Source organism: Agaribacter flavus (assembly GCF_042646125.1).
GTDB classification, from domain to species: Bacteria; Pseudomonadota; Gammaproteobacteria; order Enterobacterales; family Alteromonadaceae; genus Glaciecola; species Glaciecola flavus.
In genome coordinates this window covers 230,687-288,357 of the sequence record NZ_JBHRSW010000029.1, presented here as the reverse complement: position 1 = coordinate 288,357, position 57,671 = coordinate 230,687, and the positions used below count along the sequence as shown (strand labels likewise).

The window sequence follows — 57,671 nt, the reverse complement described above, 5'->3', positions numbered from 1 at the left end:
GGGAGTGACGCCATTGGCGGTGTGGTTGCGTTTAGCAGTAAATCACCAAAAGAAATACTTGGGGATGAGGAAAACAGTAAGATCCGTGTCAAGAATGGCTTTGATAGCCAATCCAACACCTTTTCTACTAACGTAATGTACGCAGGGCAGCACAAAAACTGGCAGTGGTTGCTGAATGCCGGTATGCGTGACGGCAACGAAACAGAAAGCCATTTCAAAACCAGCAAAGACGCTAATGGACAAGAACAAGTCGGTAGTGACAGAAACAGTAGCGACCCTCAAAAAAATAAGTCAAAGTCGGTATTGGCTAAACTTATCTACGAAAAAAAACCAGCGCATACTTACACGTTTACAGCAGACTACCAAGATCTCGACAGTAACACGCAATTGTTGAGTGAAGTTGGCTGTATTTCTCGTGGTATATTAACGTTAAACAGCACAGGTGATGATGAGCAAACCCGAAGCAGAGTAATGCTTGACTATTTATTTCAGCCCAAAGACTCACACCTCAAACGCCTGAAGGTGGATGTATTCTCTCAACAATCCGACACAATCCAAAACACCCATATACTGCGTAGTAATCCTCAAGGCGCTAGCCCCTCAATTACGGATAGGCAGAGAAATAGCGAATTTAAACAAGATGTTGTGGGTCTGCACGCGCAGTTTGATCACGCGTTTGACTTTTTGGGTGATCACTACTTAATTTACGGTATGAGCTGGCAACAAACGGACTCGTCCTCCATTCGAAACGGCAGTACTATCAATGTTGAAACGCAAGCGTCCGAACGAGAATTTTCGGTGTTCCCTGCCAGAGATTTCCCCCTATCTACACTCACCGAATCTGCTATTTTTATTCAAGATGAATATCAACTCTTAGATGGAAAAATACGCCTAAGCCCCGGACTACGTTTTGATAGTTACCGTTTAAAGCCGAGCAATGATGAGCTATTCACTCATGCAAACCCAGGCGTCGACATTGTCTCTTTTGACGAAGACGAACTCTCTGCTAAGTTTGGTGCGATTTATAAGCTAAACGACGCCTTATCGTTGTGGGCACAATACGCTGAAGGGTTTCGCATACCGCCCATGGACGATATCAATGTCGGCTTTACTAACTTTGCGGGCGGCTATACCTCCTTGGCTAACCCCAATTTACTGCCAGAGTCAGTGTCTAGTTCGGAGCTTGGCTTCCGCTCAACGTTTAAAGCCTTTGAGCTATCGCTAAGTGCTTACACCAACGACTACGAAAACTTTATTGAATCCCTTGCCGTTCGTGGATTTAATCCCGTGACAAATTTATTGGAATTTCAGGCACGTAACATCGACGATGTGCAAATTAAAGGTATTGATTTACAGGCGAGTTGGTATATTGGCGAATCGATTGCACCACTTCAAGACTGGGTGTTGCATTTTAGTACCTCAACACAATCCAGTGAAAATACAGAAACAGGCACTGAGTTGTCTACTGTGCTACCTAGTCAATCCGTTTTGGGTATTCGATACAGAGATTTAGACAGCGATTGGCATACAGAACTTGTTGTCACGCATACTGAACAAGCAGCAGAGCAGGAAAGTGACAGTCCTGATACAAGCTTGTTTCGCGCACCGTCCTATACAACAGTGGATGTCTTAGCCCACTATAAACTAAACGATACTATTCGAATAAACGCGGGGATTTACAACCTTACAGATAATAAATATTGGCTTGCTTCAGAAGTACTCGGCCGCGAAACGAGTGAAAATTTAAATCGATTTACGGCGCCGGGGCGAAACTTTTCTACTAATTTGATCGTGAGTTTTTAGCCCAATTATTGGCTAAGCGGTCGCAATAAAGCTTTCACTAGGATCAACCAAAAAGCCAGCTTGCATGGCTTCGCGTCCCAGCAACATAAGATGATTCATTGATGCTCGATTAGTTAAAGTCAACTCGATTTCCCAAGTTTTGCTGTCAAGCTTAGCGGTGGTTTTGATAACGTATCGCCGCTCTCGCTCACCGTTAGAGCTCTTTATCCAACGGGAATCATGCAATTGAGCCGAGCACTTTAATGTTTGTTCTACATCATGAAAGTCGGGGTGAAATTCAAAATCAATTTTGCCTCCGCGCTCATGCAAGTATATATGATCGACATGCAATGCCGATGTTTGTGCGCCGGTATCAATTCGCGTTGTTATGCCAAATAGACCTAGATCGGGTAAATCCACGCTCTCTAGTACGCCAATGATAGTTTTGTTTGATTGTGTCATCGTTTAACCACTTTTATCTTTTCATACCAAAAAGGATCATGTTTATTGATGCAGGGGATCTTGTTCATTGTCGATGTTTAACACCAGATCGTCTTGCATCAATTCAATATGATCAGCAACCTCGCTCGGTTCTTCAAACATGGCGATGTGATACATTGCATCTCCCTCTTGCACTAAGGGAATGTTTTGTTTGCCAATGATCACGCCACCAAATGGGGCTTTGAGTTTTTCGACAAACGCACCTGTTGGGCTGCATATTTCGGCTAAAATTTGCCCTTTTTTGACATGATCACCTAGCTTTTTTAAATCTCTGACGATGCCACTTGAGCTGGCTCTTAGCCATGAACTCTTGTTTGCCACAAATGGCTCAGACTTATGCACAGTCGGCGTTTTTCGGAGTTTTACCATGCCCAAGTGTGATAGCACATTGAGAATTCCTTTTATCCCTGCTCGAATTGAAAACTCGTCAAAACGCAGGGCTTGACCAGCTTCATAAAGCAAGACCTTTACACCATGATCAGACGCACTCTCTCGAAGTGAACCATCACGAATATCTGCATTAAGCATAACCGGCACACCAAAGGCAGTTGCAAGCGCTTTGGTCTCGTCATCATTCAAATTTGCACGTATTTGCGGTAAGTTACTACGGTGTATCGCACCTGTGTGCAAATCTATGCCGTAGTCGCATTTTTTGACTATCTCATGTAAAAATAGGTGTGCTAAACGCCCGGCTAAAGAGCCTTTCGGTGAGCCGGGAAAACTGCGGTTAAGGTCTCTGCGATCCGGCATGTACCGACTTTGGTTTAGCATGCCATATACATTAACAATCGGCACTGCGACGATGGTACCTGCGGTTAACCGGTATGATTTCATCGCCAATAATCGGCGAATGATTTCGATCCCGTTTAACTCATCACCATGTATTGCTGCGCTCAAAAAAACGGTGGGACCGGGCTTTTTCGCTCTAATGACTTCTACAGGCACAGACATTTCAGTATCGGTGTACAATCGTGCCACTGGCAGTTCAAGTTTCACTCGCATGCCAAGTTTAACTTCGCAATCCCCAATTGTTAACATATCTGAATCTGACACAAGTGTTCCCGTCTACTTTCTACTTTTATCAAGCCCATCAAACTATCAAAAAACAAGGGTAACTAACCTTTACCTCTAGTTTTAGTTTTAAAGGGCTTTGCATTCTTTTCAATAAACTCAATGATCATACCTGCAACATCTTTGTGCGTAGATGACTCAATGCCTTCCAAGCCAGGAGAAGAATTGACCTCCATTACCACCGGACCATGATTAGAACGCAACAAATCGACACCACAAACATTTAGCCCCATCACTTTTGCCGCATTACTGGCAGCCGCGCGTTCCGCCGCCGATATTTTGGTTAAGGTCGCCGTGCCACCTCGATGTAAGTTGGAACGAAATTCACCATCTGCCCCCTGTCGTTTCATCGCCGCGACAACTTTTCCACCAATGACAAAACAGCGAATATCTGAGCCACCAGCTTCCTTAATGAACTCTTGCACTAAAATATTAGCGTGGATGCCCATGAACGCCTCAATGATGCTCTCGGCAGTTTTATTGGTTTCCGCCAATACAACACCGATACCCTGTGTACCCTCAAGCAATTTAATAACGACAGGTGCGCCGCCCACGTTTTTGATTAAGTCTTTGATATTATCCGGACTATGGGCAAATCCGGTACGAGGTAAGCCAACGCCTTTTCTGGAAAGCAACTGCATAGAGCGTAGTTTGTCCCTAGAGCGACTAATAGCAACCGATTCATTCACGCTAAACGAACCCATCATTTCAAACTGCCTGACTACAGCCGTACCATAAAAGGTAATGCTGGCACCTATACGGGGAATCACAGCATCATAGGTAGGCAGCTCGGTTCCCTTAAATCTGACCGTTGGGCGCGAGCTAGTGATATCCATGTAGCAATGCAAGGTATCAATGACATCTACTTCATGTCCACGCTGACGCCCAGCTTCAACGAGCCGTTTGGTGGAATATAGATTTTGATTCCTTGAGAGAATGGCTATTTTCAAAGGACGTCCCCTATTTGTTTATCGCCGACATATAATCATGTTTTTGTCGCCGAGTAAAAGTAATTGTGTACCTTAAGCTTTTTTAACAAATTGCGCAGTAATCATCATCTCGCCGGCTTTGTCTACTTTGCAATCGAGTTGGTGATCTTTAGCATCCACTATACGCCTGACCAAGGCTTTGGTACCAATTTTTAAGACCATAGAACTGCCCTTAACTTTTAGATCCTTAACAAAGGTAACCCGATCACCTGCCGACAAAATTGCTCCATTGGCATCTTTGACAATAACAGACTCTTCTTCTGCAAGTTCACTGGGGTTCCATTCGTGGGCGCATTCGGGGCAAATTAATAGGCCTTGATCTTGATACACATATTCTGACTGACAATTTGGGCAAGGAGGTAATGACATAAATTAACACTTTTTTAGAGGATTGAATGTGCAAAATAGCACGGCAAAAAACCTGCGCAAGTATAGGCAAGCAAAGCCGGTATAGCAATTGAAATACAAATGTAAACAAGGCAAGATGGCTCGCAATGTAAACAAACCAAACGCTATCAATGAAACTCACCGAAACACTTGCACCAACACAAAAACGCATTGCACTGGTTGCTCACGACAATATGAAAGAAACCTTGGCTAGCTGGTGTCAAAAGCACAAATCTGTGCTTGAAAACCAGTGTTTATTTGCAACCGGCACCACAGGACAACGAGTGAAAGTGGCGACGGGATTAGAAGTTATACCTTTATTAAGTGGGCCAATGGGTGGCGACCAGCAAATCGGTGCCAAAATCGCTGAGCAATCTTTAGATATTCTGATTTTCTTTTGGGATCCCTTAGAATCGATGCCTCATGATCCGGATGTAAAAGCCCTGCTTCGGATTGCCGCAGTATGGAATATTGCCGTAGCCTGTAACCCAACAAGCGCAGATTACCTAATCAGCTCGCCGCTGATAAATACCGAATACGCATACCGCGTACCTGATTACTCAGCATACGCTGCAGGCCGAAGCGAGTAAGCTATTGCTATTGGTAACCTACGATAAGGTATTCGCTAGCGCGGTTTGTCATGTTTGCGGGCGCTCTCAACATTAAGTAACGTGATTTGGCTTTGATTGGTGCATCTTGACTATCAACGTCCTTTACCCATTGCCTTTCATTTTTGTTTGCAAGATTTTGTGCTGAATTAAAGTTAATCGATGATTCAGTGATGCCGTCATTCAGCGTGTCAATATCGTCGTCCCACCACACTTCGCTGTATGGCGTATGCTCTCCTCCGCTCCATGGTCGATATTGTGTAAAGGTTTGTACAATAGATACCGATTCCCAATTTTCGCCGAAATCAATATATCCCACGCGCTCACTGTAATACGGTGCTTGTTGACCACCATCAACATCACTTAACTGCCCGTCTTGCAAAGTAGGTTGTGCGTCAAATGCATGCTGCATCGGGAAGTAACTGCCACCTGCAGCCCTGCCTGAATCATGTGGCTGGATGACGTCTAATTCTGGCTTACTAGGATCCTCTGGCGGCGATTCCCCATCATCAGTCACATCCCAACCAACAAAGGCATACTCCAGTGCGCGGTTTGTCATGTGCTCAGGCGCTTGTACCAGTAAATAACGCGCTTGCGGACTGATAGGTGCCGCAACAAAGTGCCCATCTCGTACCCATTGCAAATCTTCCATGGCCTGCAAATTTCTCGCACTATTAAAATTCAAATCCAGTTCAATAAGGCCACTGTCATTCACTGCATCGATATCATCGTCCCACCACAATGACTGATACGGTGTTTGATTGCCACCACTCCACGCTCTATACAAAGTCCAAGTTTGGGTAATCCGAATGTTGTACCATTGCTCACCAAAGTCCACGTATCCCAGTCGATTGGCATAATAAGGCGCACGTGATCCCCCCAACACATATTCGGGCGTATCGTTGTTCATGAATGAGGGCTGCGAATCAAACGCCATTTCCAAGGGGAAATATGTGCCCCCACTAATTTTTCCTGCACTCTGTACTTGAATAATTCGCTCAATCCCCGGATCCGATGGCGCTTCATCTGGTACCACTTCAATAGATAGCACGTCCTCTTTAACATTACCGTCATAATCAGTCGCAGTAATAACAAACTCATAAGTACCTAGCAACAAAGTCGTATCAATTGAATAGGCAGCGGAATATGCGCCTTCGCTAACCTTTTCAAGTACTAATATGTCGTCTGCGATACCACTCAGGGCACTGACACTCACGTGCACTGATTCAATACCGATTACGCTACCTTGGTTGTCACTGACTTCTGCGCTGAATTGAATAGATGGATGTTCGGGCGTGATGCTCTCAGGGTTGACTTGTGTATTACTGATTGATATCCCCGAACCAGCATTAGAGAAAGAAAGTAACCAATCCCACAGTTGTATGTCTTTAAACACCCTTGTCCAAGCATTGTGTCCACCCGACTCCCGCAGATCATATACAACATTAGTGGCACCGGCTTGAATCAGCTTATTGTAGTAACCCTGAGAACTCTTGTAAGAAATCGTACCATCGTCTTTGTTGTGACTAAGCACAACAGGGATGTTACTTTGAGCAAGACCTGCAATGTTATCTCCACCAGCATACCCAGCAGCAGATACCAAGCCCGCAATCGTATCGGCATGACGCTCAGCATAAAGTCTGGCTCCCTTTCCTCCTTGAGATAGACCAGCCACAAACTCTCTCGTCGTATCGATACGATTGTTTGCTCGCACATGTGCCATTATTTCTTCCAAATAGGGCGCTTGCGAGAGAGAATCCATTGACCATCGCGCTAGTGGCGAAACAATGATAAAGGGGAAATTCCAATCCTTTTCGACTAGTCCCGGTAAAAATCCTCCCTTAGATTTTAATATGCTAGGGCTAGTTCCGTTTTCACCTGCACCATGCAAAAACAACACGACAGGAAAGTCTTGATCTATTTTAGTTTCATAGTCTTCTGGGTAATAAATTAGATAGCCAGGCGATACCACGCGATGAGGTTCACCCGAAACATGTGTTGATAGCAGCACTTCAAACTGTCGCTCTTTCGGTGTCGTGGCATAAATATTCGAAATCGTGAACATGAGAGCTAGGCAAGTAATTATTCGAGTAAGCATAATGATTCCTTTTGTTGTGATTGAAACAACTTACTGGAGTTTACAGCTAAGCTGTGACATGTTTGCGTGTATAAAACAATTTATGCGTATATAAATTTGAAAGTGAGCAAATGAACGAAACTCAAAACAATCAGAAGTGTTTTTATTTAGGCATTGATGGAGGCGGTACCAAAACTAAAGCACGCTTGGAAGATGCCGATGGCACATTGTTGGGTGAAGGCTTGGCCGGCCCCTCTAATCTGGTTCGCGGCACGGCACAAGCAGTCGATGCATTTTTAACGGCAAGCAATATGGCCTTTAAAGAAGCAGGCCTTGACAGCTCGCAGCAGCTTAACACAAGTGTGTGTATTGGTGTTGCAGGTGCAACAGTCGAGCCTTACCTATCCGAGTTGAAGCAGTGGTCGTCACCTTTTCAAGCCTTGAAAATAACAACAGATCTACACATTGCGCTAGCTGGTGCACATAAAGGAAAAGATGGAGCCACAATTATCATGGGAACCGGTTTTTGCGCGGGTATTCAATACACTGGGCAATATCAAGAAATCGGCGGGCATGGCTTACTATTAGGTGATGGTGGTAGCGGCGCCATGCTAGGCTTAAAGTCGATTAGACTTTGTTTAGAAGCCTTGGACGGCGTGATTGCGCACACTACGTTTACACGTCATTTGCTGACAAAGCTAAATGTAGAGGACGCCCACGCACTTGTTACCGCAACGATTAACCAGCCTCCTGCGTTTTTTGCCACGCTTGCGCCCGATGTCTTTGCATTTGCCAGTCAACAAGATCCCCTAGCATTGTCAGTGGTAAATGACATAGCAAGATTCACAGAACGATATATTGTTCGCTTGCAAGCAATCAAACCCGTGCCTTTGAGCTTAATTGGCGGCATTTCACGCCATATTTTTCCTTATTTGGCGAGCGAATTTCAAGTAATATGTAAGCCACCTCAATTGACGCCCGATCAGGGTGCGGTAATACTGGCGCGAGAAATGTAAGCTATGAAAAAATATTTTGAAAATTTAGCAAAAAGCTTGTTTCGTTCAAAGTTTGTCGATCTTGATGAAACAGAACAACATGTGATCGAGTGTATCGCTAATCAAGCACCCATCGCGACCAATTTAAACGAGTCTTTTAAAGAGCAACTCAGCTTTGGTCAACGCATGGCTGACAAAGTCGCTGAATTCGGCGGCTCTTGGACTTTCATCATTATATTTGTTTGCATAATGGCTTCGTGGATGGCCGTCAATGTATACTTTTTAGCTGCTGAGGCATTTGACCCCTATCCCTTTATTCTTCTAAATCTGATGCTCTCAACCCTTGCAGCGCTTCAAGCCCCGATTATCATGATGTCCCAAAATCGTCAGGCAGAAAAAGACAGAATGGCCGCTGCCTTAAATTACGAAGTAAGTTTAAAAACTGACCTTGAAATTTTGCGACTGCATCAAAAGCTTGATGCCTTAATTGCACAACAAGGTAGCCGAGAGCCAGTAGCCCATGACTAAGCATGCATGGTTACAAGCCATACTCGATTGGACATCGGCATATGCATTAAATTTAGGTCTCAGTCTTTTTGCTGTTATCGTTTATGTGGTTATTGTCAGACTCGCGCTACCAAAAATCGAAAAAAGCGTAGGTAAAAGCAAATTAAAAGAAGGCGCGGTGCTGAAAGCCTACCATATTGTGCGAGCGGTAAGCGCAACAATCACATTGGCAGCTATTTTAGTCGTGTGGGGTATAGACTTCAGTGGTTTACTTGTTTTATCCACTTCAATCATTACCCTAACCGGTGTTGCACTATTTGCAAGCTGGTCGCTTCTTAGTAATATCACTGCCTACTTTTTGCTGCTATTTCATGATTCGTTTAGACGAGGTAACTTTGTTAGAGTCATTGATGCAGACAATTATATTGAAGGATATATATCAGAGGTAAACTTATTCAATACCAAAATCCTCACCGAAGACAGAGAAGTGATCGTTTATCCAAACAATTTAATTCTCACACGGCCAACCATTGTCAATCCGCGGGTAAAATGGCAAACAATGGGCAAAATCATGGACAAATCAAATAGTGTTGAAAAAGCAGCTCAACTCCCAAACAATCAGGACTAGAATCATTGGCTTTTTTAGAGACTGTACTAAGAGAGTATAGCCAATAATTTATTGATCAGAGGACAAAGATGGATAAAGTAAAAGGCAGTTGCCTGTGTGGAGCGGTAAAATTTACTTGCGACAACGACTTTCAACAATTTCACTTTTGCCATTGCACACAATGTCAAAAAACAACTGGATCAGCTCACGTATCGAATCTATTTACTCGCGTTGAGAATATTGAGTGGGAATCAGGACAAGAACAAGTAAAGCGTTATGATGTTCCCGGACGTTCACTGACTAGTGCGTTTTTTACCACTTGTGGCTCACCCGTGCCTTATGTCTCTGGTTCAGGCAAAGCATTAGTCGTCCCTGCTGGAAGTCTAGACTCTGCACCGAGTATGGCACCTCAAGACAATATTTTTTGGGCAGAACGCGCTAAGTGGTATGAGGATGGCTTACTGAGCACCAAGTTTTCAGGCATTCCTGAATGACCAAAACCATTAGCACTAAACAAGCCCTGCGCTACAGTCGACATATTCTGTTATCGGGGTTTGACCTAACCAAACAAGAAACACTTATGTCTGCTAATATAGCGATTATTGGTGTTGGCGGTTTGGGTTGTGCGGCAGCGCAATATTTGGTGGCGTCGGGTATTGGCAAGCTGACTATCGTTGATGACGATGTTGTCGAATTTACCAATTTGCAGCGACAAGTCCTACACACAGAAGCGACCCTCGGTCAAAAAAAGGTCATATCGGCAAAAGCCACACTAACTAATATTAATAGTGAAGTTAAGATTACCAGCATCGACAAGCGCCTCAATGATGGAGAAATTACAGCCCTCGCAGCAAGTCACGATCTTGTCATTGATTGCTCGGACAATCTTTCTACACGAAACCAAATCAACGCAAGTTGTTACCATAGCCAAACACCCTTGGTATCCGGCGCCGCGATCCGCATGGAAGGGCAGGTTTTTTGTGTTATCCCCGCCGAACAATCGGCGTGTTATGGCTGTATTAGCCAATATTTTGGTGAACAAAACCTGAGTTGTGTAGAGTCAGGTGTCATGTCGCCACTCGTCGGTATTATTGGCGCAACACAGGCTATTGAAGCAATTAAAATAATTACTCACTACGGCAAACCAGCAGTCAATAAGCTTTGTCTCTACGACGCTATGTCAGCAACTTGGCAAACATTTGATGTACAGCGTTCTAGTAGTTGTGAGGTTTGTGGCTTAGGTGCATAAGTTGTATTAGCGCTTAAAAGCACATAGGATGCTGGAAGGTTTTTTTAGTTATGCGCCCTTGACGGATTAATACTTACTAGGGAAACAATAAGCTTTGCATAAATTATTTAGGTTATTACTTTGAGTTTGAGGAATATTTACCACCTATGAGTCGTCGTCCACTAATCAAACACATCCGTGATCACGATGCACTTTTTACCGAGTTAGCCCTGCTAAGGAACAAGTTTGCCGAGCATATTGGACTCACTCATTACGAATACCACAAAGTCCCTAAATTCATTACGCCTGACGGAAGGCGCCTGAGTATCGAACCAGAGCGTAGTATTATTGTTCCCAATTATAGAGATTTTAAAGGAATAAAAAGCTTACTAGAAAACAGTATCGAAGGCTTTTATATCATAAAAGATAGTGAAATTGGTTTTCGTTACCCAACAGCCGCTATTGCCGGTTTGGATGCGCCGTATATTAAACGCTTTCGATCTGAGTTTTTTCACCGAGTAGACGAAAATCGGAATATCTGTCGACCTCTAAACCTGTCGGTGGGGATCAAAAGTCGCGGTAAAGCAGACAAACGTGAAGAATACGAAGTGTGGGTGCCGGATGAATACCTTGAACAAGACCCAACGCCACTATTTATCGACAAATACGGTGAAGATCTTCCTGATGAAATAAGAGATTTTGCCAGCACACAAAATTATGTACATGGTTGGATGGGAGTAAAACGCGCTGCGTTTGAAGCGATTTACCAAAACCCTCAACACCTTGGCGAGCTTGCCATCGTACTCGGTTTATCCGTCGACGCTTATAACATAGGGGCGAAGCCAGATTTGTCGTACTCGCCTTTAGTGGACAGCTCAATTGCTGTTGGTAATGCCGAATTCGAATGGGAAGTGATGGGCTTTTATTCACCCAAAGGACAGCACGCCGACCATGACCAAATTTGGGAAGCAATTAGCTACGCAATTGAAGCTGTCGATACCCCCCTAAGAAACAACTACAACAACTTGTTAGCAATACAAGAGAGCAAAACAGAGCGCATTTTGTCTACCATAAAATCGCTCGGTATCGTTGAGCAAGATATTGTCGAACTCGCCCTCCAGCCATGGGAGTTTTTGCAAACCGAAAGTGCTAATCGACGCAAGCCTCAAGATCCCAGTCGCACCGTAAACCTGCTCGGACGCCTAAATCGTTTGTTCTATCAAGCAGATCATCATCTACCTTCGCTAAAAGAGATACATGATTTGATTGTGTAAATAACGAGTTATTTCAAGCTTGAGTAGCGCAGAGATGGGGATTTAGGGTGTGGCTGGACGGACTTGCTTATCCCGAGCTAAGGTTAACTATAAAGAGTAAAACTATTCTAGTTCTTTCCCTCCCTTCGCTGTAGTTGCTTTTCAACAGTCATGCCGTATCATGACAAGCCCTAAATAACCTACACACTGCACGGAACACAGCTTGCCAATTCACGCGCCCACCGATTTATTATCACTTGACAGCATCTTACCTGACGAACCTTTGCTTATGATGGGAGCAGGACCAGTGCCGATTCCGGCTAGGGTCGCCGCTGCCAACGGCATTGTCATCAATCATTTGGGCGACACCATGGCGCAAATTATCGAGCAGGTTAAGCAAATGTCGCGCTATGTGTTTCAAACAGAAACTGGGCATATTTTGGGTGTGGCAGGACCGGGGTCTGCGGCAATGGAAATGGCTATCACCAACTTGGTCGTGCCAAACAGTAAAGTACTAAGTATCTGCAACGGCTTTTTTAGTCGTCGTCTTGCCGAAATGGCCGAGCGCGTTGAGGGAGATGTCGAACGCTTAATTGTACCAGAGGGAGAAAGTGCCTCTCCCGCTTTGGTTGAAGAGCATATCATTAAGCACCAGCCACAAGTGTTGACCATTGTGCAAGGCGAAACATCCAGTACGGTTTGTAATTATGCCCTTGCCGAAATTGCAGCTATCGCTAAAAAACACCATTGTTTGGTCATTGTTGATGCGGTTTGTACTTTGAGCACCATGCCTTTTGAAATGGACAACTGGGGCATCGACGCGGTGATTACCGGCGGGCAAAAAGGCTTGTCATGTATTCCTGGCGTTTCACTCATTGGTTTTTCTAAACAAGCTTGGGATCATATTCAAAGCCGTCAAGACCAATTAAAACACTGGTGTTTAGATGCTAAATTGGCTGATCAATTTTGGTATAAAAAATCCTATCATTATACCGCGCCGGTATCAGGTATCTTAGCTATTCATGAAGCACTGCGTCTCGTTTGCAACGAAACATTAGAAACTCGATGTGATAGACATTTTCGAAGTTCTCAGGCATTGCAAGCGGGTATTGAAGCAATGGGTTTACAATTACATGTAAAACCTGAATCAAGGCTCAATTCGGTTGTCGGGATTAAAGTACCTCAAGGCCTTGAAGCCGGTGATCTGTTGCGCACCTTATCCAGTCGCTACAGAGTAGAAATTTCAGGCGCTTTTGGTGCCAATATTGTCAGGATAGGGCAAATGGGCGAGCAATGTAGAGCGCACAACTTGTTTCGCACGCTTCATGCCTTTGGCGCAAGCTGCAATTTACTCGGCCAGAAATTGGATCTACCCGCAGGTATGGCGGCACTCGAAGGCATATTAGACAAACACGCCGTTGTCGATTAGTTACGACGCAATTTTTATGGAGAAGTTTTTACCCAATGAAGGTGAACGCATTACTTATATTCTTGCTCTCGGCTATTTGTTTTAGCACACAAGCAAACGACGAATTACAAGCTTTAAAAGCCGAATTGGCCTTGTTAAAAAAGAAAATTGAAGCGCTAGAAGCGCTCCAAGAAGAAGCCGAACAAGCAAAAAAAAGCGAGCCTGAGCTTGTTAATACCCAACAACACACTAGTAAGCGTGACGAAAACGGTATTAAAATTGGTGGCGCTTTCCGGTATCAGTACACGTACAGCGATTTTGACCAAGATAATCAGGATCGCGCTGGCGACCTCGACTTCAACCTGTTCAGGCTCGATTTTAAAGGCAAAATTGACGACTTTTCCTTGTCAGCACAATATCGTTGGTACGACTATATGAATGTGGTACACCACGCATGGATTGCTTATGATTTTAATGAACGTAACCAATTAAAATTTGGGATTCAAGAAGTCCCTTTTGGCAATTTTCCCAAAAGTGCCAACAGTTTTTTTTACTCAACCGCATACTTTGTTGGTATTCAAGCAGACTTTGATACTGGCTTAAATTGGACATGGCAAGACAAAGGCTATCGACTTGACCTAGGCTTTTTCCCCAATGACGAACTCGGAGGAGTAGACGGTTGGGTTGACGATCGCAAAGACCGATATTCATTTGATGTCTTGGGTTTACGTCTGAGTGGAGAAGGTATTTTTTCTGAACCAGAAGCACAATTGGGCGAGAGCAATACATTTAACCTAAGACTATCGAAACAATTTGATTTAGCGGAACGTATGAATATAGAGCCTGGCGTTTCATTCCAAAAAGGCCACTTATCCCAAAATGGTCGTTGGCGCGATATATCAGGTTTAGGGCATAAACAAAATCAAGTGGGCAATCATGCCTCCTATGCTGCTCATGTCAATTTTGACTACCACAACTTGAATGCACAATTTCAGTATGCGAGGTACAAATACGAGGTCGATGGAATAAACGCTGAACAGTTTGCAGTCGGGTCGTTCAATTTTTATGGCACCATTCCAGCCTCTGCTAACGCATGGTTACTCAACCTTTCTTGGGAAAAACCGGTCAACTGGGGCGCGATAACAAAAATTCGACTGTTTAACGATTATTCTCAGTTAACAAACAAGTCTGGAAATTTTGACAAAACTTGGATGAACTCTACAGGCGTAATCGTATCTGCAGGGCCTTTGTACACTTACATAGAATATTATAAGGCCAAAAACCAGCCCTTTATTGGGGGCAATTTAGTCGGAAACGACGAGATCGCAAAAGGCCGGCTGAATATGAACATTGGCTACTATTTTTAAACCAATTTATCTAAATTGAATTTATGCCCTAACTTGTTGGTTTTGGTTTGCAAATAGGCTTTGTTGTATTCAGTAACACCGTGATCGATGGCTTTCCTTTTGACTACCTTAATACCCAAGTCTGTTAGTGCACGTAACTTTTTAGGATTATTGGTCATCAACTCTACCTCAGTAACATTTAGTGTATCGAGCATAGACTTACAAATATGGTAATCGCGCAAATCTGCGTCAAAGCCGAGGTGTTCATTGGCCTCTACGGTATCCAATCCCATGTCTTGTAGGCGATAAGCTTTGATCTTATTAAGCAAGCCGATACCCCGCCCTTCTTGACGTAAATACAAGATAAGCCCAAAGCCATGCTCAACAATGTTCTGCATGGCTTTTTCTAACTGAAAACCACAATCACATTTGATACTGAACAGACTATCGCCTGTTAGGCACTCGGAATGAATACGAATAGGCACGGTATCACTCGCTTGCCAACTGCCATGGCTCAAGGCAATGTGTTCTTGTTTTTCAGTGTTGTCCCAAAAACCATGAATGTTAAATAGACCAAAACGTGTGGGCAGTTTTGCCGAGCTGATGTATTCATACCTAGGTTTCATTTGCTTGACTGTTTGTTTTGTCGCCTTCACCATGGCGCTCCATGTAAGAGATGTTTGGAAAATTACGGTAGAAATACCAGAAAGTTGCAGCACACACGAAAAAAACGAAAAATTAATGACAGCGCTTCGGCAGCGCCTCATCAATGAACAGGGTTTGCAAAAAATAAAGCCTCAAAGGCAAGGATGCCTTTGTGGAGCGCCCATGGATGGGTTTATCGCGACTTTATTGTTTGCAAACCCTGTTCATTGATGAGGCGCTGCCGAAGCGCTGTCCTTAACCTGTCTAAGAAAGGTCAAACACTAAAAGTGATATTTAAGCCCGGCATTTAATGCTGCGCCAGACGTATTAAATGCGGCAAGATCTTGATACTCCGTATCAAACGCATTTTCGATACGAGCAAACAGCAGTAAATTGTCATCTACTTGGTATCTTGCACTGATATCTACAAGGTCGTAATTGGGTAATTCACCACCAATATCAGTAAAATCACGCACAAAACGCATGTTGGCTGTAAATTGCAAACGATTGAGCGAGTAAGATAAACCGATGTTCGCCAAATGCTTAGGCCGCCTCAAGCGCTGTTCACCCGAGGTGTCTTCGGTATCGTTGTAAGTATAGTTTGCGGTCAGCACCAATTCATCTGCCAAGCTCTGATTGATGATGACTTCCAGCCCTTCTGAAAAAGAAGTACCAATGTCTTGCAAATAGCCCGAAAAGCCCGACAAATCAAAAAAGATGCTGTCTTCAATTTTTTGATCAAAATACACTATTTCATAGCTTGAGCCCTGATCATTGGTGTACCCAACACCAAACTCGTAACCTTTGCTTTGCTCTTCTTTTAGCTGAGTTTCTGACGCTGGCGCAAAAGCAAAGGGGCCGCGATTGTATTCCACTTCAAAAACACTTGGTGCTCTGAATCCGGTGCCATAACTCGTGCGTAGTTTAAGCTCGCCCTCTGCTAGCGACCAAAGCTTTGCTGCGCTTAAGCGGTAACTTAAATGTTCACCAAAATCTTCGTTATCATCATAACGCGCACCGGCAGTTAAAAAGGTATCGCTCAATACCTCGCTTTGATACTCAACGTAATAGCCCTTTTGAATACGCCCTTGGTTGGCAGTAGAAATAACTTCTTTTTCCCAGTCAAATCCCCATACTAATTGACTATTGTCGCCTATTTCAGCATTACCAATATACTCAAGCCTTTCAGCAAAGCCCTTTGTCAAAAAGCTCGCTATCCCTTGGTTAAAGTTTTCGCGTTCTACAAGGGTTTTCACTAGCGCAACTTGGTGGTTGGTATCGCCATGCTCATACTCTGCATGAAAACGGACATTGTCTTGATGAAAATCAGAGGAGCAAAGATGAGTAAAGCTATCACCAAAACCACAGGCATCAAACTCGCCTTCTCCATCATTCGTTCGAGCCACAAGCCCAAGGTGTAAGTTATCACTCACTTTATAGGCAAGGCGGGTATGAATGGTCGTATTGTCGTAGCCGTCATTATCAGCCAACTCAGTATCACTTACACGAGCATTAAAACCTTCGGTACTGTAGTCGGCAGCCGATATGTAATACTCCAGCGAACCTGAGGTGCCACCTATTTCTGCACTAAGATTGCGACTTTTGTAACGCCCTGCTTCGGCCGTCACACTACCAAACATGCCCTCTTGCTGACGACCCGTTGACACATTTATCACACCACCAGCATCAGCACCGTATACCAAGCCTTGGCTGCCTCGTAAAATTTCTACCCGTGTAATATTACTGCTCACTAGATGAGCTAGTTGAGGCTGCACTTGCACACCTGTCGGGTCTGAAATGTCGACACCATCTATCCTCACGAGGGTGCGATAACCTTCTTCCCCTCTCACACGTAGCGAAGAAACCGAGCCAATTCCACCACTGCTAGAGGTATTGATAGCTACTTGCGTGCGCAAGGCCTCGACGAAACTAACATAGCCGCGTTGCGCTAGATCTTCTTCGGTAACCACCGATATAGAGGTTGCGACCTCTCGTAGGGGCATGGCAATACGACTAGAAACAACCACGATGTTTTCTACAGATTCTTCGAAGTTTGAAGATTCTGCCAACACAAATGGTGACGACAAAGCCACTGAAATGGCTAAAGATATTTTATGACATTGCATATGTCTTCCTTAATCTAATTAGGCGATCAAGGGAGGGAAATGGAAAGCGCGCACATAAAATACGCACAACGAGTGAGCCAAAGACTGATCCGCTTAGCATTCCGATGAAGCCCTCCGCTTCATTCAAAAAAAGCAACGCTTGGTTGCGCATGTACTGAAAAATAGGCCGGTATCGGGCTCAGCTTAAATACAGCTTTACCGTTGCGGGGGCAGCGGTGGAATTGCTTTGAACATACCAAACTTGCTCAGCATCACCACACTTCCCGTTTACCCTGTCCCGATCACTTTGGTTTGGCAATCGACAGGCACCTAAAACAGCGCGCGAACGATACTAAGTCACGGCAATAAAGTCAACGTTGTGTGTGAGGACCGAGGTTCTTTTTAGTGCCAAAAATAGTCTCAAAAAAGCGCAGAGACCTAACCCCCCTACAAACCATACACTCGGCGGGCAGTGTCTATCTGTTCGCACAGTAGGGTCAGTTCATCTAGCATGCGGCGGGTCATGCGGTGCACCTTGTCAGCATTGGGTTGTAATATTTGTTGGTGTTTTACTGCGGGAATTTTAGGCCATTGTTGCCATTGAATACTGTCTGGATTTTCTACCCCCGCTGACAAAGCCTGAATGATGATTTGCGGTTGATATTCCAAGACTTTCTCAAGTGCAACCTGAGGATAATCCTCTTTTGCATCGACAAAAGGGTTTCGAGCACCACAAAGCGTAAGCTGTTGTTGCGGCCATGCATTAGCAGCAACGGTGCGAAGGGGGCGAGGCCACAATTCATAAAAAACCGATATCGGCGCAGCTTCTTGATATCGCTCGCGCAAAGCAGATAATCGAGCGCTGTATTCCTTAGCCAATTTACTTGCTCGTGTTTGTCTTCCGGTCAGTTCACCCAACATATTAATTTCGCTCTCAACGTCTTCTAGGCGCGTTGGATGAGAATACACAATGTTGATCCCGTACTTTTTAAGGCGGGCAATATCGTCAGAAGGGTTGCCTGTTTTCCATGCGATGACAAAATCAGGCCGAAGCTGCAAAATTTTTTCGATTTGCAAACGTGCATAGTTACCGACTCTCGGGATAGCCTTTGCGGCTAGGGGATAGTCTGCGTGCTCTGATGTGCCAATGATTTGCGCACCAGCACCGATGTCGAACATGGTTTCCACTATATGCGGTGCAAGCACGATGAAACGAAGATCTTGTTTTTCTTCGTTACTTAAACCGTTATCCCTGCTAACACTTGTGTTAGCCAAGCTACTGGCTGCAAGATACGGCGCAGCGCCTAACAACACTACGCCTAGCCACAATTTGAGATATCGAAGCATTACCAGTCAATACCTTTTTGTGCTTTAATACCATTGTCAAAGGCGTGTTTGAGCGGTTTGACCTCACTTACTGTATCAGCCATGTCGGTAATTGCACGGTGACAAGCCCGCCCAGTCACAATAACACTCTGATCTTTTGGTCGTGAAGCCAAAGTTTGCAGTACCTCTTCTAAATCTAGGTATTTGAAACTCAGCATATAGGTAATTTCATCAAGTAAAACCAAATCGATGTTGGGATCAGCCAGCCATATCTTAGCCTGCTCCCACGCTTCTTTTGCAGCTTTGATATCGGTATCTTTGTCTTGTGTTTCCCACGTAAATCCCGTTCCCATCACATGAAAAGGCACACCACACTTTTGCAATAAATCACGCTCACCGCAAGGCCATGTCCCTTTTACAAACTGCACAACAGCAGCACGCATACTATGGCCTACCGCTCTTGCTACGGTGCCAAAACCCGAAGTCGATTTACCCTTTCCATTACCTGTAATGACAATAAGAATACCGCGTTCTTCTTGTGCCTGTGCAATACGCTCATCGACTTTCGCTTTTTGTTCCTGCATGCGCGCACGGTGTTTTTCTTTGCTGCGTTGTGCTTTATCTTCTTCGCTCATTCTACTTCTCATTTTGGTTAACTCAGCATGTGCAAGTGCAATTTAAGAGGGAGGAGGGAGAGGGGAGAGCGAAAAAACAAAGCCTCAAAGGCATGGATGCCTTTGTGGAGGCCCCATGGATGGGTGTATAGCGTCTTTGTTTTTTCGCTCTCCCCTCTCCCTCCTCCCTCCTAAATTGTACTTGAACTTGATTAGTTTTGGTTTAGCTTGGGTAAATATTGCGCGAGCTTTTGCCAATCAAGGTGTTGCTCGCAAGCCTGAGCCAATCGCTCTATTTCTCCCTCTTGGTGAGCATAGTAATCCTGAATGATACGGGTTTGCGCCCCAGCCCACGACAATATTGCCTGCAATGCGAGGGGATCATCAAATATACCATGCAAATACGTACCGGCCACTTGCCCATCGGCAGACACACAGCCCTCTCTGTACAGGCCTTCAGACTCGTTATCACTGACCAAGTAGCAAAATGGCTCGGCCTCTGTGCTTAGCTCAGATACCCCTACATGAATCTGGTAGCCTTTAAGGGGCACTTGTGTGTCAATGTGTGCTTCTTGGTAAGAACCACAAGTACCGCGCAACTGCAAATAGCCCACATTGTGTGTGAGCTGCTTTTCTTTTGCCAAGCTTGTCACAATCGGCAAGTACGCTAAACCTTTGCTTTCTCCTGCCTCATCTTCAATACCATCGGGATCGTTGACGCTCTCACCAAGCATTTGATAACCGCCACAAATGCCTAATAATTTTCCGCCGTAACGCAAATGTCGCTGAATATCGTTATGCCAACCTTGTGCCCTTAACAAGTCAAGATCGGCACGCACATTTTTACTGCCCGGTAAAATAATAAGATCAGCCGCGGGGAGTTTACTGCCTTGAGGCACCAAACATAAATCCACGTCTGGATGGATACGCAGCATATCAAAATCAGTGTGATTACTGATGCGACTAAAAACCGGCACCACAATTTTTATTTTGCTCTTTGCAAGTGTTTGCTCAATCTGAATGGCATCTTCTGCAGCCAGCTGTAAATTGTGCAAATAGGGCAAGACACCCAAAACAGGCTTGTTGGTTCTCTCTTCAAGCCAAGTTAATCCAGAATGCAGTAAAGCAATATCACCGCGAAATTTGTTGATGACGAAGCCGACTATCCGATTTTGCTCAGACTCACTGAGTAGCGCCAGAGTACCCACAAGCTGCGCAAACACCCCACCCTTGTCAATATCCGCGATAAGGATGACGGGACAATCCACCGCTTCAGCAAAGCCCATATTGGCAATATCCCGATCTCGTAGATTAATCTCTGCAGGACTACCCGCCCCCTCTACCACAACGAGATCATAAGTCGATGTTAAACGCTTGTGCGAAGCTAATACCGCTTCCATTGCGATTGTTTTGTACTGGTGGTAAGGCGCGGCTTGCATATCCCCCACCGATTTACCGTGTACAATGACTTGTGCCCCAGTATCCGACGAGGGCTTGAGTAAGATTGGATTCATGTCAACGTGCGGTTCAACACCTGCCGCTTGTGCTTGCACGGCTTGAGCGCGACCAATTTCGCCACCGTCTTTTGTCACCGCACTGTTGAGCGCCATATTCTGGGGTTTAAATGGCGCCACTTTATAACCTTTGTTTCTTAAGCAACGACACAAGGCAGCAACAAGCATGCTTTTGCCCGCATCAGACATGGTGCCTTGTACCATCAATGTATTACTGCTTAAGAAATTGGGCATGGCTCCATTCACCTTCGTTGACGCATAGCCAACAAAAAGAAGACACTGCCAATTGCTGAGGTAATAATGCCGATGGGGAGTTCTTGCCCATCGACCGCCACGCGCGCAACAATATCGACTGCCACCATAAAGATACCGCCCAATAAAACACAGGCCAGCATCAAGGAACGGCTAGTGACACCCATCCACCGCCGTGCAATATGCGGGATCATCAAACCGACAAAACCTATTCCACCGCAATAAGCAACCACACAAGCACTCAAACCAGCACAAATTACTAAGCAAACAATGCGCAATATTTTTACATTGACCCCAAGCGTGCTGGCATTTTGGTCACCCATGAGCAAAGCGTCGATTTGTGGTCCTAAAAGGGTCAACAAGCCAACACTGACCATGACTACAGTTAACATCAACCATGCGTACCAAGACTCGGCGCGAGCAAGACTACCCATGAGCCAAAAGATCACTTGATTGGCGGCAAGCGGGTCACCAATGTATAGAATAAAATGGCTCAGTGCGCTCAACATAAACGACACGGCTACTCCTGCCAGCAGCATATGTTCTACTCTGCGACCAAAGCTAGTGCGAGCCAACACCAGTACAAGGCTTATCGCAAGCAAAGCACCTAAAAATGCTGCAAGCGGCAAGGCAATACTGTAGGCCGTGTCCTGCGCTTCGCCACTACCCGAAAACATATTCCCTATCAAAACCGTGCTTATCGATGCACCTAAGCCAGCACCCGATACCACGCCGAATAGGTAGGGATCCGCCAGGCCGTTTCTCGTCACGTTTTGGAGCGTGGCACCAGCCACTGACAACGCCGCCCCCACCAAAAAACCAACCATCACTCGTGGAAAACGTATTTCCCAAAAAATAACGCTACTCAATTCGTCCGAACAACCCACAAGCAAGCACTCTGTGATGTCTGACAAGCTCAAATCGGCGGCACCAAAAAACAAAGAGAAAAACGGCACGATAAGCGACAACAACAATAAAAAAAACCAAGGCAAGCCTTTGCTATATTTCATGCTTACTTTGTCCTTGGGCTGCCTGGAAACTGGGTTCAAAATGCACCTGTATCAGCCCAGTCTTACTTTGATTGACCTGACAAGGCACTCTAAAAACATCGCTTAATAAGCTGGGGTTTAATACCGATTTGGTTTCACCAAACGCTATGCATTTACCTCGATTCAAAAGGAGTAAGTACTCACAGTAGTTAGCCGCTAAATTCAAATCGTGTAAACTAACTACCGCCGTTTTTTGCTGTGAATGGCAAAGGGAACGCAACAATTGCAAAATTTGATGTTGATAGTAGACGTCCAAATGATTGACAGGTTCATCCAATACCATTAGTTGCGCCTCTTGCACGAGCGCACGGGCAATTAAACAGCGCTGCTGCTCACCACCGGACAACTCGTTAAAGGGTGACGCACGTTTGTCCCGTAGCCCAACACTGCTAATGGCGGCATTGACTTTTTCTTCATCTGCTCGACTACCTAATGAAAACAAAGGTTTATGTGGCAATAAGCCCATTTGTACAACCTGCGCTAAAGTCAAAGCAAATACATTGTCATTCATTTGGTTTACCACAGCGATTTGCTGTGCGCGTGATTTGCTGTCGAGCATGCGAACATCATGATCATTCCATTTGAGCATACCGGTAAAATCGACTTGCCCTGATAAGCATTTAAGTAAACTCGTCTTACCGGCACCATTTGGCCCCAACACACCCAATATACGACCAGACTGCAGTTGCAAACTGATATCGCGCAGTATGGTTTTGTCGTTAATATCTAACGATATATTGGATGCTATGAGCGTTGGCTCAACTGCCATGGATAAAGACCTATCTTTTGATTTTGGTATTTGCAACTGCGCTTGGCTGATCCCTTACACACTGCCTGCCAATACCGTTTTAATTGTTATGAGGGCAAACCTCATAAAACAGCCGCTAAAGCTTACCAGCCTTTACTCGGCTTGAATACTGGCGTATTGCATTTACGCGCTGGTCGTGGGCAAATTAATACCAACACCCGCCATATGAAAAACCACAAGAAAAAAATCAAAGTTGATCCCAAATCTCATAAGCTCAGCCCAAAGCCAAGCATGTAAAGGCTTCTCGGCACATACGATGTAAATTTGTTGTTAAACACCATTGACAGTGATTTTTGCTTTCGTACTATGCCTGTCTACGTTTTTGATTTTACTAAAAGCCGTGTTTATCTATTGCTGCCAACTCATCACACGACTAGTGCCAGATAGAAAAGACACAGCCAATATGAAGTAAGGTAGTTGCCGATGAACTTGTTGAGAAAATGCCGCTATGCTTGTGTCGCATTCGTCTTATTTGGATTAGCTGCATGCAAGGCTGACAACACGCAAGTCAGTACTAACAAAACGCCAAGTGACAACAATGCAGCTCAACACCTGTTGATCTTTACCAAAGTTGAAGGCGATACCCTCGTGAGCGAGGCTTCTATCACTGCAAGTGCAAAAGCCTTGTCGTCGGTATTAGACAAAAATGGGATAACGAGCACGATTTCAAACGACGCCTCGCTGTTTAACGACAATACCCTACAAACTTATTCTGCTTTGGTTTTCTTAAACACCAGTGGCGACATACTCAATCCGGCACAACAGATTGCAATGGAGCGTTACATCCAAGCGGGCGGTGGATTTGTGGGAATCCATGGCGCAAGCCAAACGGAACAAGATGGCGATTGGTTTTGGTATCGACGCCTACTGGGCGCCAGTTATAAGCAACATGCGACAATTCCATCCAATGTTCAACAAGCGGCTGTAAAAGTCGTCAATCAGTCTCACCCTGCCACTGCGCACATCAGCAACAAAATCAGTCTTGCCGACCAATGGTTAGAGTTTAGCCACCTTTCACCACTGCGCAATGACCTGCTGCTGATAGACCCAAATACATACAATCGCAGTGATTTTTTGAATGAAGGCACAAGTAATTCACCAGATGCCTATTTGCCGATATCTTGGTATCAGGACTTTGATGGTGGGCAGTCTTTTTACTCTGGTTTGGGGCATCGCGAACATCACTACAATAATCCAGACTACGTTAAGCACATCTTGGGCGGCATTAAGTATGCGATAGGCGATAACATACGCGATTATCGCCGGTCGCGACCAGAGCCAAACCGCTTTGTGAAAGAGGTCTTGTTAGACAATCTGAATGAGCCTTTGAGTTTGGATATCACCCAAGATGGCAGTGCTGCCATTTTTATCGAGCGCAAAGGTAAGGTTTGGTGGGTTGATCTGGCGACTCAGACAAGCAAGGAAATCGGCGATATTGACGTGTTTTCGGCAGAGGGCTTTGGTGAATTTGGTTTAGTCGCCGTCGCGCTCGACCCTAGTTTTACTAGCAATAAACATGTTTACTTGATGTATAACACTGCGTCACCAATAGAGGGCGCAGGCCCTTTGCAACGCGTATCTCGCTACACCCTAGTCGAAGGCAAGATTGATTTATCTACTCAAGTTACGCTATTGGATTTTGCGAATACAGACACCTGTTGCCACACTGGTGGAAATATGGAATTTGATGCCAAAGGCAATTTGTTTATTGCCACGGGGGACAACACAAACCCGTTTAAGTCTGCAGGAGTAGGACCTGCCGATTTCAGAGAGGGACGCGAAGCCCACGATGCCTATCGCGCCTCAGCAAACACACAAGATTTACGAGGAAAAATTTTACGCATTACCCCCAACGCAGAGGGCGGCTACACCATTCCAGCTGGTAACTTGTTTAGTGATGCGTCTGAAGGGCGTCCAGAGATTTACGTAATGGGTACCCGAAACCCCTACACCATTGCCTTTGACGAAAAAGAGCAAACGCTATATTACGGTGACGTCGGTCCCGATAGTAAAGCTGCCAATTTACAGCGTGGCCCCAAAGGTTATGACGAAATCAACAAAGTTCAGCAGGCGGGCAACTTTGGTTGGCCCCTGTTTATTGCCAACAATAAAGCATACCGTCAGTATGACTACGCCACCGGCGTATCAGGTGAATGGAACAACCCGCTTAAACCGATAAATACCTCACCACGAAATACCGGGCTTGAGGTTTTGCCGCAAGCACAGCCGGCTTACATCTGGTACCCCTACAGCCAATCTGAGATTTTTCCTGAATTAGGCGCGGGTTCCCGCAACGCCCTAGTTGCCGGTGTATATCGCCATGTTGCGCATACGGATGCACTGCCAGAGTATTATGAAGGCGGATTGTTTATCGGCGATTTTATGCGACGCTGGGTCAAAGTCGTGTTTAGCGATGACACAGGCGATATTTATAAAATCGAAGACTTCGCTTCTGACGCCGAGTTCGCAGCACCTATTGACCTAAAATTTAGTCACCAAGGTCAGCTTTACGTGCTGGAGTACGGTTCAAAATGGCATACACGTAACGCCGATGCCCGACTATCTAGAATCGTATACACAGGCAATGGCAATCGCGCGCCACTTGCTAAAATAGATACCCAAACGCGTCATGGATTAGCACCCCTATCGGTTGAATTAAACGCAAAGCAAAGTACCGACCCAGACAATGATCCACTCACCTACACTTGGAAGGCCGTGGCTCTTAAAGCACAACAAAACCCAGAAGACGCCGATTTTTCGGGCGCAGTCATCGACCAAGCCACAGGAAATACGGCAATATTTACCTTTGCGAACAAGGGTAAATACGCGATTGAGCTTCGCGTGACAGATGGTGATGGTCTAAGCAACGCTACGACGCAGGTAGTGGAAGTAGGCAACGCTCCCCCTCAAATCAATATAGCAGTTGAAGGTAATCAGAGCTTTATTTGGCCAAACGAAAACCGCAACTACAGGGTGAGCATAAGTGATAATGAAGATGGCGAGATAAGCCAAACTAGCGAAGCCTTTGAACGTGTTGATATTCGCTTTGCTAAAGTGGGCACCAAAACCAAAGCGCAAGCAGTTGGACACCTAGCCGCTAGCGATCCCTTAGGTCCCGGCCGTGCGCTCGCCAAAAAACATTTATGTATTGGCTGTCACCAAGAGCAAGCCCAGTCGGTTGGCCCCGCCTTTCAAGCCATTGCTGACAAGTACAAAGCGCTCGATGATCCTATCGCTTATTTGGTAACAAGTATTGCGGCTGGCAGCACAGGAAAATGGGGACAACACCAAATGCCTGCGCATGATTTTTTGGCAGAAGATATCCGCTCATCCTTGGCGCAGTTTATTATGCAGTTGAAATCCAAAGAACCAAGCCTTCCACTAAACGGTGTATTAACTGCGGGTGAAACACAGGCAAGTTATCAATTACTCGCAAGTTACAGTGACACAGGCGCAGAAGGGCTATCAAGTATTACTGAAAAAGCCACCTACACCCTCGCTTCACCCAAAATCCCAGCAGCCGTGCTCAAAAACAACAAGAGCGGCGCATCAGGCAGCAAATACCTTGGTGGCAAAGACAAGACCATCGTAAGCTCAGGCCAGCGCGCAGTCCTCCCCTTGGGCAAACTCGACTTACGCGATGTTGCTGGCCTAAGAGTTGAACAAAAATATCGCCATTGGCTACCCAACGGCGCCGTGTTTACGCTACATCAAGGTAGCCCAGAGGGAATCACAATCGCAAAGGCGAGTACGCAATACGCAGCAAGCAAAGTAGATGCCCTTGTGTACACAGAATTAAGTTTTACAGAAGCAGTCAACGAGAAAGACGACTTGTACTTAGTAATCAGCTTAGCTGAGGTCGCAAACGACAAGCGCACAGCAAATATTAGCGCGGTGGAGTTTGTTCAAGCCAAGCCGTAATTCAGTGAGCCTTGTTTTCAACTTTTCAACGCGCTTTGTGTTCAACGAGCAGGGCGCAAGTTGATTGTACGCTGTGACTTGGCGGCGGCGGTATAAATAAACCCTGCCCAATATTTAGGTTCGTTGTAGCGACGACTGCTGATAAACTTGATCTTAGCGCTTTGTAGTGCCTTAGAAATATTGCCATTGTGGCTTTTTAGGGCTTGATAAAAGTGCTTCATAAAATACGCAGTGGGTTTGTCTGGCACCTTCCACAAGGTGCTGATTACCCCACCTGCACCGCGACTTAACAAACCATTGGCTAAACCGCTAAACCCTTCAGACGCAATTAAGCGACCTTTGTTAGTTTCGCAGCCACTGACAACAACCAGTTGCGACGAAAATTCATGGCTGAGCAATTCTGACAGGGTTAAAAACCCGGGTTGTTGCGTGTTGTCATCTACATTAGCAGAGGTCGCCAAACCGACAATATCGGGGTGAGCCTCCGAAAAGTACCCATGCGTGGCAATGTGCAGAACGGTTGCCGAACGAAACTGCTCAGAAAGCAAGGTTTCGTTGGTGGCCTCTTCACCCGTTGCAATACTGATTTGCGCATCGGGATACAGTGATTGAATGTCGCGAATTTCTTGTCGCGTCCAAGGTAAACTTTCAAGCTCGCCGCCCCAACTGCGTAAACTCTCCGCTGCCGTCATCATACGCGTTGCCTCATTTTCACCTGCTTCAAGCTCCTCAAATGGGCTAAACACCGGATCGGCAAACAAGGCAAAACTGATCGCCTGTGCGCTATCGTGCGTGTCGGCCGGCTCTCGCGCCTTCAAGTATTCCGAAATCGAATAGGTATAACTCAAGTCGTAGGCACTGACCATGGGAGAATAAGGGCGCTGAATATGCGTATTTAAGTCAATCGCTGAAAACGGAATTTTATGTAAAGAGCCATCTGCCACAAGTAAAATAGAGCTTATGTGCGGGTTTTCGCGCAGCGCAGACGGGATCAGCCAAGATAATCCTTTAAACACATCCGTCATTGAGCTGTCATGCGCTTCAGACGACGCCAAGGCCGCAATCGAGGCAAGACGCTCGGGTGTTTTTTCAAGGTAATCAAGCTTACTACTGTCTTGGCTAATACTCATCACAAGATAAAAATTATCGGTTTCTTTGTAGCGCAATACCATTTCGTCTGGCGATAATTCTTTTTGAATATCACTGAGCGAGAGTGCGCTATTGACCAAACTTTGCTTAGGCTTATTTAAATAAGCAGAAAACAACTGCTCCTTGGCAATGTCCAATTGTGCCTGAGTGCGTGCCGCTTCACTTGCATCGTCGAGCATAACTAAGGCTTTTTGTTTATCGATGTAATCTCGCCACAATCGATTGCTATTATTGAGCACTGCCTCGTTTGTTTCGTCCTGCCTTCTGTACCTAAAATTGGTTGCCTGAAAGCGCTCAGTTAAGCCCAAAATATTAGCGATCATCGCCTCGCTTTGTTGCGTGCTGTTTGGAGTGTTTTCACCAAAGCCCTTGTCTTTGCTGGTAAGTAAATAGTCGATATAAGCGTTAACAAGCTTATTGGTTTTAATCGCCCAAAAAGGTCCATTGGTATGCTCGTCTAGACTGGCTTGAATGGATTCAGCAATATGCAAAGCACGATTAAACACACGATTAATATCGGCATGGTCACTCGCTTTACCTTGGACTTTAGCGCGCAATTTAGCGTAACGCATAAACTGATTCGGGTATTTTGCTAGGTTGTCGATATTGCTTTCGATTGAGTGAATGCGTTCACGTAAACGAGCACTTTCCTTGTCTACCAAATACGCCTGAAAAATATTTATCTCGGCGCGAAAACGTTCTTCTTCTCCCTTAATTATGTGCAAAGAATCAAGCGCTAGATTGGCATAGTCTAGTGCTTTATCTTGTTGGTTAAGGTGCCAGTGAATGTTGCTTAGATCAGAATGTATTACCCCAACACTATTTGAGCGTTTTTCTCTATAAAAACGCTTAACGCTATGCAAAATCTTCAACGCTTCTGAGTAATTGCCATTATCAGATAAAGAAATCGAATAAAACCTTTTTGCCACGTAGTAATCATAAGCTAAGCCTAACTGTTCACTCTTCTCAACTGAACTATAAAAATATCTCAGTGCAGAGCCTTGATCCCCCGTGTAGTAATATGTCATAGCCAAGTTAAAAATAAGAGAAAAAGAAATGCCTGTAGCTTTCTCAGCCTCGACTTCAATTAACCCATTTCTCAACACATCTTGAGCTTCTGAAATGCGCCAAGCTTCTCTATATGCTTTACCTAAATTATTCCTGACATTCAATGCCCCCGTATGATCGCCAGCTGAGTTTGAATAGGAAAGAGCCAACTCATAGACCTCGATAGCTCGTAAGTACTCGGAACTCAAAATATAGTAAGGAGCCAGAAAGTTAAGAACTTCCGCCATCAAACGATTATTCCCAAACGCCTCAATTACGCTCAATGATTCTTCCAATCTAATTTTTGTATCTACAGGTATGTTTCCAGCCTTGTTTATTCTAGCTTCGATTGCTTTGTTAAAAGCTATAATAGCATTCACTCTAGCCAAATTTAGTTGGTGTTCAGGAAGAGATGACAACAAAGCACCGTATTCAGCAAATAAAATACCAGCGTTTAAAAAATCTTGTTGACGAAAAGCAAGTTCTGCTTTTAAACGCAAAAACATTGCGTAGTTATCATTTAATCTTGTTAAAGGTTTGGAGTTCAGTATAGATTTTGCTCGTTTATATTTCTCTTCTTCCAATAAACAAGCTACTAAATAGAATAAGACTTCAGTCTGAGGGTACTCGGAATAGACCTGTTCGAGGAGAAAAACTGCATCATGCCGATTAGATACTATACCTGTCTTCCAAAGCTGTGCGGCCTTAGATAAGCTCCGGTAGATATAGACATCTGCTTGGGAATCAACGTCAATACTTTCCACACTAATATTGCCATTTGACTTTGATTGGTATGTTTGTTTTACCCAAACACCAATATCCGATTCTTTTGTCCCATTTGGGATAACTAGATATTCAGGAAAAACTAATAACAAAGGACCGTTTTGCTCATGAACAAAACGACCCTCTATGGTTAATGCAACACTAACATCTTCAGTGTAGGACTTAAGCATTAATACTTGCTCAAAATCATTGTCCTTATTTAGTATTTTTTTTGGCAATACTATTTTTGAATATCCATTTATAGATGCGAACACTTCCCCAATAAAAAAACAACAAATTGCAAACCAAATAATACGGTTTAATACAGTCAAATATCACCCATACATTAGTAGTTCATTAACAACTTAAAATCGATCAAATCCAACGCCACCGAGTAGTAGCTGTCGTCATTGACTCATCATCCTTACTCCAAGACACGACGCCCCAGAAACCCGTAATTTTTGATTCTGGATCTTTCGCATCGGCGTATTCCCTCTCAATCACAAATTGATCGAGTTGCCAGCCTCTAAAAATGATTGGCTCTTGTGGAATAGCTATCAGGAAATTATCGCGCTCTTCTTTGCGTCTGACAAGGTTAAATACCAAGGACTCCAATGACAAGCGCACTTCCTTAGACCAATCGCCGCTCAATTTTAGCGTAAGATGCGGAGGATACACCTCGGGGTTAATTTTTGATTCCACAAAATAGCTCATGCCACCTGTAGGAATAGGGTGATACGCCACCAGATCTTCACCCGTGATACCCATATCCACGTCTTCATTGGTGGGTCCATAATTTTCAAATACTTTGAGCAGTTCAATTGTGGTTCTTTTTTCCATGATCCTTTTCCTATGTCTATTGTTTAAAAGTTCGCTTGCTTAACAAAAAGTGTTGATGCTCCTTGATCTAGTAACCTCAAAACTCAATTATTGACTACCGTTTCCAAAGCCAACTGGTCTTTGCAAAAATATCTGAGATTCCATCTTTTTTCCAAGATACAACTCCTCTAAACTCGCCCTCTTTAGCAACAGACTTTTTCGCATCGAGGTATTCTTTTTCAATCATTACCTGATTGAGTTGCCAACCTCTAAACTTAACAGGCGAGTCGGGGGAAGCCACTAAACAGTCTGCTCCTGTATCGTCTTTGCTTAAAAAGAACTTTAATTCTTCGAGCGACAGGCGCACTTCTTTCGACCAATCACCACTTAGGCTGAGTTTAAGGTGGGGAGGGTTGGCTTGAGCATCGACTTTAGCTTCTACCTCAAAGGTAAAGCCGTCTGCAGGTACGGGGTGATACGCGAGTAAATCACTGCCAGTTATTCCCATGTCAATGTCTTCATTGGTGAATCCGTGATTTTCGAATGACTTTAACGCCTTAAGTGTTTGTGCAGTTTGCAGCATGATTGAATCCTCATGTAGTTATCAATTTGTCAATATCACTAAAAGTTAAGTCCATACTCGCTAAAGGCTGATTGCCAATACGCTCGATGAGACTTTGATTGTTGGTAAACTTATAGTCTGATGCTCGACTCGAATTGTTGATGGCATTGAGTGCCACTTCCAACAAAATGATACTACCAAGCGAACCTAGTTTATTGCCCGTGCCACGACTTTTCCCGCTGCTTGGGTCGAAGTCTTCGTGGCGACTGCCTTCTAATAAAATGGCTAACCACAAGGGCATATTTTTGGTGGTTATGCCTAGCTTAGAGAATTTTTCGGGCACTGAAAAGGGGTTAATGCTCAAAAGCGCTTGTAAACGAGGGTTGCCTATGTCTGCTTTTAGGCCAACCACGAGCTGCTCAGCCGAAGGCAAGAGTAGATGATTGCCGAGATTGAGGTTGTGCTGCACCATGTTAATAAAGCCATGCCGCCGCGGCACACTGGTCATGCCGCTGGAAATTGTCGTGTCAAACTTTCCGGCACCCTGAAATTCAAACAACTTTGACCATTCAACTTGATATGCCTTAGGCATGGGTAGCCAATTGCCAAACTCATCGTACTCTGGTTGGTTTAGTAGGGTAGACAACTCCGCATCGTTTGTGTCTTCATTAAGTGCATAGCGATCCCGCACAAGGCTGTGACCAAAGCGCAATACCGCGTGCTGAAACAAAGGCGGGGCTTCTGTTAATGTGCTGTCGTTGAGTAAAAAAGTATTAAAATTATTGTTTTTATACTCTTCAAAGACCTCTCTGTGGGTAATATTGCCCAAAAACTCATTAATAGTAATATGCGTCACAATACAGCCAACTGCATTTCTGGCTTGCTCAATAAGTGTTTCTCGCGCGCTGTCTTGCTCTTGCTGAATGAGTGTTTGTACGCATAGATTATGCAAGCGCATCCATGTTAGGTGTAGTTGCGAAATGATGTGGTTTTCGTCATTTCTAGGCTCGGCGATAAGTGCTTCGCCTGTGACATCATCGCGAGGCAGGTCATAATCGACTCGCTCACCGTGGCGAAGATAGCCAATCTTAAAGCAGCCTTGTTCATCAAATAGATCGTCACTTACGCGCTCGTCGGCACCATACAAACTCCTGAGCGTAAAGTAGGGCGCAACACGATGGTGGTGTTCCCCGCTACTTGGCAGCATTTCGTGAGCTAAAAACTGCCCTAAATAGGTTGTCCCCGAGGGTGTGTTTCCATTTCGATGCGTACTGACCACCATAGTCTCTGCTAATGCAGCAATGGTGTCTGCCGACAAGCGGTTTTCTTCACTATTCTTTAGCTCGTAAAAGCATCGAGATCGAACTGGCATTAATTGACTTCCCTTATTACAAATTAACCCAAACAGTGGCGAGGTGTGGTTTACACCTTTGCTCATAATCTAGTCGACTTAATCAGTAATGTCGATGCTTTTTTGTAAAATAAAGTATTGAAATTTATCGTACTTTGTCGTCTTTGGACGTCCAGCAGCATGCGCACTTTTAGTTACGAAAGGCTTTGTCTCGTTCAATGGCTTTGTTTTGTGAGTATCAAGCCATTAAAGAGAATATCGCTTTACGAAATGGCCTCGATGACGCGGTTTATTCTTGGCATCCACATCATTAGCGTTGCCGATATTACGCCAAGTAAAGTGATGAGTGTCCCCATGCTCAATGCTGCAGCAGCGATTAGCATGGCATGCATTTGTTTGCTGCGTTTCGCCCAAAAATATAGTTCGACTATCGCCATAGGCAAGAGGTAGCAAGCAAAAGAAATAAATATGTCGACAGGTCCATCTAGGTTAGGAGAATTGCCATTGCTACCCTGATTTACCATAAACCACGCAGTTAAATATAAGCGAAACGTCCATACAGCGTTGACCAGAATAAAACTATGCACCGCCCAACGCATGTGTTCTGCATAGCGTTTGTGACGTGCAGTATGCCAAGCAAAGCCTATCGCAATCAAAATTAGTACTCCGTTTACGCTTATCCCAATTGCACCAATGTCAGAAAAGCGCAGACCCGCTCCCCAAGTTAAATACAAGCCAGTGATTGCGCCTGATACGCCAAGAACAAAAAACAAACGTCCGTTCCAACGATGCAATAATGGGTAGCGTCGTCGAATGTTCGGAAGCAATTGAAAAATAACCGACACGGCCATGATTATTGCAGGCAGGATATGCAGAAAAAATACAAAACCGCTAAACCCTGAGGTGTTTTCTGCACCTTGTCCCGGTGAGAACACGCTAATATCTAGTCCCCGATATTGGGCAATCACGTATATCGTTAATATATAGACGGCAAAAGCCCACTGCCCCATCAACGCAACCGCACCCCATGATATAGCGGCGATTTTCAGATATGTATTTGCTGATGGGCTGACACTTGAAGTATGCGAAAAAAAATGGCTAGACAAAGCTACGACTCCCTACATTTGTTGTGATGATTTGGCTTTATCATGTCGCGTGTGCCTCTAGAAATCGTGCTGATTTTGAAAATCGGCATACTAAAAATATCGATGCTTACATTTTGTTTCAAATATCGGCTTGTGCATGTGGGGTAGCAAAAATTAGGATACCAAATATGGTAGAAAGCCGATGTATCTGCGCCTATATGTTTGACAATGACACTGTACAGAAAGGAGTGCTAATCGTAGCAATTGCGCTTATGATTGCGCAGCTATTGGTTTCTAAAAAACGTAGCGTTCATATTCTCTTTGCTATTTTTTGCGGCTCCGTTGCTTTTTCTGCGGTAAAAAAAATCACCGACCAGTCAATAGGTGACTATCAGTATCTGGTAGGCATTGCGGCTTGCGCCACTTGCAATGTGTATTGGTTGTTTTCTCGCGCCTTGTTTAGGCAAGGACAAGCCTTCGGGGTTCATCACCTTGCCTTTGCCATCTCGTTGGCGATGTTAATAATGTTCAAACAAGGGTATCTTTTTGCGAATAGCCAATTGATGTTTAGCCAGTCATCAAGCTCCTTTGTAAATGGTATTTTAAGCGAACTCATTGTCATGCTATCGTCGTGTGTTTTGATCGCGTCTATTTGGGAGGGCTTAAGGGCTTTCAATACCTTAAACAAGCTGCAAAAAGCGCAACGCATCGTTTATGTATCGGCATTTTTCATGGCAGTGGCGATATGTAAAACGGTACAAGTAATATACGCCTCCGATACACATGTAATAGAAAACACGCTAGCTTTAGTTACTCTGTTTATGTTGTGTACTACACAGGCTCTACTGCTGTGGTGTCAAGCACCACAACCCCCGTCCTCTGTTAATACCGCGCATCCCTCAAATAGACAGCTTGGTGACATAGCGCTGGCGAACAAAATTCGAGCATTACTTATTGAACAGCAAGGCTTTTTAACCAGCAATTTAAAAGTGGCGGATCTAGCAGGAGCACTTCAAGTTTCAGAGTACAAAATCAGTCGCGCCCTGCGTTATGATCTTCAGGCAAAGAATTTTAATAGTTACGTCAATGCCTTACGAATTGAACACGCAAAATCCATTTTGTCTGATCCGGATAAAGAAAAATGGTCGGTTCTGGTGGTAGGTTTGGAAAGTGGCTTTGCTTCGCTGGGACCATTCACGCGTGCGTTTAAATCGACAACTGGACTTACACCCAATCAGTATCGTCAAACTCATTGCACTTGAGTGTTTAAACTAAACTCTGCGTCTAAGGTGTTAGTTTCGCGATTATATAACTTAATCTGCAAATTTTTTCTTTGGGCAAAGGCGTAAGGCAGGACGAGCGCGACGTCACCAAATTCAGACACTTGCAAATTTTCGACTCGCACTAGCTCTTCATCGGAATCGGCTTGTGTGATCACCACATACGCCTGATTTTGAATATCAAAATCTGCTGACACGGGCATTTTTAACACCACAAAATCACTCATTGTAGTCACATTCGCGGTGTTCTTTGATTTTTCTTGCGTTACACCAAAATTTCGGTAGTCACCTTCGAACACGATTTCTTGCAAGCTACCCGCGGCGTAATCAAACGTGTCCTCTGGGCTTGGTTGAACGGTAAGAAAAAACAAAGCACACGCGGCTGCACTTCCGAATGCAGTCAGCGCGTGGCTGGCGAACATCTTCTTTAGACGATGCTCTTTTAGGTTTACAACTTGTTGTGTGGCTTGAATATGTTTAGTGAAGACGGCATCTACTTCCAGTGATTCGATCAGTTCTGGGTGTTCCAGCAAATACGCTTCAAATTCTGCCTCGTCATCTGCACTGAGCTGTTTACGCAAATACCGCATGGCGATATTGTTTTGTTCGATTTGTTCACGGCTCATTTTAGACATTAATAATCTCGTTTAAACACCACGGGAGAGGTGCGGTATATAAAACCTTTGTTTGCAGATTGATGACTTACATAGTGTCGTGTGTCTGCAAAAACTCCCACTTGATTGACAAATTTTGATGCCACCCCATCAACTGCATCAGTAAAATCGATATATTGCGCCAAACCAATACAAAAACTAATTATGGCTAATAACTTGGCGAGCTTTAGTGCGCGGGGCTCTACTTTTAGCTTTTTAGCTATTATTTCTTTAAGTCGCGTTCGTGCACGAAACAACACGCGGTCAAAATGCATGCTCGACAATGATAATTCTTCGCATACCAAGTCTTTGCTTTGACCATGTAAATAATAGCGAAACAGTATATCTTTGTCTCGTGGCGTCGGCATTTCGTCAATTACGCTGTTGACTAGGCAAACCAGCTCGTCGTGCTGGAGTTTGTGTTCGACGTTTGGGCTCAAGTCGGGGAAAGGCAGCTCATTGTCTTCTTGGGTGTCTGTTTTGCGTCGTGCTTCTTTGCGGTAGTGAGCCAGTAATAAATTCATGCCTGTCTGCCGGATAAAGCTAGCAAGCGCATCGGCATTTTCGATTTCACCCTTTCTGGCTTTTTCGATGACGGTAAGTAGGGTGTCTTGAACAAGATCAGCCGATAAGTCAGGCGCATTAGCTTTGCGATTGATAATGAAATAAAGGCTTTTCCAGTATTTTAGTACGAGTGTTTCTTCTGCGGCGCGGTTACCCGCTTGAATTTGCGCGACTAAATCTCGGCTACTGGTACCTGTTGGGTCTTGTCCCCTTTCTGTCATCTACTATCCGCGCAACCAATTAAAGCTTGTTCGAAATTTGTTCAATAATTACACAACAAACAAAATCGAACGTTCTCTATATAACTCAACTTTGGTCTAAGGTACACGATTGCACGGATAGAGGCAAATTAGATATTAAAATTAATGACTTAGCGAAAATAGGTGTAAACTTATTGTGCCATTATCCATTCGCGTGCTTTTTCTATGCCGCCGTCGATACCCGCGTCTAGCTGTGCGCGACGAAAAAATGCTTGCTCAATATCCACCGGCACACCCTCGCCTTCGTATGACACGCCCTCTGCTGACAAGTAAAATTCGTTTGACAAGGTGTAAGTCATACCGTGAGGCAAGGATTTGGGTAAAGTATCAGATAGCCCACCCGCCGTTGCTTCACCAATAAGCACCACCTTACTATGTTCGCGCATCCCCAAAGCAAAAGTTTCTGCTGCACTTGCTGTACTACTGCTCGTTAGTACCACCGTTGGTTTATCCAGTATGGTCTCGCCTTTTGGCTCGACATACACAGTTTGCAGAGGCGTGCGACCTTCGCCCAAGCGGGCTTGTTTACTGTAAAAGTGACTGCGCGCAGAAAAAAAGCGTTGAGCAATCATTTGCCCGACAAAATCATCGCCACCTTGATTGTAGCGCAGATCGATTATTATGCCTTTCGCGTCTTTTAGATCTTCTACTAGTTCATCAAGGATTTTATCGAAAATCTTGCGATTTTCCGCAATTGTGTTTCCATCTTCGGCGATTTCAGCGATATCCATCGTTGAAAGATTAAGATAGGCAATATTGTTTTCAAGCATTGCCCAAACCATGGTATCAGAGTCGTTAACCTTTACATCGGTGTCGGCGGCAAAATAGCTTTGAATGATATCAAACGAGAGATCTTCAGCATCTTGCAAATATGCTTCAAATGCCAAGATTTCCTCAAAAGACAAAGGAGGGTGCAGTTGGTTGATTTCTAAATATTCAGCTAAGGCAATATCGGCGTTACTTGTCTTTCTTTCGGTACTGAATTCCAAGTCTTGCACTTCGTTTTCCAAAAATACGTGAAAGTCTTTCAGTGGTGCCACCATTGACGAGAATATGTCGAACAATTCTTCCTCAGAGGTGTTGTCGCTGATATGACTGTTGGCAAGCTGATAAATTTCATCCCAATCCACCCCTTCGAGATGGAAAAAAGCATAGTGTTCGTTGAAAGTCTGCCAAAAAATCTCAAACTCTTGCTGTGGATTGTATTCGTATGCGCTATGCCCTTTGTTGGGGATCAAATTGTGTGCACAGTTGTCAGGTAAATAGCTTTCCTTAGTCATAACGATACCTGGCACTTTTAAACCGGTAAAACTGGTTTCCATTGATTTCCCGTCATCGGATACTAAAACGCTCTCTAGTAAAGCCTTACTATCCAAACCATAGTCACCCAGTTGGCAATAATCTGAGGTAAATTGATACAGCCGATGTGTATCGCCCTCAAACTCCAATATCATCCCATAAGCTTTGGATTGCCATATGCCATCAGTCAGTGGCAGATCTGGATTTGCTGGCTCAGCAGGAGGGGGTTCAGTTTTGGGGCTGCTCACTTCAGACTTGTTGTTACATCCAAGGAGCACAGTAGCTGTAAGTGCGCTCAGTGTTGTCCATAGCATTGCTTTGCGTTTGTTTTTCATACTCAATCCAATCAATAAATATTGTGGATTAAGTATGCCGTTGTGCAAGCGCGCATTCCGTTTACAAAATAATGAGTAATTGTGAAAAGATGTCAGTAAATGTAAGGCTTTATAGCTTCAAGGCTATGTTATTATTCTGAACTTAATCAGAACTTAATATCTCGCGAACTCTCGCCCTTAAACGAGGTAAGATGTCGCTTTCAAACCATGGGTTTTTCTTTAGCCAAATATTATTTCGCGGGCTGGGATGAGGTAAGGCGAGTTGTGTAGGCCATTGCGTTTTCCAATGTTTTACGCGTTCGGTTAGTGTAGTCGCACGTTCATTTGGGCAATGCCACTGTTGAGCGTAGTTGCCGATTAGTAGCGTCAACTCAATATTGGGTAAAAGGTTAAGCACTGGCTGCCGCCACAAATTTGCACAGGCAGGATTGGGAGGCGCATCACCCGACGCAGCTTTTCCGGGATAGCAAAATGCCATAGGCAAAATAGCAAAGCTCTGCGGATCATAAAACTTGTGTTCGTCTACTTGCAGCCACTCTCGCAGTCGCTTTCCACTTGGATCATCAAATGGAATACCACTTTGGTGCGTAATTCGACCTGGCGCTTGCCCTGCGATAAGGATTTTTGCGTCTTTGTGTAACTGAAATATTGGCTTTGCACCTAAAGGCAAATCAGGCTCACAATGCCTACATTTTGATATAGCAGTTTTTGCTTCGCATAGTGTTTTGTATTGCTGCACTAGCGGGATACCTTGATGCTGATTATCTTTCTTACTCACTTTGGCTCGTGTAGGCTGCAGTCCCCCACAAAGGCACGGTCGATAAACTGTGTTTGTAACTGCCTGATGTTTCTTTGGTGGAGTAGGAAACATAAATTAAAGTTTGATGCTTTTTATCGTAAATGCGACGGACTTTCATGTTTTTGAAAAATATACTCTTGGATTTTTTAAATACCACCTCACCCGATGCAGACTGATCAATCTCGGCTAGCATAGCAGAACTAATCTCACCCACCTGCCTACATGCAATAGAACTATCTGAGGGGTCGGACAAATCCAGATTGGCTTCAATACTCGATATGTGGCAAGTTACGCCAGTTACTATCGGGTCTTGCAATGCATCAATCTTAATATCTTTTGTCGTAAATACACCCAAAGATACGTCCCCCACTTCTTTGTCACTACAAGCCACTAGAGTAAAGACAAGCGCTAGAAAAAATAGGCTCTTACAAAATGAATGGTTCATCACAAACCCCGCCAGTTGATAACCTTGCTTGCAGTATACTCAAGACTGTTGCCTTTTGTCTGTTTTCTTTAAGCTCAGTTTTACGGCGGGCTCATACAGGGTATACAGAACAGTGTGACTGGGCGCCAATAGAATCAAAAACGCTGCAAGTATATCCGTATACACTTTAGTTTTTCTTCCATGAAAAACAAATTTTGATTCTATTGACGCCCAGCCACTACTGTCCTATTTACCCTGTATATGCCTGCCCTATCCTGAACACAAACCTGTTTATATGTAAAAGTTATCAATCGCATGTAAATTTAAGGTAACATTAAATATTAACCAGAACTCAAACACTGCTCAGCGCCGCCCTAAACACAGCGCTACGCATTTTCTAAGGTTGTATTTATGCTTTTTATTCGCCTTTTTACTGTGTCTTGTATTGTTAGTGCTCTCCTTGCATGTACTAAACAACAAAATGAACAACAAGCAGAAAGCAGCACTATCGCTTCGTCAACGCAGGTTTATTTTGAAAAACTCAAATCTGAGCGTGTCGAATCTGATCCAATCGTTAAATGGCAAAACATCGGGCCTGGAATGTCAGGTTACAACGAGGAACTCTGGACTCACCCGACCAATCCAGATGTCATGTTTATCGCGCCCGACATGCACGTTGCCTATGGCACATGGGATGGTGGTGAGTCATGGCAGAGCATCCAAGATCACGATGAGCTTGGACAAGAGATGAAGCGAGTGATCGATATTGAGTTTTCCCAACAAGATCCCAATTATGCCGTCGCGTTGGATTGGAATGGTTGGATTTATGAATCCTTGGATCAAGGAAAAAGTTGGCACAAGTTATCGGAATTATCCCCCTCTTATGAACAGTATGGCGTAGATCCCTACGATCCTCTGGCTTTCAAAAAAGGATGGTACGACGAACAAATTGGGATGCGTTTAAGTGACATCGCTATCGATCCTAACAATGATAGCATCTGGTATGTCGGTGCAGGGGACTACTGGAATGTCAAAGAAAACCATCGCTCGATGAAAAAGCCCCATGGCAATACCCTAAGTTATGCAGACTATGGCTATATACTCAAATCAGAAAACAAAGGCCGTAGTTGGAAAAAAATAGATAAGGATTTCCCTGAAAATCTAGACGTCGGGGAGATCATCGTCAATCCCAAGAATTCCAAACATATCGTTATGTTAACAAACTACGGTTTGATGCACAGTAAAGACGCAGGCGAAAACTGGCTAACTCAAGCCGAAGGTCTGCCTCATAATTCGCCACGGGATATCACATACTATTTTGATGAAAGCTCCGGTGAGCATATCTTTTACTTAATAGAGCAAACCCATTACATCCCCGATGGTTCGTCTATTAAGTCGTCTGGTGGAATATATAGCAGTGCAGACTTTGGCGAAAGCTGGCAGAACATTACGGGGAACTTAGCCTTTGACTTAAGCCAAGTGAATTACCCAGCCGAGCACTGGCGATATTTCCGCGCAATAGGTCACTGGTTAGGTATTGGCTCAAACAAAGCCAAAGAACAATACCCAACACTTCCCAAAAGCATTCTGCCGGTGTTTAACCGTATCGCGGTCAACCCATTGGACAAAAATGAAATTTATGTGTCGTACAATAAAAAGCATGATAGAACATTTTTGCCAGGCGAAGCATGGCAAAGCTTAGATGGCGGCCAAACTTGGAAGGTGGTTGCCAGACATGGTAAATACTGGCTTAGTGATCAAGACAAAGCCTATTGGGACGCAAGAGAAAACCCCTCTCATGCCAACGTAGAATTTTCGCACGTGCAAGCCTATATGGATGCCCACGCAGAAAAAGAGGGCAATCGCCTACTTGAGTTCAACTCTAAAGGAGAGGTCTTTTTAAGTATCGCCCAACAAACCCATAAATCGAGTGATAAAGGCAAGACTTGGCAACAAATTGACGATATCGAAACCTCTCCAGGTAGCGGAATTTGGATAGGAAGAGGAAACAGTGACTTACCCGGTCGCTTTATGTTGCTCGACACCGGTATCCCCAAACGCCGGCTACTAACCAGCGGAGAGCACGGTGTGTGGGAAACTGTTCCCATGACAATCCTAGACAACCCTCAGGCAGTCGCGTTAAAGCAGATTGAAGGCCAAGCGCAAGTGGATGGCATGTATTCAATATCGACAATGGCCGTGCATCCAGACGATCCCGATACGCTTTATATTATGGCTTGGCGTCAGGCACATAAAGGCAAGCTGCGGCGCTCTACCGACGGCGGAAAATCGTGGCAAAACATTTCAACCGTAATGGAAACATCCAGCGAACGAAATAGTGCAGACGGTAAGGTTATTCAGGGCCCACCTGGCATGTTACCAGCCAGTAACTCTTTGCTGATAGACCCGACAAATCCGAACACCCTGTTTTTTGTTAACGAGCGAGATGCATTTTCAGAAATCTACCGAGCGCCCAGACGCGAACCTACAAAAGGCGGATATGGTTTTATGAAGTCTGTAGATGGTGGCTTAAATTGGAAAGTGAGTAATACTGGATTCCATGAAAATGCGAGTCTAAGGAGGCTTGCTATCGATCCTGAAAATCCAAATGTAATATACGCCGCTGCCGCTGACAAAAATGGCGGCTTATACAAAACAGAAGACCAAGGTGACACTTGGCAGCGAATAGCGATTCCTGACCCTATCAAAAGTGTAAACAATATATATATCGACAAACAAAGTCATGAGCTGTTTATCAGTGCTGGCGGTTTTTACGATGGTGCCTATGAAGAAGGAGGGGCATGGCGCAGTAAAGACGGCGGAGAAACCTGGCAGAAGTTTTTCTCTGCACCGCTAGTGTTGCAAGTCGAAACCTCACCGGTAAACCCCAAAATCATCTTGCTAACCGCAGGAAACCAAATGCGGATGGACAGGCAATTTATGAATCCAGGTTTGTATTTGTCGTTAGACGATGGCAGCACTTGGAAAAAAATCAATACTCACCTTGCCAATAGCGACAAAATCATCGACGCTAAACCCGATCCAGAAAACCCTGATTTACTATGGGCAGCAGGCTGGGGAAGCGGTTGGTATGTCGGGTATATTAATGGAGCAAATGGCAAGCCTTGGTATCAATACTAGGGCTTGTAAGACTTTCCGCTAGCGCCATTAAACTTTCAAAAAGCGACATTCCCTTTAAGTGTAGACACTCTCAAAACAAAGTCGTTTTCCACCCATCCATGGGACTCCAAAAAGGCATCCATGCCTTTTAGGCTTTGCTCTGAGAGTGTCTACACTTAAAGGGAACATCGCCTTCTAAAAAAATCCGCACCATCAAAAGATATGTGATAACATAACATAAATTAACAATAATTTTCATACCAACCTACACTAAAAAGCAATGAATACAGACACTTTCAAACCTTCAGTACTTTCTACCGCAATTGTTTTATCTTTAGGCGCTTCTTTTACCTCAACACAATTACAGGCACAAACGAATGAGGAACAAGACGTAGAAATCTTAAACGTCATTGGAGACCGACGAGCTTATACAGGTGATTTTGCGCCGTTGGAGACACCCGCTACCAATCAAATTATTGATCAAGAAATGTTAAGCAATGTTGGCGCACTGAATTTAAATGACGCGCTCGACCTGTCTGCATCTGTGGCTCGCCAAAACAACTTTGGTGGGCTATGGAATGCCTTCTCTGTGCGGGGCTTTGCTGGTGACATTAACTTGCCAAGCGGATTTCTTGTTAACGGATTTAATGCTGGTAGAGGTTTTGGTGGACCGCGCGATTTGGTCGGTGTAGAATCAGTAGAAGTGCTTAAAGGGCCACGTTCAGCTCTATTTGGCCGAGGAGAGCCTGGCGGAACGGTCAACCTTATTACCAAGCGTCCTACTTTTATTACTGGTGGGTATGTAAAGGCAACTGTCGGCAGTTGGAGTCAACTTCGCTTTGAAGGTGATTATCAAGGAACAATCGGTGACAACGAAGAACTTGGCTATCGTTTAGTTGGATTTTATGATGATGCAGAAAGCTTTAAAAACGAAGTCGAAACCCAAAAACAAGGTTTTTATCCCTCTCTTAAGTGGAGTGTGTCTGACGAAACCACTGTTACTTATGAACTAGAATACACCAGTCAAGAGTTACCCTTTGACAGAGGCGTGGTTTATTCAGAAGACTTTGGCTTTTCTCCACGAGATTTGTTTGTCGGCGAAGCTGTGCCAATTGATACCGAGGTAGTAGGTCATCAGTTAGAAGTACAGCACGATTTTAATGATAGTTGGAGCTTTTTGGGTGGATTAGGCTATAGAGAAACAAGTTTGGAAGGGGATGCATTTGAACCGCAGTTTGGCTCACGACAAACGTATTTTAGAGACGGGGAGACAATTTCGCGTTTCTTCCGCTCACGTGACTTTGATTCTGACTATCTTGTACTGCGCGGCGAATTATCTGGTGACTTTACCCTCGGCGACATTCGTCACCGTTTGATAGTCGGTGTTGATTACGACAAGTTTGACAACACCCTCATTATTGACCGCTATCGCACAAGATTTAACGGCGAATTATCGACGCTAAGCGATGCCGATATCAGCACGCACCTTTTACTCAATATCAATAACCCCGAGTATGCTGCTAACCTGAATCCAGCAGCAGGCGCGAACACAAACCGAAACGAAGAGTTAACCGGCTACGGTATCTATATACAAGATCAACTTGATCTCAGCGAAAACCTGCAACTGAGACTTGGCTTGCGCTACGACGACTTTGAACAAGATTTAACAAACTTTTTGGCTTCACCTGCTACAACTATCACCTCAGACGATACTCGCGTGTCGCCACAGATAGGCCTTGTATATGCAGTTAACGAAGGCACTAGCGTTTACGCTTCTTATGGCGAAGGGTATCGCCAGCAAACGGGGCAAGACTTTCAAGGCAATCAGTTTGATCCAAACGTGACCGACTCGACTGAACTGGGCGTTAAAGTTGACCTTGCTTCAGTGTTTGATGCCGTTCAGGGCTTGTTTAACCTTACACTCTTCCAAGTAAAACAAAGCAACTTCTTGGTCAATGATGACAGGCCAGAAGCTATGGCCGCTGGCTTTTTCTCAATTGCAGCGGGTGAAGCAGAGAGTACAGGACTAGAGTTGGACACCAATATTGAGTTTGAGAATGGCATGAGTCTTTGGTTCTCCTACGCCTACACGGATGCAGAGTTCTTAAACAGTTTTGCTGATGCAGATGGCTTTGGCTTTACTATTGATGCTGGTGACCCATTGATTAACTCGCCAGAGCATCAAGTAAGCTTACAAACCACTAAGGAATTCGATGTAGCTAGCGCGTCAGTGCAAGTGGGTGGTGGCTTATTATATGTAGGTGAACGAAATGGCTGGGTAGGTGCTGACTTTGATTTACCAAGCTACACCACAGTAAGGTTATTCAGTGAAGTCGATTTTACCAACAATACATCCTTGAGATTAGACATTGACAACCTGTTTGATAAGACCTTTTACACCAACTCCTTTGCGAATGTATGGGTTGAACCTGGTGCACCGAGAAGAGCACGCTTGACGTTCTCTTACAGTTTTTAAGCTCTAGGCGGGACTTTACTTGAAAGTCCCGCCTTTTGTCGCTAAAGCGCTGGGAGTATATCCAAAACAAGCCATTAAAATTGATAGCTGACGCCAAAGTGGCTACTCTTCATTTTAATGTCGCCCGCCTTTTGGTATTGCAACCCAAAGTTTATCCCTATGTTGTTATCCCAACGGTACTCCCACCCAGCTTCTGCAACAAAACCAAGGCCATCCTCTGAGGCTGTTTTACGCGAAAGAACGCTCAGTTCATAATCGTAATAAGATCCCCCCAGTTTTCCATATAGGCTGTTGCGTTGAGATAGTGCAATATTCCCCTTCACTGCTAAAACAATCGCGCCAAATTCAAATTCGTCAGCATCTAGCCCTAGCGTTTCATTGTCGTTGTTTTTACACTGTAAAGCGCCATCGGTCTGTTGATGGCACTTCCAACCTTCAACGTCAGCCGCGCCCATTATCCCCGCTTCAAGGTAGTAGTTGTTTGCGAGTTGGTAGTTGTAATAAATATAGCTGGCACCCACTAAGTTATGGTCGCCATACCCGCCGCCTTTGTACTCCAAGCCGCCACCGACAATCTGCATGCCGATAGAATGGCGATTGTTGGGATCCAATACGGTGCTGTTAGTTTCACCATGCGCTTGATTTGTTAAAGCCACTAGAGTCAGAAAAGAAGTAGCAAGAATAGTCGGTGTTTTCATAATCGTCCTTTGTTAAATGTAAGGACGATATTTTGCAATCTGCAACAGACAAAAGCTGTTTAGTAAATCATAGAGAAATGTTCGCTTTTGTTTAATAAGGTAAGATTTTGTTAGCGCTTATGATTTGATAGTCATGCCTTAAACTGATTGTCACTCATATTAATGTGCACTACTACTTAACCATCAGATCAGCTTACTTAGCCAGTAAAACATATTTAACGAAAGCTGGATCGCTAAAATGCCACTTACCATGACCCACTTTGTATATTATGTCGAGTTCACTTAATTTATTCATCGCATTTTGTATCGTACTTTTTGATGTTGATGGCCCAAAATTATCTTTGAGTTTTTCGATGTTAGCTTCGGAATATGGATCTCTGCATTCAGTCTTGATTAACTGAATAAGCACGGCCATTTCTCTCTCTGTTAGCTTTTGTATAGTATTTTAAGCAATATCGTGCATCTTATGCCAAGGTCCGGTGATTGCTAAGGTAGCAGTGGGCGAGTACAAATTCACAAATAGTGTAGTGCCATCGGGTGAAAAACACGCACCCGCAGGTTCGGTTTGCCAACGAACTTTGGCAATATCATAGGCTTTTCCAGTGGGGCTTATGCCTTTCAAATGATTGTTCACTGTTTCCAAATATTGGTCTTCACAAATAACGAGGTGGCCTGACGGTGCGATACAGAGATTGTCGCCAAAATTGAGACTTGTTGGATCTTTACTCTCAAAGAACAGACTAATTGTTGGAGCATCATTGATAAGACGGTAACGCATTACCTGACCTAGCTTTTTAGCACCGCCATTGGTGCAGCAAAAATACAATTCGTCATCACCAAAAAATATGCCTTCACCTCGGGCAAAGAGCGCCGCGCCCTTTTTGTATCCCCTTTTTCGCAGGTCGTCCTTGGGGCTTTCTGGCTCATCCAAGTCAATCCATTCAACTGCGTACTCTTTTTGCTGTTTCATACTCGCTGAAGACCAATTTCGAGTATCAAACTGTTTTTGGTTTTTTATCACCAAAGCTTGTAATTGGCCACCGGCGTGTAAATTTTCACGCTCGTTTGGAATAAAGCGATAAAACAAACTATCCCCTCTGTCTTCGGTTAAGTAGACAATCCCCGTTTTGGGGTCAATACACGCCGCTTCATGATTAAATCTACCCATTGCTTTAATGGGTTTAGGATCAACCAATCCCTTAGCCGTGCTAGGTACTTCAAATACATAGCCGTGATCTTGCTCTATTTTTCTCGATGCTCTATCTACCGATTCTTCGCAGCTTAGCCAACTTCCCCAAGGTGTGATCCCACCAGAACAATTTCGCACGGTCCCCAGTAGCGACATAAACTGCTGCTCAATTTGGCCTGTTTGCATATTAAACACAATGTTTGAAGTCCCCCCAGCAAGCGGGCGTCCATCGGCATTTTTGTCGTAAGACTGAGCGATTTGCTCAGGGGTAAAATTGACATCCCAATCATCCGTTTGATTAGGTTTGAGCTCATGGTTTCGAACTAACACAATGCGTTTGTCGTCAAGCGGGATACAACCCATACCATCGGCCGCGTCAGGCACAGTGAGTCCGTCGTCCATTTTGTCGCCCAGTGATGAAATAATGCGGTACGTAAACCCCGCTGGTAAATCGAGTATCCCTTTTGGATCAGGAACCAATTTTCCCAACCCTTTCGTTGCTGAGAGCAAGCTGTTTGCGGGAGACGCTTTTAAATGCATGGTCAATCCACTGAATGCAGCGAATAACAAGCCTTGGTTAAAACGACGACGGGTTAGCATGGTATTTCCTTATTCGAGTTATGTTTGACAACAGGGTATATTAACGTCAATTGTGCGAGACTAATGTGACACTTCAATTAAATTCTGCACGCATTAAGTCCCCTTATGCGAGTTGGTGCTGATGTAATAGCCCAGCACAAAAAAATTCTGGACGCCTTTCCCTTTCGTTATTAGTATCCAAACTATCTCTTTTAATTGGGGCGCCATCCGTATTTGTAGCTTTGTTCCATGCAGCTATGTTGATTCGACGTCACAGCACTATGTTATGCAGCCCCTGAAATTTTCACCAACCTCTGTATTGAATGGTGAATGGTAAGCAATTGCAGTATCAAATTAACGATTATTTGTTCGATGACGAAACCTTCATGTTATTCAAACATGGAGGAGAAGTGGTTCACTTCCGAAAAAATGAAGCCATACTACTAAAATTCTTCTTACAAAATACTGATCAAACCTTGAGTAAAGCTCAAATCCTCGATGCGGTATGGGAAGGCAAAGCAGTATCTGAGCAAGTGGTTTTTCAAAACATAAGCCATTTACGTGCGCTTTTCGGGAACGGCGCAATAAAGACTTACCCCAAAAAAGGATATAAGTGGACACTTGCCTTTGAGAAACGAGCGGCGGCGCCTCCAAACACTCCTGTGCAAGATGAACCTTTGATAGATTTTTCTAACGATAATCACGGCAAATCTCTCAGTAAAAGAACAAGCAATACCCTGTTAGCAATGATGTTCGCGACAATCGCGGTATTAGCTATTTATTACCTGTTCCCTGCAAAAAATATTGCCATTTCTTACTCAGAAAAAGTCAGTTTGCTGCCTATAATTGTTGGCTCAACCTTGGAAAACAATACTGCAACAAAAGAAGTAACTGAGAAACTCTGGCACCCGATACAAAAACAAGGGCAATACCAAGTTTTAGAAGACCTACATACTACCAAGTATCAAAACATTTTTTCAGCACCTCGAGAACATTACAATCTCCTAAAAGATAAGCATCAGCATGCATATCTTGTCGCGATCGCATTAGAACAACATCATAGCGCTTACTCCGCGCGTTTGTTGTTAATCAATAACAATACTCACTGGCAAAGTAATACAACTGATACAAACCTCGAAGGGCTGCACGATAAGCTAGGTAAACAATTGCAAGCATTGCTAAGTACAAAGTTACTTGAAGTTGAACCAACGGATACATTGAGCACAAGTACAATCTTGAGCTTAATACACAAAACTCTGCCTGAAGACCTGACCGTACTTTATAGACTGGCAGAGAGCCTAAACCAATCTGGTCAAGCACACAAAGCAAAGCTCATGTCGGCAGAACTTTTAGAAAAAGCAAATGCAACCGAAAACGAGCCTTTTCAAGCTATGGCCTACTTTCAAATGGCAAAATCACTTACGCATCTAGGGCACTTGGAACAAGCAAAATCACTTTTAGACGATGCACATGCTATTTTTAGCCAGTACAGTTATTATCCCAGCCTTATCGCTGTTGCCCACGCGCGGCTGGGTATAGCTTTCGCCAATGGATTTGACTACTACGAAATTAAAAATGCTTTACTTCAAGCCATTGAAGCGGCTCAACGCGTCAATGATCCAATTCAAGAGTTTAGTGATACGCTGCAAATGTCGCATATAGCGGGTAATTTGCAAAAAGACGAAGATCATTCATTCTTCATCAATCAAGCTAAACATCTTTTATCGCAACACCAATTGTCGGATATCGAACTTGCGCGGTATCACGTCTACGCAGGAATACATGAAGATCACCCCACCATCTCCGAGAATCATTTAAGGCAGGCATTACTATTGTTCCCTAAAGATTTTGAAGATGAAACTTTAGAACTTGGAAGAACAAAATTAATTGAACAGCTGCTTTCTGAAGAACGCTGGCAAGAAGCAATTGATACGCTCGATAAAGTACCGACAAAAACATCCAAACAGCAACTCGGATTTGCCAAAGTCTATGCCTCGCAGCAAATTTGGCAACGAGCAGAACAACATGCTTTGGATGCGTTTAAAATTGCATCTATCAACAATCAACTTGCTACGGCATTAGATAGCGCCCTTTTCCTCGCCAACTTTTACGACCAACACAATCAGCAAGAACAAAAAGTATGGTATCTAGAATTCATCAAACGAGAATACAAATCACAAAAATTTTGGGGCAGTTACAACATCGCTGAGTTGCAAAAACTCGGGGTTAATATTTAAACCACCAGAATTATATCACGTCAACCCGCCGAGAATAACAGAACTGGATCGTGCGCTTAGCTTAAAGGTATAGAGCTGTGACTTAGACTACCTGCTTACTAAGAGACACAAATAGACCTCTCAAATTTCTATTATTTTTCTAAAACCGAGTAACAATAGAAATAAAATAAGACTCTCATCCCGCTCTATCTATACCCTCGCGTTAAGTACATCAAGCTTCATCATGCAAAGACGTTTGCAAAACAATGAACAAAAAAATACGCGAAGCATTTTGTACGAATCCTAGAGTAAGACTACTTAACAGTAGGTGCTAACTCATCCAGAAACAATACAAATGGACAGATTCTTTATGAACCGATTAAGAATATCTTTATCCCTGATACTTTCGTTGTCGCTACTGGCTTGTGGCAGCGATGAAACGCCTATCATACCGCAACCTATTTCTAAGCCTGAACCAAATACGCCAGTTGTTCCGGAACCAGAGCCGGAGCCTGAGCCAGAACCGGAGCCGGAACCAGAGCCTGAACCCGAGCCAGAGCCAGAGCCAGAGCCGGAACTAGAGCCTATCACAATTGAGCTGGAGAATTTTAAGCAAACTGGTGGACTATCCTTTGACGATGAAGACTTTAACGTAGGGTTTCAAACCTATTCTGCTCAAGACAATGGTGAGACGATAAGTGCGATCAATTGGAATCAAAATGGAGATTGGGGCGAATACACTGTTAATTTCCCAACGAGCGCGACTTACCAACTGGAAGTCCGAGCAGGTGTACCTGCGCCAGGTGATCGCAACATTCGCATATATGTAGATGGCTATATTGTTGGTTCAGGTGCACTCACCTCTACAGGAGATTGGGGGATTTTGGACACACAACTTGTTGCCGACGATTTGGTCATTCATGCTGGAGAACACACTATTCGAGTAGAAAGCTTTGGTGAAGAATGGCAGTGGAACGGTGACTGGATTCGACTAACGCCCATCGGCAGTGCACCAGAACCAACGCCTTTACCTGCAGAAAATGACCTTCCCGCACCAGATGTCATAAATCGTTTGGAAGTAGAAGGAAACGATCGACTGTACATTGCTCATTTACCAAAAGGATACGAGACTGGAGAAAAGCGCCCACTTATACTCGTATTCCATGGAGCTGGAGGCACTGCTTCTACCGGGCGTTCAAACACCCAATTCAACACCATCAGTGACCGAGAAGGGCCAATTGTAATATACATGCACAGCATGATTACCGATGTTGGCCCAAATGGTGAAGCGCCTGTGCGTGTATGGGATGGTTTTTTTGGCGTTGATTTAGGCGGATTCTTTGATGTGGAATACGTTGAGGCTGTCATCGACGAGGCAGTCGAGAGATACAATGTTGACCCAGAGAAAGTATTTGTAAGTGGAAATTCAAACGGAGGCTTATTTGTCGCAGGTTTAATTTGTCATGTACCTGATTTAATCGCCGGTGCAGCAACAAATATCGCCACGCAAATCGCGCCTGAAATCGATCTGTGTACCCTTAATCCACCCATGCCAATCATTACATCGAATGGCACAAACGACGATATTTTTCCATATGAAGGAGACGGTGGAGTATTAACGGGTATTGCAGATAGTAACGATGTATACGCCACGCGAAATGGGTGTGATTTAGAACCCACTCTTACAGAGCTGGACGATATTGATCCAAATGACGGCAGTACCGTCACCAAAATTGAGTATCAAAACTGTGACGAAGGATTCCCTGTGGTGCATTATCGCATCAACAACGGTGGCCACTATTGGCCAGGCTCAGTAGTAAACAACGCTGAACGCTCGGTCAACCAAGATATCAACCTAACCGATGTCCAATGGGAATTTTTTCAAGAAATAATAGATAGTCAATAATACTTGGGGAAGTTCTAACCTCAGTTAAGTTGTTCGGACATTGCCTTCATACCGCATTGTCTGAACAACTTTTTTCTTGAAAACAAAGTTCGTGAATATAGACATGAAGGGCGTTGACTGTGCATTACTATGAAGCTCCGAAGTGCTTTATTCAGATAGCCCTCCGATTTTCATTTATTTGTCATGAATTGTTAACGTTTCCGCACTATTGTGAATTACCAGAGATAGATAAAAACATAAGCCGCTTACCCTTAATCTACGGAAAACATTATGTTCAAGTATTCACTTTTTATTTCAGCAATCGTCTTATTGTTTTGTAAGGTATCAAACGCTGAAACCTTTAGTACTAACTTCGAATTTAACAATAGGTCAGGGGCATTTACACTTTTTGATTCTCCCAATCAGGTAAGCTTTGAAGGAGGTCAGTCAAAAGTGGTAGGCGATGAAGAAATTTATCGTTCAGGCATATATGCTTACATGTTTGACAACGAGACGGTTAACATTCGCTTTGAGACTCCCGTAAAAAGCATCACCATATATTTAAAAAACCAAGATCCGAACATCGACAGTAGTGCTTTTGTATACGAGCTAAACAAAGCAGAAGCGGTTGCCAGCATTGAGGGCAATTACAATGATTGGACTAAATTAACTTATACCTCTGAGATTGGTATTACAAGAATAGAAGGCGTGAACGCATCACGTGGTTATGCCGCTTTCGAAGATTTACGATTTACTACATTTGATGATTCGCCTGTTATTGCTCCACAAGGCATAGACAATCCGATTCAGGCAAGTATTCCAAACAGTGACATAAGTCTAAAACTTACACTCATCAATGACACGCTTAACAGTCCCATCGAGGCTAATGTGGCGCCAGGAATTGACTCGACACTGTTTATCGCCGAACAAAGCGGAGAAATATGGGCAATGAACACGAGTTCTAACGAACTAACCCTAGTAAATTCGTTCGCTGAGAGAATCGTCGTAGGTGGCGAGCGAGGCTTATTGGGCTTTGCGTTTCATCCAGATTTTTCGACAAATGGCCTGCTATATACGCATACTTCAGAGCTCGAAGCCTCGGACAGAGCTGACGGCATGGCGGATTTTACATCCTTAATGGGTGACGAAATCGCTGACCATTTCAGTGTCATCGCCGAATGGCAAGCAGAAACATTGGATAACGGTAGTATTGCAATTGATATGACTTCACGCCGCCAAATTCTCTCCGTGGCACAACCTCAAGGCAATCACAACGGAGGGAGTATACTTTTTGACAACTCAGGGTACCTATTAATCGGCTTAGGAGACGGCGGTGGCGCAGACGATCAAGGCGTGGGGCACCCCAATGGCGGAAATGGTCAAAACTTAATGAATGTTTTAGGTACCATTTTGCGTATTGATCCACTTGGTCGTAACTCTGAAAATGGCGCCTATGGCATTCCTACTGACAACCCATTTCTCGCGCAAACAGGCGTGCCGCCAGAAATATATGCTTACGGCTTGAGAAATCCTTTTAAACTGTCTTTTGACCTCGAAAGAGAGATTTTGTACGCTGCCGATGTAGGTCAAAACCACATTGAAGAAATCAATATCGTCGAGAGTGGCGATAATCTAGGTTGGCCGTTGCGCGAGGGTGCATTTGGTTTTTTCAACAATAGTCAAGACGCAGGATACGTATTTGAACAAACTCCCAACGCCGCTCTAAAAGATCCTATCGCATCATACGACCACGATGAGGGTATCGCAGTAATCGGTGGGCATGTATACCGAGGCAACGGGCAGCCAGCACTCACCGGTCGATACGTTTTTGGTGACTTTAACGGCAGACTGTTTTTTCTTGATGACGACAATCAAATACTAGCTCTGCAAGTAGAAAATGAGATATTGGCAAATCAGGCCTTGCGAGGAATAGCCGAAGATATTGAAAAGCAATTATACTTTTTTACCAGCAATGCTTCTCAAGCTTTTGTTTATCGCCTTGATAACCCTGCGCCGGCAATGCAGGAACCACCAGCCACACAAGCACCCAACACGCCGCAAACTGACACTCGCTCTAGTGGAGGTGGCGTTGGATTGATGACGCTGCTGTTTTCTTTCTTAATAGTGATATTAAGCAATCGTGCTCTAACCCGCAACTTTAGAAGCTTTATCTATGGTATCTATCCACTTGTGAACACTATTAAAGGTAGTAAAGCCACCCGCTAACATAGAAAAAAGAAAAGTAGCGTTTGTGCTTATACCAAATGGCCAAGTTCGCATTGCATAAACCTTGCTACGCATTTTGATATAAAATTCGTAGTCTTGGTAATATTCTGCCTTTTTTTCTGCACTAATATTGGGTGTATCGATGTGCGCAGAAATCGCATTGATCTTGTCACTTAAAGTCTGCGACTGCGCTTCTTTGTATTCTGATAATCGTTGATGCAAGACAATAGATGGAATAATTAGCATCAAGAATGACGATACATAGGGCAAACCGATAAATCCATAGTAGATAGTTTTTACCAAAAAATTGTCCATATGTGCCCATGCTGAATAAGAAATATACAAGGTAATCAAGACCCCAGAAAACAAAGTAACTAAACTGTAAACCAGCAATGACCAACCAAAGAATAAGGTGCCTCCGCATCCGTCGTCAGCGGTAAAATCAAAGCAGCTTGAATTTTCGTCAAACACGTTTGACAGGCATTTTGTTACACCTACTATGCCACCAAACGCCAGCCCACAAATAAAACCTGCGATAAACAACATTGCTAAGATAAATGGTTTAGTAATCGGTGTTTGATAAACCTCTGGTAAGCCAAAGATAAAGGCCAACGCAATCGTTGCACTTGCAATACAAAACCCAAACATTAAAAAGCGCTTGTTGCTTAGGTATGTCGAAATTTGTGCCTGAAAACGCGCTTTTTGTTTGCTCGTTAAGCGAATATCGAACTTTGCCAAAGATTGACGAAAGACATGTGTTGCAAAGAGCAAAGAAGCACTCGCCCCCGACATCAACACAGACAATAGCCAGCCTTTGTTTTTAACTATCTCGTCACCAATGATATAGCTGTGCAATGCAAAACTGAGCAAGCCAATAAAGAAACAAAACAAAAAACGCCAAGCAAAGCTCACGGGATCCGTACCGAAGATCTTGTCATAAAAGGGCTGGAAGTTGTCTGGATTCATTTGTCCTTCTTAGACAATGCCTGCATGTCATTGGTTAATGCAATTCAAGAAATAAATAAACTACACTGCCAAACAACAAGAGTAAAGAGCGTAAATTTATCCCCAAAGTGAATGATTACAAGTATGCAAACTTGCGAGAGACATATACTCAGCTAAATCAACTATTCGCAATAAATTGCCTGACTGTCGGCATAATCCGCCTACTTACCGGTACTTCGTGATCGGTGTTTAGACGCAGGAAACCACCTGATGTCTTTTGTTGTTCATTGCTACTATTGAGCGAAGAAATGTATTCCATGTTGACCAAGTAGGAGCGATGAACCCGCAGAAATGTCTCAGGTACCTTTGACTCTAGTTCCTTAAGAGAACCGCTGAACAGAATGGTCGATTTGTTATTCAGATGCAGTTCGACATAGTCACCCGCTGCTTGCCCAAATACAATCTGCTCGGTTGAAACAACTTCTATTTTACCAGCGCTATTGATCTGCAGTTTGCTCGGCTTAGCTTTCTGTTGATTCTGTTCCAGCACAAATTGCAGTTTTTCAATCAAGCTTTTTTCCTTTTCACGTTCCTGCTGTTCTTTATTGAGTTTAAATGCCTGGTGGGCGAACAAGCCCATCAAAACAAAGGTGATGACATAGAAAAACAGCAAGTCATGAAAATAAGATAAGGTCACATTTACCACTATCATCAAACAGAGAAACAGTGCGAAATAGGCAGCAGATTCTAAGCTTCTGGTTTGTAAGGTGTTTTTAAGGCTAATCAATGTACAAAAAAGACTTGGTAACAGTATGGCAACGGCGGTTTTAGCATCATAGCCTGGTGTGACTGTCACAAGGATCAGGCTTACGATAGCCCCAATTAATACCCATACCACGGGTCGTTTTATCTTGAGCTCTCTGATAACGTAATAGAGCATGCTGATACCAAATAAAAGCGAAAGTACAACGATTAATATCAGTCGCAAATCGTGAATCGGATAAGGATAAGAATAAAGTGCCCTCAACAGCTCAAGCATCAGCTGGCAGGCAGCCAGACTGGTCATCAACAACAGTAACATGTAGCGCTTGCGATGAAGTGGATTGAAACTGGCTACAAAAAAATAAATAACACCCAAAATCAATGCGCCCATCGGAACCATCGACACACCAATGTTGCGACTGATCAGATTGTTTGGCAATGCATACTGGCCGAACCCGATAAAATTGATAGGGTTGCCCAATGACAAAAAACCATTGTGGGAGGACATTTCAATGACGAGGATATTTTTACCAGACTTTATAAGCTCTGGCGGCACATAAAAACTCACATCAATTACACCGATTGCTTCCTCTTGGGCAATGGCGGCAGGTCTGCCATTGGTACCAATTAACTGACCATTGAAAAACACCCTGCTCGAGCTTTTTCCTGATAAATACACCCCGTAAGGCAGCGTGTCGTCAAGCATGTTTTCTGGGATATGCAGATAGGCCTTCATCCACAATAGCGTGTTTTGCGGGTCTACCTCGTCAGCTTTACTCTCTAGGCATTCGCGTTCATTGAATGTAGGCATACCCTGCCCTTGTGAGCCTAGGCAAATTACTGTTTTGTCCATCTGAATAGAGATGAGTCTTTGAGTGGTCGCGTTAGCCGAACTACTCAACAAAGCGATCAGTATAGCCGTAAAAAGGTGCGTCAATTTCATATCTCAATACTATACCTGTTTTAGCCCATTGCCACCTAACCGTTTACAGAAAAATCCCTACCGCTGAACGGAAACACCCTAAATATCAACACCTTTAAGCGAATAGCAAGTGCAAAGGTACTCTCAACTGAGCATAGTGAATACACTTTTTTTACAGGAATAACTACTATGAAAATCCGTTTTCTGTTCATGACTGCATTGGCAGTGGTAGGACTCAGCTTGCCTTTTAACAACCATGCCGCCATTCCTTTACTTCACGAAAAAGCTATTATCTTTGAAAATGATGGTCAGTCTGTAGATGCCTTTGAAGGTACCTTAATGGTGCCGGAAAATCGCAACAATAAAAACAGTAGAAAAATTCCACTTACCTATGTGCGTTTTCCTTCAACCAGTGAATCACCCAGTGCGCCCATCATCTATTTATCTGGCGGTCCCGGCGGGTCTGGTATTTCCACAGCGCAATATCCAAAATTCAGGTTTCCTCTATTTATGGCGCTGCGTGAGCATGGCGACGTCATTGCACTGGATCAGCGGGGAACGGGCAAGTCTCGAGTAGCCCCCAACTGTAAGTCATCGCAGTCCATCCCCACCACAAGCCGAATCACTCATGAACAAGTAAAACAGGCGATGCGCAAGGCAGCAAACGAATGTGTAGCTTTTTGGTATTCTCAAGGCGTCGATGTACTTGGCTACAATAGCCTAGAAAGCGCCCACGACCTGAATACCCTTCGCAAACACTTAAATGCCGAAAAAATTACCTTATGGGGCATTTCCTATGGCAGTCACCTCGCTTTGTCTGCGCTTAAAGTAATGGAGCCCTATATCGACAAAATAGTGATTGCCAGTGCTGAAGGCCTGAACCAGACCGTTAAACTGCCTGCTGAAACTGATGCATACTTCGAGCGCCTTCAGACCGCCATTAATCAGCAACCCTCTGCGGCAAAAAAATATCCTGATATCAAAACCATGATCGCGCGAGTCCATAAGCGACTTGAGGAAAAACCAGTTATGCTGAAAATCCCGACAGACAATGACCAAATGTCTGATTTTCTGTTCCAGAAAGTGCATATGCAAGGGATGGCTTCCGCCATGATTGCTGACCCACATCGCGGACTGCCTAAACTACTAGAAATCTACTGGGCAATAGATAACGGCATAACTAGCATGCTGCCATCCATTGTCAAGCGCGCCGGCTTTGATAGACAGACTATTGATTTTGACGTCATGAGTTTTGGTATGGATGTGGCGTC

General features: G+C 44.1%; 46 protein-coding genes and 1 riboswitch (2 of these 47 running past the window's edge). Of the genes, 19 read left to right on the top strand and 27 right to left on the bottom strand.

Translation table 11 applies throughout. The annotated features are described in order from the left end of the window. A protein-coding gene (locus tag ACFOHL_RS14290; protein WP_376920911.1) for a TonB-dependent hemoglobin/transferrin/lactoferrin family receptor crosses the window boundary here: on the top strand, positions 1-1,803 show its 3' portion. The gene continues 456 nt to the left of window position 1, outside the view; the window shows 1,803 of its 2,259 coding nt (coding positions 457-2,259); its start codon lies off the left edge, out of view; the stop codon is at positions 1,801-1,803. A 12-nt stretch (positions 1,804-1,815) separates the two neighbouring features. Here ACFOHL_RS14290 and ACFOHL_RS14285 read toward each other — a convergent pair whose 3' ends face one another. The 4 genes from ACFOHL_RS14285 to ACFOHL_RS14270 all read right to left on the bottom strand — a co-directional run bounded on the left by ACFOHL_RS14285 (position 1,816) and on the right by ACFOHL_RS14270 (position 4,712). Continuing rightward, positions 1,816-2,244, bottom strand: coding sequence for an ATP-dependent zinc protease family protein (locus ACFOHL_RS14285; protein WP_376920910.1), 429 nt, complete (start codon positions 2,242-2,244; stop codon positions 1,816-1,818). A 42-nt stretch (positions 2,245-2,286) separates the two neighbouring features. Then, positions 2,287-3,321 carry a succinylglutamate desuccinylase/aspartoacylase family protein gene (locus tag ACFOHL_RS14280; RefSeq protein WP_376920936.1) on the bottom strand — a complete coding sequence of 345 codons (1,035 nt, stop codon included), beginning with the start codon at positions 3,319-3,321 and terminating at the stop codon, positions 2,287-2,289. Between the two features lie 77 nt (positions 3,322-3,398). After that, the gene (rimK, locus tag ACFOHL_RS14275) at positions 3,399-4,304 is read right to left on the bottom strand and encodes a 30S ribosomal protein S6--L-glutamate ligase (RefSeq protein ID WP_376920909.1); all 906 of its coding nucleotides are present in this window, start codon (positions 4,302-4,304) and stop codon (positions 3,399-3,401) included. Between the two features lie 72 nt (positions 4,305-4,376). Continuing rightward, a complete protein-coding gene (locus ACFOHL_RS14270; protein WP_376920908.1) occupies positions 4,377-4,712 on the bottom strand; it encodes a zinc ribbon domain-containing protein YjdM in 336 nt (111 codons plus the stop codon). Between the two features lie 149 nt (positions 4,713-4,861). Here ACFOHL_RS14270 and ACFOHL_RS14265 point away from each other — a divergent pair, with 149 nt between their 5' ends. After that, the gene (locus ACFOHL_RS14265; RefSeq protein ID WP_376920907.1) at positions 4,862-5,320 is read left to right on the top strand and encodes a methylglyoxal synthase; all 459 of its coding nucleotides are present in this window, start codon (positions 4,862-4,864) and stop codon (positions 5,318-5,320) included. Between the two features lie 7 nt (positions 5,321-5,327). On the opposite strand, the gene ACFOHL_RS14260 is transcribed toward ACFOHL_RS14265, so the two are convergent. Then, the gene (locus tag ACFOHL_RS14260; RefSeq protein ID WP_376920906.1) at positions 5,328-7,436 is read right to left on the bottom strand and encodes a carboxylesterase family protein; all 2,109 of its coding nucleotides are present in this window, start codon (positions 7,434-7,436) and stop codon (positions 5,328-5,330) included. Positions 7,437-7,546: 110 nt separating this feature from the next. Between ACFOHL_RS14260 and ACFOHL_RS14255 the strand changes: the two genes are divergently transcribed. The 8 genes from ACFOHL_RS14255 to ACFOHL_RS14220 all read left to right on the top strand — a co-directional run bounded on the left by ACFOHL_RS14255 (position 7,547) and on the right by ACFOHL_RS14220 (position 14,780). Next, complete coding sequence (locus ACFOHL_RS14255; RefSeq protein WP_376920905.1) at positions 7,547-8,431, top strand: BadF/BadG/BcrA/BcrD ATPase family protein; 885 nt, start codon at positions 7,547-7,549, stop codon at positions 8,429-8,431. A 3-nt stretch (positions 8,432-8,434) separates the two neighbouring features. After that, positions 8,435-8,938: a DUF1003 domain-containing protein gene (locus ACFOHL_RS14250; RefSeq protein ID WP_376920904.1), complete on the top strand. Its 504-nt coding sequence runs from the start codon at positions 8,435-8,437 to the stop codon at positions 8,936-8,938. Next, complete coding sequence (locus ACFOHL_RS14245; RefSeq protein WP_376920903.1) at positions 8,931-9,545, top strand: mechanosensitive ion channel domain-containing protein; 615 nt, start codon at positions 8,931-8,933, stop codon at positions 9,543-9,545. The genes ACFOHL_RS14250 and ACFOHL_RS14245 overlap by 8 nt, the downstream gene beginning before the upstream one ends. Before the next feature lie 68 nt (positions 9,546-9,613). Then, entirely contained in the window at positions 9,614-10,018 is a 405-nt protein-coding gene (locus ACFOHL_RS14240; RefSeq protein WP_376920902.1) for a GFA family protein, read from the top strand. Next, positions 10,015-10,773 carry a molybdopterin-synthase adenylyltransferase MoeB gene (gene moeB, locus ACFOHL_RS14235; protein ID WP_376920901.1) on the top strand — a complete coding sequence of 253 codons (759 nt, stop codon included), beginning with the start codon at positions 10,015-10,017 and terminating at the stop codon, positions 10,771-10,773. The genes ACFOHL_RS14240 and moeB overlap by 4 nt, the downstream gene beginning before the upstream one ends. Before the next feature lie 146 nt (positions 10,774-10,919). After that, complete coding sequence (locus ACFOHL_RS14230) at positions 10,920-12,026, top strand: hypothetical protein (protein WP_376920900.1); 1,107 nt, start codon at positions 10,920-10,922, stop codon at positions 12,024-12,026. 202 nt (positions 12,027-12,228) lie between these two features. Beyond that, positions 12,229-13,434: a pyridoxal-phosphate-dependent aminotransferase family protein gene (locus ACFOHL_RS14225; protein WP_376920899.1), complete on the top strand. Its 1,206-nt coding sequence runs from the start codon at positions 12,229-12,231 to the stop codon at positions 13,432-13,434. Positions 13,435-13,469: 35 nt separating this feature from the next. After that, positions 13,470-14,780 carry a porin gene (locus tag ACFOHL_RS14220; protein ID WP_376920898.1) on the top strand — a complete coding sequence of 437 codons (1,311 nt, stop codon included), beginning with the start codon at positions 13,470-13,472 and terminating at the stop codon, positions 14,778-14,780. Here ACFOHL_RS14220 and ribA read toward each other — a convergent pair. The 7 genes from ribA to ACFOHL_RS14185 form a co-directional block, all read right to left on the bottom strand. Next, entirely contained in the window at positions 14,777-15,418 is a 642-nt protein-coding gene (gene ribA / locus ACFOHL_RS14215) for a GTP cyclohydrolase II (protein ID WP_376920897.1), read from the bottom strand. The genes ACFOHL_RS14220 and ribA overlap by 4 nt on opposite strands. A gap of 267 nt (positions 15,419-15,685) precedes the next feature. Beyond that, on the bottom strand, positions 15,686-17,530 hold the full coding sequence (locus ACFOHL_RS14210; RefSeq protein WP_376920896.1) for a TonB-dependent receptor plug domain-containing protein: 1,845 nt from the start codon (positions 17,528-17,530) through the stop codon (positions 15,686-15,688). A 147-nt stretch (positions 17,531-17,677) separates the two neighbouring features. Beyond that, a riboswitch (cobalamin riboswitch) is annotated at positions 17,678-17,858 on the bottom strand. A 98-nt stretch (positions 17,859-17,956) separates the two neighbouring features. Then, positions 17,957-18,856 (bottom strand): cobalamin-binding protein, encoded by a 900-nt coding sequence (locus ACFOHL_RS14205; RefSeq protein WP_376920895.1) that lies wholly within the window; start codon positions 18,854-18,856, stop codon positions 17,957-17,959. Next, positions 18,856-19,470 carry a cob(I)yrinic acid a,c-diamide adenosyltransferase gene (gene cobO / locus ACFOHL_RS14200; protein ID WP_376920894.1) on the bottom strand — a complete coding sequence of 205 codons (615 nt, stop codon included), beginning with the start codon at positions 19,468-19,470 and terminating at the stop codon, positions 18,856-18,858. Before cobO ends, ACFOHL_RS14205 begins: the two co-directional genes overlap by 1 nt. 191 nt (positions 19,471-19,661) lie before the next feature. Beyond that, the gene (locus ACFOHL_RS14195) at positions 19,662-21,197 is read right to left on the bottom strand and encodes a cobyric acid synthase (protein WP_376920893.1); all 1,536 of its coding nucleotides are present in this window, start codon (positions 21,195-21,197) and stop codon (positions 19,662-19,664) included. Positions 21,198-21,205: 8 nt separating this feature from the next. After that, positions 21,206-22,225: a FecCD family ABC transporter permease gene (locus tag ACFOHL_RS14190; protein ID WP_376920892.1), complete on the bottom strand. Its 1,020-nt coding sequence runs from the start codon at positions 22,223-22,225 to the stop codon at positions 21,206-21,208. Continuing rightward, on the bottom strand, positions 22,215-23,033 hold the full coding sequence (locus ACFOHL_RS14185; protein ID WP_376920891.1) for an ABC transporter ATP-binding protein: 819 nt from the start codon (positions 23,031-23,033) through the stop codon (positions 22,215-22,217). The genes ACFOHL_RS14190 and ACFOHL_RS14185 overlap by 11 nt, the downstream gene beginning before the upstream one ends. Positions 23,034-23,075: 42 nt before the next feature. Between ACFOHL_RS14185 and ACFOHL_RS14180 the strand changes: the two genes are divergently transcribed. After that, on the top strand, positions 23,076-23,309 hold the full coding sequence (locus tag ACFOHL_RS14180; protein ID WP_376920890.1) for a hypothetical protein: 234 nt from the start codon (positions 23,076-23,078) through the stop codon (positions 23,307-23,309). A gap of 186 nt (positions 23,310-23,495) precedes the next feature. After that, positions 23,496-26,993 carry a ThuA domain-containing protein gene (locus ACFOHL_RS14175; protein ID WP_376920889.1) on the top strand — a complete coding sequence of 1,166 codons (3,498 nt, stop codon included), beginning with the start codon at positions 23,496-23,498 and terminating at the stop codon, positions 26,991-26,993. Positions 26,994-27,034: 41 nt separating this feature from the next. Here the strand turns inward: ACFOHL_RS14175 and ACFOHL_RS14170 are convergent, their stop codons facing one another. From ACFOHL_RS14170 to ACFOHL_RS14150, 5 genes are all read right to left on the bottom strand, one after another. Then, positions 27,035-30,142, bottom strand: coding sequence for a CHAT domain-containing tetratricopeptide repeat protein (locus ACFOHL_RS14170; protein ID WP_376920888.1), 3,108 nt, complete (start codon positions 30,140-30,142; stop codon positions 27,035-27,037). A gap of 184 nt (positions 30,143-30,326) precedes the next feature. Further along, positions 30,327-30,791: a hypothetical protein gene (locus tag ACFOHL_RS14165; protein WP_376920887.1), complete on the bottom strand. Its 465-nt coding sequence runs from the start codon at positions 30,789-30,791 to the stop codon at positions 30,327-30,329. A 94-nt stretch (positions 30,792-30,885) separates the two neighbouring features. After that, on the bottom strand, positions 30,886-31,353 hold the full coding sequence (locus ACFOHL_RS14160) for a hypothetical protein (protein ID WP_376920886.1): 468 nt from the start codon (positions 31,351-31,353) through the stop codon (positions 30,886-30,888). Positions 31,354-31,363: 10 nt separating this feature from the next. After that, the gene (locus ACFOHL_RS14155; RefSeq protein WP_376920885.1) at positions 31,364-32,704 is read right to left on the bottom strand and encodes a peroxidase family protein; all 1,341 of its coding nucleotides are present in this window, start codon (positions 32,702-32,704) and stop codon (positions 31,364-31,366) included. 242 nt (positions 32,705-32,946) lie between these two features. Next, complete coding sequence (locus ACFOHL_RS14150; protein WP_376920884.1) at positions 32,947-33,789, bottom strand: DUF2306 domain-containing protein; 843 nt, start codon at positions 33,787-33,789, stop codon at positions 32,947-32,949. 251 nt (positions 33,790-34,040) lie between these two features. Here ACFOHL_RS14150 and ACFOHL_RS14145 point away from each other — a divergent pair, with 251 nt between their 5' ends. Then, on the top strand, positions 34,041-35,030 hold the full coding sequence (locus tag ACFOHL_RS14145; RefSeq protein WP_376920883.1) for a helix-turn-helix transcriptional regulator: 990 nt from the start codon (positions 34,041-34,043) through the stop codon (positions 35,028-35,030). On the opposite strand, the gene ACFOHL_RS14140 is transcribed toward ACFOHL_RS14145, so the two are convergent. The 5 genes from ACFOHL_RS14140 to ACFOHL_RS14120 all read right to left on the bottom strand — a co-directional run bounded on the left by ACFOHL_RS14140 (position 35,018) and on the right by ACFOHL_RS14120 (position 39,403). After that, positions 35,018-35,683 carry a hypothetical protein gene (locus ACFOHL_RS14140; protein WP_376920882.1) on the bottom strand — a complete coding sequence of 222 codons (666 nt, stop codon included), beginning with the start codon at positions 35,681-35,683 and terminating at the stop codon, positions 35,018-35,020. The genes ACFOHL_RS14145 and ACFOHL_RS14140 overlap by 13 nt on opposite strands. After that, a complete protein-coding gene (locus ACFOHL_RS14135; protein WP_376920881.1) occupies positions 35,683-36,486 on the bottom strand; it encodes an RNA polymerase sigma factor in 804 nt (267 codons plus the stop codon). Before ACFOHL_RS14135 ends, ACFOHL_RS14140 begins: the two co-directional genes overlap by 1 nt. Positions 36,487-36,656: 170 nt before the next feature. Beyond that, entirely contained in the window at positions 36,657-38,159 is a 1,503-nt protein-coding gene (locus tag ACFOHL_RS14130) for a S41 family peptidase (protein WP_376920880.1), read from the bottom strand. A 142-nt stretch (positions 38,160-38,301) separates the two neighbouring features. After that, positions 38,302-38,898, bottom strand: a complete 597-nt coding sequence (locus ACFOHL_RS14125) for a uracil-DNA glycosylase family protein (protein WP_376920935.1) — start codon at positions 38,896-38,898, stop codon at positions 38,302-38,304. Positions 38,899-38,929: 31 nt separating this feature from the next. After that, positions 38,930-39,403, bottom strand: a complete 474-nt coding sequence (locus ACFOHL_RS14120) for a CreA family protein (protein ID WP_376920879.1) — start codon at positions 39,401-39,403, stop codon at positions 38,930-38,932. 390 nt (positions 39,404-39,793) lie between these two features. Here ACFOHL_RS14120 and ACFOHL_RS14115 point away from each other — a divergent pair, with 390 nt between their 5' ends. Together ACFOHL_RS14115 and ACFOHL_RS14110 are read left to right on the top strand one after the other, a co-directional pair. Further along, entirely contained in the window at positions 39,794-42,523 is a 2,730-nt protein-coding gene (locus ACFOHL_RS14115; protein ID WP_376920878.1) for a VPS10 domain-containing protein, read from the top strand. 259 nt (positions 42,524-42,782) lie between these two features. After that, a complete protein-coding gene (locus ACFOHL_RS14110) occupies positions 42,783-44,978 on the top strand; it encodes a TonB-dependent siderophore receptor (protein ID WP_376920877.1) in 2,196 nt (731 codons plus the stop codon). A gap of 74 nt (positions 44,979-45,052) precedes the next feature. Here ACFOHL_RS14110 and ACFOHL_RS14105 read toward each other — a convergent pair whose 3' ends face one another. From ACFOHL_RS14105 to ACFOHL_RS14095, 3 genes are all read right to left on the bottom strand, one after another. Beyond that, positions 45,053-45,676, bottom strand: coding sequence for an outer membrane beta-barrel protein (locus ACFOHL_RS14105; protein ID WP_376920876.1), 624 nt, complete (start codon positions 45,674-45,676; stop codon positions 45,053-45,055). A gap of 193 nt (positions 45,677-45,869) precedes the next feature. Beyond that, positions 45,870-46,091, bottom strand: a complete 222-nt coding sequence (locus ACFOHL_RS14100; RefSeq protein WP_376920875.1) for a hypothetical protein — start codon at positions 46,089-46,091, stop codon at positions 45,870-45,872. Positions 46,092-46,121: 30 nt separating this feature from the next. Then, on the bottom strand, positions 46,122-47,465 hold the full coding sequence (locus ACFOHL_RS14095) for an alkaline phosphatase PhoX (protein ID WP_376920874.1): 1,344 nt from the start codon (positions 47,463-47,465) through the stop codon (positions 46,122-46,124). Positions 47,466-47,785: 320 nt separating this feature from the next. Here ACFOHL_RS14095 and ACFOHL_RS14090 point away from each other — a divergent pair, with 320 nt between their 5' ends. The 3 genes from ACFOHL_RS14090 (at position 47,786) to ACFOHL_RS14080 (ending at position 53,771) form a co-directional block, all read left to right on the top strand. Further along, positions 47,786-49,681 carry a winged helix-turn-helix domain-containing protein gene (locus ACFOHL_RS14090; RefSeq protein ID WP_376920873.1) on the top strand — a complete coding sequence of 632 codons (1,896 nt, stop codon included), beginning with the start codon at positions 47,786-47,788 and terminating at the stop codon, positions 49,679-49,681. 349 nt (positions 49,682-50,030) lie between these two features. Then, positions 50,031-51,566, top strand: coding sequence for a carbohydrate-binding protein (locus ACFOHL_RS14085; protein ID WP_376920872.1), 1,536 nt, complete (start codon positions 50,031-50,033; stop codon positions 51,564-51,566). A 270-nt stretch (positions 51,567-51,836) separates the two neighbouring features. Continuing rightward, positions 51,837-53,771: a PQQ-dependent sugar dehydrogenase gene (locus ACFOHL_RS14080; RefSeq protein ID WP_376920871.1), complete on the top strand. Its 1,935-nt coding sequence runs from the start codon at positions 51,837-51,839 to the stop codon at positions 53,769-53,771. Here ACFOHL_RS14080 and ACFOHL_RS14075 read toward each other — a convergent pair. Further along, complete coding sequence (locus tag ACFOHL_RS14075; protein WP_376920870.1) at positions 53,691-54,737, bottom strand: hypothetical protein; 1,047 nt, start codon at positions 54,735-54,737, stop codon at positions 53,691-53,693. The genes ACFOHL_RS14080 and ACFOHL_RS14075 overlap by 81 nt on opposite strands. A 157-nt stretch (positions 54,738-54,894) precedes the next feature. Then, positions 54,895-56,421: a LytR/AlgR family response regulator transcription factor gene (locus ACFOHL_RS14070; RefSeq protein ID WP_376920869.1), complete on the bottom strand. Its 1,527-nt coding sequence runs from the start codon at positions 56,419-56,421 to the stop codon at positions 54,895-54,897. Positions 56,422-56,589: 168 nt separating this feature from the next. Here ACFOHL_RS14070 and ACFOHL_RS14065 point away from each other — a divergent pair, with 168 nt between their 5' ends. Then, positions 56,590-57,671: the 5' portion of an alpha/beta hydrolase gene (locus ACFOHL_RS14065; RefSeq protein WP_376920868.1), read on the top strand. Its footprint extends 379 nt past the window's final position; 1,082 of the gene's 1,461 nt are visible here — the first part of the coding sequence; it begins with the start codon at positions 56,590-56,592; its stop codon lies beyond the right edge, outside the window.

Bases quoted from the DNA above. Each gene is read 5' to 3' on its own strand.
- ACFOHL_RS14285 (WP_376920910.1), bottom strand. From the start codon at position 2,244: ATGACACAATCAAACAAAACTATCATTGGCGTACTAGAGAGCGTGGAT.
- ACFOHL_RS14280 (WP_376920936.1), bottom strand. From the start codon at position 3,321: ATGTTAACAATTGGGGATTGCGAAGTTAAACTTGGCATGCGAGTGAAA.
- ACFOHL_RS14270 (WP_376920908.1), bottom strand. From the start codon at position 4,712: ATGTCATTACCTCCTTGCCCAAATTGTCAGTCAGAATATGTGTATCAA.
- ACFOHL_RS14265 (WP_376920907.1), top strand. From the start codon at position 4,862: ATGAAACTCACCGAAACACTTGCACCAACACAAAAACGCATTGCACTG.
- ACFOHL_RS14260 (WP_376920906.1), bottom strand. From the start codon at position 7,436: ATGCTTACTCGAATAATTACTTGCCTAGCTCTCATGTTCACGATTTCG.
- ACFOHL_RS14255 (WP_376920905.1), top strand. From the start codon at position 7,547: ATGAACGAAACTCAAAACAATCAGAAGTGTTTTTATTTAGGCATTGAT.
- ACFOHL_RS14250 (WP_376920904.1), top strand. From the start codon at position 8,435: ATGAAAAAATATTTTGAAAATTTAGCAAAAAGCTTGTTTCGTTCAAAG.
- ACFOHL_RS14245 (WP_376920903.1), top strand. From the start codon at position 8,931: ATGACTAAGCATGCATGGTTACAAGCCATACTCGATTGGACATCGGCA.
- ACFOHL_RS14240 (WP_376920902.1), top strand. From the start codon at position 9,614: ATGGATAAAGTAAAAGGCAGTTGCCTGTGTGGAGCGGTAAAATTTACT.
- moeB (WP_376920901.1), top strand. From the start codon at position 10,015: ATGACCAAAACCATTAGCACTAAACAAGCCCTGCGCTACAGTCGACAT.
- ACFOHL_RS14230 (WP_376920900.1), top strand. From the start codon at position 10,920: ATGAGTCGTCGTCCACTAATCAAACACATCCGTGATCACGATGCACTT.
- ACFOHL_RS14220 (WP_376920898.1), top strand. From the start codon at position 13,470: ATGAAGGTGAACGCATTACTTATATTCTTGCTCTCGGCTATTTGTTTT.
- ribA (WP_376920897.1), bottom strand. From the start codon at position 15,418: ATGGTGAAGGCGACAAAACAAACAGTCAAGCAAATGAAACCTAGGTAT.
- ACFOHL_RS14210 (WP_376920896.1), bottom strand. From the start codon at position 17,530: ATGCAATGTCATAAAATATCTTTAGCCATTTCAGTGGCTTTGTCGTCA.
- ACFOHL_RS14205 (WP_376920895.1), bottom strand. From the start codon at position 18,856: ATGCTTCGATATCTCAAATTGTGGCTAGGCGTAGTGTTGTTAGGCGCT.
- cobO (WP_376920894.1), bottom strand. From the start codon at position 19,470: ATGAGCGAAGAAGATAAAGCACAACGCAGCAAAGAAAAACACCGTGCG.
- ACFOHL_RS14195 (WP_376920893.1), bottom strand. From the start codon at position 21,197: ATGCCCAATTTCTTAAGCAGTAATACATTGATGGTACAAGGCACCATG.
- ACFOHL_RS14190 (WP_376920892.1), bottom strand. From the start codon at position 22,225: ATGAAATATAGCAAAGGCTTGCCTTGGTTTTTTTTATTGTTGTTGTCG.
- ACFOHL_RS14185 (WP_376920891.1), bottom strand. From the start codon at position 23,033: ATGGCAGTTGAGCCAACGCTCATAGCATCCAATATATCGTTAGATATT.
- ACFOHL_RS14175 (WP_376920889.1), top strand. From the start codon at position 23,496: ATGAACTTGTTGAGAAAATGCCGCTATGCTTGTGTCGCATTCGTCTTA.
- ACFOHL_RS14170 (WP_376920888.1), bottom strand. From the start codon at position 30,142: ATGCTTAAGTCCTACACTGAAGATGTTAGTGTTGCATTAACCATAGAG.
- ACFOHL_RS14165 (WP_376920887.1), bottom strand. From the start codon at position 30,791: ATGGAAAAAAGAACCACAATTGAACTGCTCAAAGTATTTGAAAATTAT.
- ACFOHL_RS14160 (WP_376920886.1), bottom strand. From the start codon at position 31,353: ATGCTGCAAACTGCACAAACACTTAAGGCGTTAAAGTCATTCGAAAAT.
- ACFOHL_RS14155 (WP_376920885.1), bottom strand. From the start codon at position 32,704: ATGCCAGTTCGATCTCGATGCTTTTACGAGCTAAAGAATAGTGAAGAA.
- ACFOHL_RS14145 (WP_376920883.1), top strand. From the start codon at position 34,041: ATGATTGCGCAGCTATTGGTTTCTAAAAAACGTAGCGTTCATATTCTC.
- ACFOHL_RS14140 (WP_376920882.1), bottom strand. From the start codon at position 35,683: ATGTCTAAAATGAGCCGTGAACAAATCGAACAAAACAATATCGCCATG.
- ACFOHL_RS14135 (WP_376920881.1), bottom strand. From the start codon at position 36,486: ATGACAGAAAGGGGACAAGACCCAACAGGTACCAGTAGCCGAGATTTA.
- ACFOHL_RS14130 (WP_376920880.1), bottom strand. From the start codon at position 38,159: ATGAAAAACAAACGCAAAGCAATGCTATGGACAACACTGAGCGCACTT.
- ACFOHL_RS14120 (WP_376920879.1), bottom strand. From the start codon at position 39,403: ATGAACCATTCATTTTGTAAGAGCCTATTTTTTCTAGCGCTTGTCTTT.
- ACFOHL_RS14115 (WP_376920878.1), top strand. From the start codon at position 39,794: ATGCTTTTTATTCGCCTTTTTACTGTGTCTTGTATTGTTAGTGCTCTC.
- ACFOHL_RS14110 (WP_376920877.1), top strand. From the start codon at position 42,783: ATGAATACAGACACTTTCAAACCTTCAGTACTTTCTACCGCAATTGTT.
- ACFOHL_RS14105 (WP_376920876.1), bottom strand. From the start codon at position 45,676: ATGAAAACACCGACTATTCTTGCTACTTCTTTTCTGACTCTAGTGGCT.
- ACFOHL_RS14100 (WP_376920875.1), bottom strand. From the start codon at position 46,091: ATGGCCGTGCTTATTCAGTTAATCAAGACTGAATGCAGAGATCCATAT.
- ACFOHL_RS14095 (WP_376920874.1), bottom strand. From the start codon at position 47,465: ATGCTAACCCGTCGTCGTTTTAACCAAGGCTTGTTATTCGCTGCATTC.
- ACFOHL_RS14085 (WP_376920872.1), top strand. From the start codon at position 50,031: ATGAACCGATTAAGAATATCTTTATCCCTGATACTTTCGTTGTCGCTA.
- ACFOHL_RS14080 (WP_376920871.1), top strand. From the start codon at position 51,837: ATGTTCAAGTATTCACTTTTTATTTCAGCAATCGTCTTATTGTTTTGT.
- ACFOHL_RS14075 (WP_376920870.1), bottom strand. From the start codon at position 54,737: ATGAATCCAGACAACTTCCAGCCCTTTTATGACAAGATCTTCGGTACG.
- ACFOHL_RS14070 (WP_376920869.1), bottom strand. From the start codon at position 56,421: ATGAAATTGACGCACCTTTTTACGGCTATACTGATCGCTTTGTTGAGT.